The organism is Pseudomonas sp. GW821-FHT04C07, assembly GCF_059420325.1.
Window position 1 is genome coordinate 55,152 of record NZ_JBWKTM010000014.1, and the last position, 56,598, is coordinate 111,749.

The 56,598-nt window shown below is 56.6% G+C and carries 55 protein-coding genes and 4 pseudogenes (2 of these 59 running past the window's edge); 29 read left to right on the top strand and 30 right to left on the bottom strand.

The window, feature by feature from the left end:
* Both AC07UI_RS23320 and AC07UI_RS23325 read right to left on the bottom strand, forming a co-directional pair.
* A protein-coding gene (locus tag AC07UI_RS23320; protein WP_494994718.1) for a hypothetical protein crosses the window boundary here: on the bottom strand, positions 1–102 show its start. 312 nt of this gene lie to the left of the window's left edge; 102 of the gene's 414 nt are visible here — the first part of the coding sequence; the start codon lies at positions 100–102; its stop codon lies beyond the left edge, outside the window.
* Positions 103–348: 246 nt separating this feature from the next.
* On the bottom strand, positions 349–735 hold the full coding sequence (locus AC07UI_RS23325; RefSeq protein WP_494994719.1) for a hypothetical protein: 387 nt from the start codon (positions 733–735) through the stop codon (positions 349–351).
* Positions 736–828: 93 nt separating this feature from the next.
* On the opposite strand from AC07UI_RS23325, the gene AC07UI_RS23330 reads away from it, so the two are divergent.
* Positions 829–1,476: a hypothetical protein gene (locus AC07UI_RS23330; protein ID WP_494994720.1), complete on the top strand. Its 648-nt coding sequence runs from the start codon at positions 829–831 to the stop codon at positions 1,474–1,476.
* An 83-nt stretch (positions 1,477–1,559) separates the two neighbouring features.
* Here AC07UI_RS23330 and AC07UI_RS23335 read toward each other — a convergent pair whose 3' ends face one another.
* Both AC07UI_RS23335 and AC07UI_RS23340 read right to left on the bottom strand, forming a co-directional pair.
* A complete protein-coding gene (locus AC07UI_RS23335) occupies positions 1,560–1,832 on the bottom strand; it encodes a hypothetical protein (RefSeq protein ID WP_494994721.1) in 273 nt (90 codons plus the stop codon).
* A gap of 310 nt (positions 1,833–2,142) precedes the next feature.
* Positions 2,143–2,439 (bottom strand): hypothetical protein, encoded by a 297-nt coding sequence (locus AC07UI_RS23340; RefSeq protein ID WP_494994722.1) that lies wholly within the window; start codon positions 2,437–2,439, stop codon positions 2,143–2,145.
* Positions 2,440–2,634: 195 nt separating this feature from the next.
* Here AC07UI_RS23340 and AC07UI_RS23345 point away from each other — a divergent pair, with 195 nt between their 5' ends.
* The 4 genes from AC07UI_RS23345 (at position 2,635) to AC07UI_RS23360 (ending at position 4,372) form a co-directional block, all read left to right on the top strand.
* On the top strand, positions 2,635–3,300 hold the full coding sequence (locus AC07UI_RS23345; protein WP_494994723.1) for a DUF4145 domain-containing protein: 666 nt from the start codon (positions 2,635–2,637) through the stop codon (positions 3,298–3,300).
* A 103-nt stretch (positions 3,301–3,403) separates the two neighbouring features.
* Positions 3,404–3,598 carry a hypothetical protein gene (locus AC07UI_RS23350; RefSeq protein WP_494994724.1) on the top strand — a complete coding sequence of 65 codons (195 nt, stop codon included), beginning with the start codon at positions 3,404–3,406 and terminating at the stop codon, positions 3,596–3,598.
* Between the two features lie 107 nt (positions 3,599–3,705).
* The gene (locus tag AC07UI_RS23355) at positions 3,706–4,221 is read left to right on the top strand and encodes a hypothetical protein (RefSeq protein ID WP_494994725.1); all 516 of its coding nucleotides are present in this window, start codon (positions 3,706–3,708) and stop codon (positions 4,219–4,221) included.
* Positions 4,214–4,372 (top strand): hypothetical protein, encoded by a 159-nt coding sequence (locus AC07UI_RS23360; protein WP_494994844.1) that lies wholly within the window; start codon positions 4,214–4,216, stop codon positions 4,370–4,372. Before AC07UI_RS23355 ends, AC07UI_RS23360 begins: the two co-directional genes overlap by 8 nt.
* Here AC07UI_RS23360 and AC07UI_RS23365 read toward each other — a convergent pair.
* Positions 4,323–4,694, bottom strand: a pseudogene (locus AC07UI_RS23365) (hypothetical protein). The gene AC07UI_RS23360 and the pseudogene AC07UI_RS23365 overlap by 50 nt on opposite strands.
* A 401-nt stretch (positions 4,695–5,095) precedes the next feature.
* On the opposite strand from AC07UI_RS23365, the pseudogene AC07UI_RS23370 reads away from it, so the two are divergent.
* From AC07UI_RS23370 to AC07UI_RS23385, 4 genes and pseudogenes are all read left to right on the top strand, one after another.
* Positions 5,096–5,452: pseudogene (locus AC07UI_RS23370) on the top strand (phage late control D family protein); the annotation flags it as partial.
* Between the two features lie 202 nt (positions 5,453–5,654).
* Positions 5,655–6,467: a DNA adenine methylase gene (locus tag AC07UI_RS23375; protein WP_494994726.1), complete on the top strand. Its 813-nt coding sequence runs from the start codon at positions 5,655–5,657 to the stop codon at positions 6,465–6,467.
* Between the two features lie 351 nt (positions 6,468–6,818).
* Entirely contained in the window at positions 6,819–7,967 is a 1,149-nt protein-coding gene (locus AC07UI_RS23380) for a nucleoid-associated protein (protein WP_494994727.1), read from the top strand.
* Between the two features lie 2 nt (positions 7,968–7,969).
* The gene (locus tag AC07UI_RS23385) at positions 7,970–9,232 is read left to right on the top strand and encodes a hypothetical protein (protein ID WP_494994728.1); all 1,263 of its coding nucleotides are present in this window, start codon (positions 7,970–7,972) and stop codon (positions 9,230–9,232) included.
* 270 nt (positions 9,233–9,502) lie between these two features.
* Here AC07UI_RS23385 and AC07UI_RS23390 read toward each other — a convergent pair whose 3' ends face one another.
* The 7 genes from AC07UI_RS23390 to AC07UI_RS23420 form a co-directional block, all read right to left on the bottom strand.
* Positions 9,503–11,449, bottom strand: coding sequence for an ATP-dependent nuclease (locus AC07UI_RS23390; protein ID WP_494994729.1), 1,947 nt, complete (start codon positions 11,447–11,449; stop codon positions 9,503–9,505).
* Between the two features lie 229 nt (positions 11,450–11,678).
* Complete coding sequence (locus AC07UI_RS23395) at positions 11,679–12,539, bottom strand: hypothetical protein (RefSeq protein ID WP_494994730.1); 861 nt, start codon at positions 12,537–12,539, stop codon at positions 11,679–11,681.
* Positions 12,540–13,134: 595 nt separating this feature from the next.
* A complete protein-coding gene (locus tag AC07UI_RS23400; RefSeq protein WP_494994731.1) occupies positions 13,135–13,344 on the bottom strand; it encodes a hypothetical protein in 210 nt (69 codons plus the stop codon).
* A gap of 298 nt (positions 13,345–13,642) precedes the next feature.
* Positions 13,643–14,728, bottom strand: a complete 1,086-nt coding sequence (locus AC07UI_RS23405; protein WP_494994732.1) for a S1 family peptidase — start codon at positions 14,726–14,728, stop codon at positions 13,643–13,645.
* Positions 14,725–15,396, bottom strand: a complete 672-nt coding sequence (locus AC07UI_RS23410) for a zinc metalloprotease (RefSeq protein WP_494994733.1) — start codon at positions 15,394–15,396, stop codon at positions 14,725–14,727. Before AC07UI_RS23410 ends, AC07UI_RS23405 begins: the two co-directional genes overlap by 4 nt.
* A 792-nt stretch (positions 15,397–16,188) precedes the next feature.
* Positions 16,189–16,983 carry an endonuclease NucS domain-containing protein gene (locus AC07UI_RS23415; protein WP_494994734.1) on the bottom strand — a complete coding sequence of 265 codons (795 nt, stop codon included), beginning with the start codon at positions 16,981–16,983 and terminating at the stop codon, positions 16,189–16,191.
* Between the two features lie 159 nt (positions 16,984–17,142).
* Positions 17,143–17,352 (bottom strand): hypothetical protein, encoded by a 210-nt coding sequence (locus AC07UI_RS23420; protein WP_494994735.1) that lies wholly within the window; start codon positions 17,350–17,352, stop codon positions 17,143–17,145.
* A gap of 731 nt (positions 17,353–18,083) precedes the next feature.
* Here AC07UI_RS23420 and ltrA point away from each other — a divergent pair.
* Positions 18,084–19,400, top strand: coding sequence for a group II intron reverse transcriptase/maturase (gene ltrA, locus AC07UI_RS23425; RefSeq protein WP_494994736.1), 1,317 nt, complete (start codon positions 18,084–18,086; stop codon positions 19,398–19,400).
* Positions 19,401–19,516: 116 nt separating this feature from the next.
* Here ltrA and AC07UI_RS23430 read toward each other — a convergent pair whose 3' ends face one another.
* The 3 genes from AC07UI_RS23430 to AC07UI_RS23440 are packed head-to-tail and all read right to left on the bottom strand — an operon-like array spanning position 19,517 to position 21,512.
* Entirely contained in the window at positions 19,517–20,005 is a 489-nt protein-coding gene (locus AC07UI_RS23430; protein WP_494994737.1) for a MaoC family dehydratase, read from the bottom strand.
* 30 nt (positions 20,006–20,035) lie between these two features.
* A complete protein-coding gene (gene panB, locus AC07UI_RS23435; protein WP_494994738.1) occupies positions 20,036–20,869 on the bottom strand; it encodes a 3-methyl-2-oxobutanoate hydroxymethyltransferase in 834 nt (277 codons plus the stop codon).
* 25 nt (positions 20,870–20,894) lie between these two features.
* Entirely contained in the window at positions 20,895–21,512 is a 618-nt protein-coding gene (locus tag AC07UI_RS23440; RefSeq protein WP_494994739.1) for a LysE family translocator, read from the bottom strand.
* A 186-nt stretch (positions 21,513–21,698) separates the two neighbouring features.
* Here AC07UI_RS23440 and AC07UI_RS23445 point away from each other — a divergent pair, with 186 nt between their 5' ends.
* The 4 genes and pseudogenes from AC07UI_RS23445 to AC07UI_RS23460 all read left to right on the top strand — a co-directional run bounded on the left by AC07UI_RS23445 (position 21,699) and on the right by AC07UI_RS23460 (position 23,550).
* A complete protein-coding gene (locus tag AC07UI_RS23445; protein ID WP_494994740.1) occupies positions 21,699–22,151 on the top strand; it encodes an Lrp/AsnC family transcriptional regulator in 453 nt (150 codons plus the stop codon).
* A gap of 94 nt (positions 22,152–22,245) precedes the next feature.
* Positions 22,246–22,404, top strand: a pseudogene (locus AC07UI_RS23450) (DNA polymerase V subunit UmuC); the annotation flags it as partial.
* A gap of 387 nt (positions 22,405–22,791) precedes the next feature.
* The gene (locus tag AC07UI_RS23455; RefSeq protein ID WP_494994741.1) at positions 22,792–23,025 is read left to right on the top strand and encodes a hypothetical protein; all 234 of its coding nucleotides are present in this window, start codon (positions 22,792–22,794) and stop codon (positions 23,023–23,025) included.
* Positions 23,026–23,232: 207 nt separating this feature from the next.
* A complete protein-coding gene (locus AC07UI_RS23460) occupies positions 23,233–23,550 on the top strand; it encodes a hypothetical protein (RefSeq protein WP_494994742.1) in 318 nt (105 codons plus the stop codon).
* A 379-nt stretch (positions 23,551–23,929) separates the two neighbouring features.
* Here AC07UI_RS23460 and AC07UI_RS23465 read toward each other — a convergent pair whose 3' ends face one another.
* From AC07UI_RS23465 to AC07UI_RS23480, 4 genes are all read right to left on the bottom strand, one after another.
* Positions 23,930–24,208 carry a DUF2790 domain-containing protein gene (locus tag AC07UI_RS23465; protein WP_494994743.1) on the bottom strand — a complete coding sequence of 93 codons (279 nt, stop codon included), beginning with the start codon at positions 24,206–24,208 and terminating at the stop codon, positions 23,930–23,932.
* 388 nt (positions 24,209–24,596) lie between these two features.
* Positions 24,597–25,217 (bottom strand): glutathione S-transferase family protein, encoded by a 621-nt coding sequence (locus AC07UI_RS23470; protein ID WP_494994744.1) that lies wholly within the window; start codon positions 25,215–25,217, stop codon positions 24,597–24,599.
* Positions 25,218–25,387: 170 nt separating this feature from the next.
* On the bottom strand, positions 25,388–26,269 hold the full coding sequence (locus tag AC07UI_RS23475; protein ID WP_494994745.1) for an NmrA family NAD(P)-binding protein: 882 nt from the start codon (positions 26,267–26,269) through the stop codon (positions 25,388–25,390).
* Positions 26,270–26,377: 108 nt separating this feature from the next.
* Positions 26,378–27,019, bottom strand: coding sequence for an HD domain-containing protein (locus AC07UI_RS23480; protein WP_494994746.1), 642 nt, complete (start codon positions 27,017–27,019; stop codon positions 26,378–26,380).
* A gap of 75 nt (positions 27,020–27,094) precedes the next feature.
* On the opposite strand from AC07UI_RS23480, the gene AC07UI_RS23485 reads away from it, so the two are divergent.
* Positions 27,095–28,168, top strand: coding sequence for a GlxA family transcriptional regulator (locus AC07UI_RS23485; protein ID WP_494994747.1), 1,074 nt, complete (start codon positions 27,095–27,097; stop codon positions 28,166–28,168).
* A 108-nt stretch (positions 28,169–28,276) separates the two neighbouring features.
* On the opposite strand, the gene AC07UI_RS23490 is transcribed toward AC07UI_RS23485, so the two are convergent.
* From AC07UI_RS23490 to AC07UI_RS23500, 3 genes are all read right to left on the bottom strand, one after another.
* Entirely contained in the window at positions 28,277–28,486 is a 210-nt protein-coding gene (locus AC07UI_RS23490; protein ID WP_494994748.1) for a co-regulatory protein PtrA N-terminal domain-containing protein, read from the bottom strand.
* A gap of 83 nt (positions 28,487–28,569) precedes the next feature.
* Entirely contained in the window at positions 28,570–29,223 is a 654-nt protein-coding gene (locus tag AC07UI_RS23495) for a hypothetical protein (RefSeq protein ID WP_494994749.1), read from the bottom strand.
* A 277-nt stretch (positions 29,224–29,500) separates the two neighbouring features.
* A complete protein-coding gene (locus tag AC07UI_RS23500) occupies positions 29,501–29,779 on the bottom strand; it encodes a DUF2790 domain-containing protein (protein ID WP_494994750.1) in 279 nt (92 codons plus the stop codon).
* Between the two features lie 416 nt (positions 29,780–30,195).
* Here AC07UI_RS23500 and AC07UI_RS23505 point away from each other — a divergent pair.
* Positions 30,196–30,480 (top strand): annotated as a pseudogene (locus tag AC07UI_RS23505) (OprD family outer membrane porin); the annotation flags it as partial.
* Between the two features lie 27 nt (positions 30,481–30,507).
* Here AC07UI_RS23505 and AC07UI_RS23510 read toward each other — a convergent pair.
* From AC07UI_RS23510 to pdxR, 7 genes are all read right to left on the bottom strand, one after another.
* Positions 30,508–31,281: a DeoR/GlpR family DNA-binding transcription regulator gene (locus tag AC07UI_RS23510; protein ID WP_429371950.1), complete on the bottom strand. Its 774-nt coding sequence runs from the start codon at positions 31,279–31,281 to the stop codon at positions 30,508–30,510.
* A 55-nt stretch (positions 31,282–31,336) separates the two neighbouring features.
* Entirely contained in the window at positions 31,337–32,338 is a 1,002-nt protein-coding gene (gene pdxA / locus AC07UI_RS23515) for a 4-hydroxythreonine-4-phosphate dehydrogenase PdxA (protein WP_413422343.1), read from the bottom strand.
* Positions 32,339–32,343: 5 nt separating this feature from the next.
* On the bottom strand, positions 32,344–33,624 hold the full coding sequence (locus tag AC07UI_RS23520) for a four-carbon acid sugar kinase family protein (RefSeq protein WP_494994751.1): 1,281 nt from the start codon (positions 33,622–33,624) through the stop codon (positions 32,344–32,346).
* Complete coding sequence (locus AC07UI_RS23525) at positions 33,621–34,634, bottom strand: 2-keto-3-deoxygluconate permease (protein ID WP_494994752.1); 1,014 nt, start codon at positions 34,632–34,634, stop codon at positions 33,621–33,623. The genes AC07UI_RS23520 and AC07UI_RS23525 overlap by 4 nt, the downstream gene beginning before the upstream one ends.
* A gap of 226 nt (positions 34,635–34,860) precedes the next feature.
* Positions 34,861–36,126 (bottom strand): MFS transporter, encoded by a 1,266-nt coding sequence (locus tag AC07UI_RS23530; protein ID WP_494994753.1) that lies wholly within the window; start codon positions 36,124–36,126, stop codon positions 34,861–34,863.
* Positions 36,127–36,177: 51 nt separating this feature from the next.
* Complete coding sequence (locus AC07UI_RS23535; protein WP_494994754.1) at positions 36,178–37,248, bottom strand: sugar phosphate isomerase/epimerase family protein; 1,071 nt, start codon at positions 37,246–37,248, stop codon at positions 36,178–36,180.
* Between the two features lie 112 nt (positions 37,249–37,360).
* On the bottom strand, positions 37,361–38,869 hold the full coding sequence (gene pdxR, locus AC07UI_RS23540; protein WP_494994755.1) for a MocR-like pyridoxine biosynthesis transcription factor PdxR: 1,509 nt from the start codon (positions 38,867–38,869) through the stop codon (positions 37,361–37,363).
* A 252-nt stretch (positions 38,870–39,121) separates the two neighbouring features.
* Here pdxR and AC07UI_RS23545 point away from each other — a divergent pair, with 252 nt between their 5' ends.
* From AC07UI_RS23545 to AC07UI_RS23575, 7 genes are all read left to right on the top strand, one after another.
* Complete coding sequence (locus tag AC07UI_RS23545) at positions 39,122–40,102, top strand: quinone oxidoreductase family protein (RefSeq protein ID WP_494994756.1); 981 nt, start codon at positions 39,122–39,124, stop codon at positions 40,100–40,102.
* A 14-nt stretch (positions 40,103–40,116) separates the two neighbouring features.
* A complete protein-coding gene (locus AC07UI_RS23550) occupies positions 40,117–40,965 on the top strand; it encodes a TauD/TfdA dioxygenase family protein (protein WP_494994757.1) in 849 nt (282 codons plus the stop codon).
* Positions 40,966–41,050: 85 nt separating this feature from the next.
* Positions 41,051–42,103 (top strand): beta-keto acid cleavage family enzyme, encoded by a 1,053-nt coding sequence (locus AC07UI_RS23555; protein ID WP_494994758.1) that lies wholly within the window; start codon positions 41,051–41,053, stop codon positions 42,101–42,103.
* Between the two features lie 93 nt (positions 42,104–42,196).
* Positions 42,197–43,528: an MFS transporter gene (locus AC07UI_RS23560; protein WP_494994759.1), complete on the top strand. Its 1,332-nt coding sequence runs from the start codon at positions 42,197–42,199 to the stop codon at positions 43,526–43,528.
* Positions 43,525–44,190 carry a DsbA family oxidoreductase gene (locus AC07UI_RS23565; RefSeq protein WP_494994760.1) on the top strand — a complete coding sequence of 222 codons (666 nt, stop codon included), beginning with the start codon at positions 43,525–43,527 and terminating at the stop codon, positions 44,188–44,190. The genes AC07UI_RS23560 and AC07UI_RS23565 overlap by 4 nt, the downstream gene beginning before the upstream one ends.
* Positions 44,187–44,513, top strand: coding sequence for a Rieske (2Fe-2S) protein (locus tag AC07UI_RS23570; RefSeq protein ID WP_494994761.1), 327 nt, complete (start codon positions 44,187–44,189; stop codon positions 44,511–44,513). Before AC07UI_RS23565 ends, AC07UI_RS23570 begins: the two co-directional genes overlap by 4 nt.
* Positions 44,510–45,520, top strand: coding sequence for a YeiH family protein (locus AC07UI_RS23575; RefSeq protein ID WP_494994762.1), 1,011 nt, complete (start codon positions 44,510–44,512; stop codon positions 45,518–45,520). Before AC07UI_RS23570 ends, AC07UI_RS23575 begins: the two co-directional genes overlap by 4 nt.
* 309 nt (positions 45,521–45,829) lie before the next feature.
* Here the strand turns inward: AC07UI_RS23575 and AC07UI_RS23580 are convergent, their stop codons facing one another.
* Positions 45,830–46,885 carry an AraC family transcriptional regulator gene (locus AC07UI_RS23580; protein ID WP_494994763.1) on the bottom strand — a complete coding sequence of 352 codons (1,056 nt, stop codon included), beginning with the start codon at positions 46,883–46,885 and terminating at the stop codon, positions 45,830–45,832.
* A gap of 356 nt (positions 46,886–47,241) precedes the next feature.
* Here AC07UI_RS23580 and AC07UI_RS23585 point away from each other — a divergent pair, with 356 nt between their 5' ends.
* From AC07UI_RS23585 to AC07UI_RS23610, 6 genes are all read left to right on the top strand, one after another.
* Positions 47,242–47,808 (top strand): RBBP9/YdeN family alpha/beta hydrolase, encoded by a 567-nt coding sequence (locus AC07UI_RS23585; RefSeq protein WP_494994764.1) that lies wholly within the window; start codon positions 47,242–47,244, stop codon positions 47,806–47,808.
* Positions 47,809–47,951: 143 nt separating this feature from the next.
* Entirely contained in the window at positions 47,952–49,805 is a 1,854-nt protein-coding gene (locus AC07UI_RS23590) for a DUF1302 domain-containing protein (RefSeq protein ID WP_494994765.1), read from the top strand.
* 39 nt (positions 49,806–49,844) lie between these two features.
* Entirely contained in the window at positions 49,845–51,203 is a 1,359-nt protein-coding gene (locus AC07UI_RS23595) for a DUF1329 domain-containing protein (protein ID WP_494994766.1), read from the top strand.
* 156 nt (positions 51,204–51,359) lie between these two features.
* Positions 51,360–52,433, top strand: a complete 1,074-nt coding sequence (locus tag AC07UI_RS23600) for a WD40/YVTN/BNR-like repeat-containing protein (RefSeq protein WP_494994767.1) — start codon at positions 51,360–51,362, stop codon at positions 52,431–52,433.
* Positions 52,434–52,464: 31 nt separating this feature from the next.
* A complete protein-coding gene (locus AC07UI_RS23605) occupies positions 52,465–54,999 on the top strand; it encodes an efflux RND transporter permease subunit (RefSeq protein WP_494994768.1) in 2,535 nt (844 codons plus the stop codon).
* A gap of 7 nt (positions 55,000–55,006) precedes the next feature.
* On the top strand, positions 55,007–56,598 hold the 5' portion of the coding sequence (locus AC07UI_RS23610; protein WP_494994769.1) for an acyl-CoA dehydrogenase C-terminal domain-containing protein. The gene runs 187 nt beyond the window's last position; the window shows 1,592 of its 1,779 coding nt (coding positions 1–1,592); the start codon lies at positions 55,007–55,009; its stop codon lies beyond the right edge, outside the window.

A 56,598-nucleotide genomic window follows, 5' to 3' on the forward strand; every position in this document is an offset into this window, starting at 1 on the left:
GTTGAATTCGTCCCGGCACATCCCGAGATAACCTGGTGCATCCATGAACCGGATGAACCTCGGTGGGATGCTTGAAACCTTTGCTGCTGTTGCGTTACCCATGGTGGGATTCCTTAGGCGAATGCCCCCGTCACCCGCCATTCATCGGCAGGCTTGCAGGTGGAGTGGGGAATCAGATGAGGGGCGTCAGGCATGCTGAATGGGTGAGCTAGGGTTTATTGGTTCACCTCGCCAGTTGCGTACACGCTTTCTCCCCTGAGGTGACTGGCGGGGTGAACCCTTACCGGCGCGGCCCCTTTTAGATGAGCCAGAGCATGTAGAGCGGCGCTGCTATTGAGGTAAGGATCATCACCGCCTCCCGATTTCAGCTGCAGCGAGGACGGTGGCGCGGCGCGTGGCTGCGAACGGGTCGGCGTGATGGTACTGGGTGTGCTCGCCGAACCGCTCGGCGTCTACATAGATGTATGGACCGGTATCACCGTCGTATGGCTCAACGATGTGAATAGCCACACCCAGCCGCTCCATGCGACCCATGACTACGGCCAGGCGAAGGGCATCGCCGTCGTTGATGAGGGGGTTCCAGTGAGCGCGGACACCAGACTTTCCGGCTAGGCGATAAGGCCACTTCGGATCTCGGCAGGTGCACGGTTCGATTTCGATACGGCCGGCTTTGGCCGCGAGGATAAGCAGCACACGATCGGCTGCCGCGGCGTCCGGGTTCATTTCTTCAGGCATGACTTCGTCCTTGCCGCTATAGTGGCTGACTTTGCAAGGGGGAGGGAATGCGGACTAGACTCATCGTTTCACCCATGGAAAGCGAAAGTTGCGATGAGTCGAAGAAGCGGTTACTTGATATTTTTCTATTTCTGTTTGTTGTTTTCAGCGGGGGTTGTGTTTGGCTTTATGTTTACGAAGGGAGGTGAGGTCGGGTTCGTAACCTTTCTGAGTGCTGCATCAAGTTTGGCTACCATCGGCGCTGCTGTAACCGCAATTTATGCACTACATGCTTGGCATTCACAGTTTAAGCATACTGAAAAGTACAAGCTTATTAAGGAATTCCAATCTGTCGTTTCGGACTCTGACGTGGTTAGAAATTTTATTAATTCACTAAAAGACAACTTGGTAGCCACAATCATTGCAGAGCATTCCGGGGGGGCACAGCCGCATGCCCCCATGCCAGATGATGAAATGAGTGCGTGGTGGCGTCATATGGGTTCCTTGCAATATACATGGAGAAATATGAGTGATCTGTTGAGCGATGATGAAACCAAGGTGTTCACTATTTCCCCGGGGATTATAGATAACCTAACAAAGGATCTTGTAAGTGAGATGGTGGACATGGCTTATGAAAATGCGGATGTAAAACGCGTGTTGAAACTAACGCGCCATGCTGCGCGCGGCGCAGAGAATATTGCTTCAAAATATGAGCAGCTGGAAACCGGTTCACGGTTACTGCTGAAAAGGCTAGCATCTTAATTCTAAGCTGAGATTTCATCCTCATCCTCATCCTCATCCTCATCCTCATCCTTCAATCTCCATCGATACCAGATCATGGGCATTCACAACCGCTGGCGGATTGGCGTGCCCTGGGCAGCCATTGCCAGCGATTCACACGGCGGCCCGAAAGGCAGAACCTCTTTACCTTGGGCCAAAGCCTCAAGCAGATGATCCTTCGCCTCGTTGGCGGTGCACTCACGTCCTCCCTCAAAGCGAAACATGCCATTGAGCTGGCGCTTGCTGAAGCCGCGCAGTGCACCGCGCACGCTCAAGTAAATGTGGAAAGTGCGACCGTTTGGGCCGAATGGATCAGCCGGTTTGTTTTCTGTGGGCATAGGGATACCTCAGAAGCTACTCTTCATGGGTCAATGGAGGAGGTGTCATATGGCGGGACGAATTCCAAACTACGCAGCCGGTTATTCGAGAGAGCAATTAGCGTATTACTTTTGTAAGTCCCCCAAATGCAACAGTTCGCGCCATGGGCTGGTGTCCCGACATCCGTGGATTAGAGGTGGTGCGACGTTAGATCAGACGCTTTTTGTGACGTGCCTCAAATGCGGAACAAGGCAGTACGACAGTTACAATTGGAGTCACGTTTAAGGGCATCCTATGCCGGGTCATGCCCGGGCAGTGGAGAGTTTGGGATCAAGTCTTTTCGAATTCGCGAGCGTGCGCAGGGAAGGCCAGTCGCTGCTGAATGCCAAGCATCAGCGTGCTGACCTTGGTGCCTTTGCAGAACAGAGTGGCCGGAGGCAGCTTCACGTCGCAGGGTAGCGCCTGTTCGCCGCGGGCCAGCGACTCTTCAACGTGCCGCGCCATTTCTGACCAGACGTGAACCTCAAGCCGCACTTCGGCGCGCACGGCTTCAATGATCCACATCGGCAAGGTGACCAGTCGCTCGTCTCGAACTGGTGGATCTACGATTTTGTTTTCTTTGGGCATGGGGCTTCCTATGCCGGGTCATGCCCGGGCGGTATTGTGTTTGGGGGTGAAATAAGGCACGGATCGACGTTGAATCAACCAAGTAGCCACTCTCTCCGCTGCTCCAAGGGAAAATGAATCGCCACAAGTGATGGCGGGTTGCCATGTTTTTGGGGTAGGTTAGCATTGCTTTTTATTACGTTATGGAGAAACAAAGTGGCAGGGCATACTTATTCGACTGGTAACACTATTGGAGCTGAGCACAAAGCCTTGTGTGAAGTCTGCAAAATTCAGCAGCGACATAAAGTTGAGGCCTCTGCGCGGAGCAGATGGGATAGTGAGGAATATACGGGGATAACGGAGTTTGAAGTTATTCGCTGTCTGAATTGTGATGCGCTTTCCTTCAGAAAAGAAAGCTCTAATAGTGAAGACTATTATTACGATCACGATGCTGAAGAGTATACAGCTGAGTTTAGTGTGGACTTATATCCTAATAGAACAGCTGGGCGGTTTAAAATAGATGGATACTGGCACCTTCCGCCTGAGGTTAGGGCTACATATGATGAATTGATCTTGGCAATGAATGGTGAGCAGCCTATTCTCGCTGGGCTAGGGGTTCGTATTCTTATTGAAATGATTTGTAAGGACCAATCTGCAGTCGGGAAAAATCTTCTGGCGAAAATTGATGACTTGAAATTAAAAGGCGTTCTGCCAATCGCAGGCGCTGATATTCTTCATAAGCTTAGGTCAATGGGGAATGATTCAGCGCACGAAGCAAAGCCCAGTACGGTTAAGCAGCTGACATTGGCAATGGATGTAGTTGAGAACTTACTACAAAGTGTGTACATCCATCCGGACGAGGCTAAAGCCGCGTTTAAGTAAAACTTCTTTATAAATGAATCCGCCGTCCATCCAGGCTGGCGTGATTCTTTGAAGTGGGGTATTTGTGTTCGCCCCGGCATGGGGCCGGGTAGGAGGAGTACGAATGTCGAATCAGGCACAGATTGATGCTATTGAGCACCTGCTACTGGTAGTGCTGAAGCGATCCGGAACAACGTTTTCTGACATCGCAATTGAAGAGGCGCTTGCATCCCTGATGAGCGCTGATGCACCTGGGGGCCTTGAGCGGCGAGGAGCCGCCGGTGATTATTTGATGGAGCTGAGATTGCGGCTGGGTTAGGAGCCGGTCACGCATAGGACGCAGTCCGGATCATGTCATGCGCCGCCCCATCAGGGTCGTGGCAAATTAGTGTAGGATTCGGGCCGGTTTGGATCTGGGATCAAAAAATGGCTGAATCAAATGTGGTGGACGAGTATTGGGCTGAGATGCAGAGCCTGAGAACTCACGCGTATTATCTAGCTATGTATCAGGAAAGCTCGGAGGCTATGGAGCGTGGAATCAACATCACGCTGGCAATCGCCTCGTCAGGAAGCATCGCGGCGTGGGCAATAGTTAAAGAATACGCCGCTGTTTGGGCGGTATTTATCGCAGGCACCCAGGTGCTGTCAGTGATCTACAAATTTCTACCCTTTAAATCCCGCATCAAACCACTTGCCAGCGCATCAGTGGAGATGTCTGTCTTGGCGGATGAAGCAGAGAAAAGCTGGTTTAATGTAAGCCATGGGATGCTTACCGCGACTGAAGTCAACGACCTGAGGTTCTCACTTCGAAGAAGAAACTCCAAAATTATGTCGACTTTCTCCACCGTATCTTTGCCTGATGACAAGAAACTGTTCGACAAGGCCAAGGTGAAAACTGAAACGTACCTGAAGGGTATTTACAAGGAGACTCAGAATGTCTAAGCGCGATGATAGGAAGCCCAGTGGCCCTAAAACTCCTGAAAACTGGGTCTATAGCCCTGAAAACTACAAGCTTCCTCCAGTTGATAATATTCTGCCAACACCTAGGGTTCAGCCGTTGAAGCCGGACCCTGCCCAAAAGGAAAAGAAGTAGTAGGAGATATCACCTCATCCCCTGGATTCTGCTGAATCATTAGCATGCTCCTGCGGCTGAACTCCAGCGCCACAGTTTGCGATACCTCGTATTTGTGGCGCGGTGGAGTGAGTAGGGACGGGGCGTCGCCCGGGCCAAGCCCATGCAAGTGATGAATCATCAGCGTGATGGCCTCGCCTTGTTACTCGATGCCACTCCAGGCCATTAGCTCAGCCAGGGCCTGGCGTGTGCCGGCCCTGCAATGCAGCCGGATTTCTTCCTCGCCGCGAGCCTTTCGCTTCGCCGCAGTCTTGGCTGACCGGTCTTTCTGGGTTGCTGCCATGATCCGCCTCTTCAATTCCGTGGGCCGGTAGGTCCAGCCATGTTTGTCGTCGGCGCTGGCGCACCTTGTTGCTGATCCGTCTCATGCCGCCCTTTGCTGACCCCAGACATCCACCCACAAAACGGTCAGGTCTATCGCGAGTTCTTGCTATCTCAACGTGACACCTTGGTGGTGGTCTCGGGCTGCAGCGTTGAACTGCGCGCGAAAATTATTGATCGCTGGCAGGAACTCGAAGCCCAGTTCAGTCAATTTCAGATCCCTACGACCTACGCCGAGGCGTTGCAGGCGGCCGCTAACCAAGCAAGGGACAACCAGTCGCTGCGATTGGTCGTGCTCGATCAGGCACCAAAAGTTGCCGCGATCAAACGTCTGGCGGCGGCCGGTGGAGCGAACTGCTCATCTCGCACCTGGACAACCCGAACGTGCCCGAAGGCCTGCCGCCGGTGCATACCGATCGCCATATCTATCCGGACCGCACGGCGGCCGACGAAGCGGCCAAGGCGCGTCTGGCGGCGTTCAACCGCTCGACGGCCTCGGTGCGTCTCGACCTGCCGGGGCGAACCGGCCTGTTTGCCGAAATCATGATTGAGGCGCAAGGCTTCAAGCGCGGCCTCGATGGGGAATACCTAGTGGAGTCGGTGGATCACACTTTTACCCCGTCCGGGTGGACGGTGTCGATGGAGTGCAATGGCGGCAAGGAGGGCAAGGCCAAGGCGTCCGGAAAACCGCAGAAAGTCGTGCTCGAAGTGCCGGTTTGATTACCCGAGCGAGTGAGTCGCCCCGGTTCAAAGAAGGTATAACACCGAAGTAAAAGGAGCGGCCAGTCTGGATGCGTCAACATCCAGGCTGGCCACCGTCCCTGCAGATTGTCCCTGCAAGTCCCGCCAAGGCTCCTGCTCTGTGCACAAAGCAGAGCGAACCTAGAACCTGTTTATTTATACAGTAAAGGTCTTGCTATCCATGTCTTCACCCTTCATCCCTTGGATGGGCGGCAAACGCCGTCTGGCCGATCGCCTTATTCCGCTGTTTCCACCGCATGAATGCTACGTTGAAGTCTTTGCCGGCGGTGCCGCGTTGTACTTCATGCGGCCCCAGGCGGCGCCCGTCGAAGTCCTCAACGACATCAACGGTGACCTGGTGACGCTGTACCGCGTCGTGCAGAACCATCTCGAAGAGTTCGTGCGTCAGTTCAAGTGGGCACTCAGCTCGCGCCAGGTGTTCGAGTGGCAGAAGATGACCCGCCCGGAAACCCTTACCGACATCCAGCGCGCCGCGCGATTCTTCTACCTGCAGCACCATGCCTTCGCCGGCAAGGTCAGTGGCCAGACGTTTGGCACGGCGACGACTGGTCCCGCGATCAACCTGCTGCGGATAGAGGAGAACCTTTCGGCTGCCTGGCAACGACTGTCTGGTACCTATGTCGAAAATCTCTCTTGGCTTGAATGCGCGGAGCGCTACGACCGACCGCACACCTTCCACTATATGGATCCGCCATATTGGCAGACTGCAGGGTATGGGGTGGATTTTCCGTTTGAAAATTATGAGCGGATGGCGGACTTCATGCGCCGCTGCAAGGGCAAGGTGATGGTGATGGTGATGGTGATGGTGAGCATCAACGATCACCCGGACATTCGGCAAGTGTTTGAGGGCTTCCATTTTGAGACGGTGGACATCCGCTACAGCACGTCCAACCAGCGGCAGGGGAAGGCTAAGGTCAGTGGGGAACTGGTGATCATGAACTGGGAGCCGGCAGAATTGGGAGGGCTGTTCTGAAATGACTTGTTCGAGGCGGCCATTGGTTGAGCCTAGTGAGTCGCTGGCAACACGTGAGTTCGCATGCGGGTCTCAAGCTATCCTCACCAAATTCGGGCATTCGGCCTTTTAGCCCGTCCTAACGATACCGAAACAGCGATGGTCTCCTGAGCATTCCGGTTGTCCTTCAGACGAAGGATATGGATTATCAAGCTGTATGTGCGTACAGTATTGTGATTCTTTTTCCGTGCCCATGTTTTCATGTGGGACTCTTAGAAGCTGTTGAGTATCAATGTGAAGTCCGGAAATTATTAGAAAAGGGTGGTATTTTCAGTGATTTCATATTGACATTATCGGAACGGAATTCGCCTTATGATCACGCTGAAAACTGCCATTATTCACAGCTTCAAGAAGCTGGCTCACACGGATCACGTGTCCGAAGTTGTAAAGAAGAATGTTGCCCTCGACACGAAAAACCCTGCTCTACAGTTTCTGGTCGAGGGAATTCACGGTCTCATCGGTAAAGTAGGCAACAGTGTGGTCTATGGCCAGTTCGCCGATGATGATCGTCAGGGGCCGTTTCCTGAGCGTTTCACCGCATTCGTGAACGTCCAGGATGATGAAGCGCAATTCATTGCCTTGACTCATCTGGCAATGGAACAGTTGGTGGAGCAAGCCAGCAATCAGGTCTTGTCCACCGGCGGCCACATCCTGTGCGCGCAGTACACCTCGGGCGCCACTGATTTTTTCCTGGTAGCCAGCATGAAGGAGCGCGGTGGCATCCAGCTGGATGAAAACTATGTACCTAAAGAAATCCAAGAGGTTGATCTCAGCAAAGTTCAGCAGGCCGCACGGATCAACTTGGCAAGTTTTATGGCCATCAATGCCGCCGCAGCGGAGAATGCAGCTGACGTACCTACTGCAGAGCCTGGGGAAGGCGAGAGTGCCGAGGCAGATGAAGTAGATTCGACATACCTGTGCTTCATCAGCCGCGGCCGTGACAGTCAGGCATCCGACTATTTCATTTCCGCACTAGGCTGCGCGAAAGGCGTGGCCTCGGGGCGTGCTACCAAAAATGCCATCGATAGCGTTGCCCGATTCTTCCGCGATAAAAAACTGCTAAAGGGCTTTGGCTACAAGGCCAAAGAGGCGGTGATCAAATATTTGGAAGAGCAGCTGGCAGCGGGTAAATCAGCGCGTCTGGATGCTATCTGCCACGTCGCCGTCCAGCACGTACCCGCTGACTTGGTCGATGAAATCGCGGGACTGAAAGATTACTTGAACAGCGAGAGACATCGGGTACCGGATGATTTTACGGTCAACCCGAAATCACTTAAGGAAAAAACCCGGATCAAGGGCGACGCGGCTAATTGGTCATTGCAATTCGAGCGTGGAGCCTTGGGTAAAGATCCGGCTGCAGACGTGTACTTCGATGAGGCGCGAAAGAAATTGACCCTCTCCAATCTGACTACCGAACTGATTGATGTGATCGAGAAAGAATTGCTGGCAAGGGCTGGCTGAGCATGTTTGCCCATGTGGTAGCTCTCTACCGTGCCCTGGGAACGCCTACCATCAAGGAAGGCGTCATCTCTTATGATGGGCAGCCAACACCCGAGATCATCGCTGCATTGCGGATGTGCGATGACCTGCCAGCGGCTTATGGCAAATTCGAGCATCGATCTGAAGAAGCTGACACTCTCGAAATTGAGTTCCGTGTGCCGTCAAATGAGTCGGGTCGGTTCTACACCAGTCTGAGTGAATTTGTCGCTCGCAATGGTTCGTTGGGTAAGGGGCAATTTCCGAGCAATGTGTACATTATTGAGCTCAGTTGGGCTGACTGTGATGACGCCCAACCGCCGGCGATTAAGGCACTCAGGCAGGTCTGCCGGCTGATTGAGTTGCTTTCAATGCTGGCGATTGGCGTAGACAAAGATAGCAGTTCAGATGGCTACAACCTTTTTTTTGCCTTGCCGCCTGATGGGGCCAAACCCCCAAGAACCTTTTTGTTACCAACCCAGGTTGACGTCAAGGTCCTTGACTATGAACTTCGACACATAAGTCTGTTGGAAGAAATACTCAATCGGAAAAACGAAAACAAGGCGCACCTTTCCGAGCGCAAATTGATGATTCGGATGGCGGTAGCGAGCGTGATCGAGAAATTCGAGAGCGAGCCGAATTTGTTCTTGGTGATTGTGCGGGAATGGCGGGAAGTCCTCGCTACGTACCGTGCGAATCTGCAGACCTACGTCTATAGCTTCTCGTTTGAGCGAGTTCGGCGTGAGGTAGCGCAGGCTGAAATTGACTACGGCACCAAGCTTAGTGGCGTACTGGGGGACATCGCCGGCAAAATGCTCGCGCTGCCGATATCGTTGGCGGGTCTTGTAGTGCTGAATAACACCAGTTCACCATTCGAAGGCTTCATCCTTGTCCTTGGGCTGACAGTGGTTTCGGTTGTATTGTTCGCCATTCTGCATAACCAGGCGTTACAAACAGAGCGTCTGTTGCACAGTTTTAATGTCGTCTTTGATGATTTCAAAGACAAGATAAAAACCTACCCGACAAAACTTCAGGGGCTGCTAAAAATCACCATCGGCCAAGTCGAAAGGCAGGGTCGAACGCTTACCAATACCTTTCGATTGCTGAAGGTGCTGTCTTTGCTGCCGGTCGCCGGGGCTTTGCTGCTGGCTCTGATCAAGTACTGGGATGGATTAGTGTGGCTATTGATGACCATCCTTTCGATTTTGTTTTCCGTGCCAAGCGTGGATCCGATTTTTCTAAGCCCGTAAGAATCTCATACTTTTGTTGCTTCATCCGCTTCAAACGAAAACCAATGGACACTAGCCTACCTTGGCCGACTCTGTTGAAAACTTTGATTTTCAGATCGCCTGAATTCAGGCACAGCCACCATCAGAGGATCTGATCAATATATTGAGTGGTTTCTCGGCCCTCCGTTGGTTTTTGCTGTTCTGTTACTGGGTTAGCGACCACTTGTAGGATGTGGTCGCAGTCCGAATTGGATCGGCCATTTCCAAGTTAAAGTCTAAATCAATCGGTGATTATAGCCCTTTAAATCGGATGCCTTCTTGGTGGCCGTTCTCCTTTGCCCACGTCTGAACAGTTACCAAGAGTTGAGGCATGTATCCCTCGGCGGGAATCTCACCACCAAACGGTTCTTCCTGCTCTGATGAAATTAGCTCATTGAGCAGGTCCTGGACGCGACGGGCTAATGCATCATCTTTGGAGACGCTGAGGTAAGTGTTGAGAGGCTTATCTTTCGACTCTTCCTCCCCGCCAAGGAATCGCTCAAAGTCAGGTACGCTGATGCGATGACGCGCAGTAACACCCGCTAACCGCGCAGCCAAAATGGCATTACGAATTTTATTATTCTCAGTCCACATTCCATTATTGTGGCCGTTCTTTGTAAAAGGCGGGTCACAATCATGCACCAAGCCGAAGTTGATTTTGAAATGAGTCATCACCTTGATCAGGGGGGTGAGAATTGCCTTGCCACGAGCGCGAATGATTGTGACTTGGTCTATGAGATCATGCTGGCGTTCAAGAATCGACGCCATGAATGCTGCATGCTCTGTATCGCCTTCCACCAGCACCGGATAAGATCCGAAAAACACCTCGGAAAAGCTCGGATCAATGTGTTGTAGGGCCTGAAGACGCTCCTTGTCATCGCCTTCAAACTCAATCAAGTCTGATCGATACGTCTTTGGTTCGATGGGGGCTTGTTGCTCTTCTTGAGCGCGTTCCAATCTCACGATCGTGGTGTGATCTTCGAAAGGGTTGATGAAATACGGTGAATGAGTGGTCATGATTATTTGCCAGTCAGGACTCTCAGCGAGTCTGTACAGGTGGCGTTGAGCCGCACGCGCTGCCATAGGGTGTAATGCGTTTTCGGGCTCGTCGATCAATAGCAAATAACCAGGGAATGCAGGGTCGTCTGGACTGTCCGGGATTGGGGCGCCCCCATCGTGGGCTTCAAGTTGTGCTTGAGCTTGATTCAATACCTCAATATGGGCCGGTTTATCTGCCTCTTTCGCCTTTGGGAGCTTTTTCTCCGTCTCCGAAATGATTTTTTCCAATCGCTTGCGAAAGTCTATTCGAACCTCTTTATCCCTTGATAGTTCGTTGTGTACCTGAAGCATTGCCCAGAATAGTGCTCTTCGGGCTCCTGTTCCCTGCTGCGCAAGATCAGTTTCTGCCGTACCGTCTTGGACTCGTAGCCTGGAGCCACCTTTTACCAAGTCAGCAACTTTTGGTACCAGTGGAGCCGCTCCGATCTGCAGCTTGACATCCAAGCGCGGAAATACACCTTTGAAACCTGCGGATACTCTTGTTGCAATCTGATTGAAGTGCTCCTCGTGAGCATTGCTAATCGTATCCATATGTTGCGATACGCTGCTAATCGCTTTGGCTAAGTCGGACTCAGGGTTCATTCGTTCCGTTTCGAGGCCGGCCAAGAGAGGTGATAGTGCAAGTGCGAGAAGCATATCTTCAGTTTTTTCTGCATCATCAAGAGAACCGATCCGTAATGGTCGAGGAAGCCGTGAACTGAACACCGGATCTGCACCTCCGGCTTTCCCATCTTCGGCCCAGCCCCCCACACCATCATCCCCGCCAGTTGGGTCCCAAGTAGTTCGGACCTTTTGGTAGTTTGGTCCAGACCACTGCCATCGGCTTTTGACGATCAGCAGACCGTCCTTTTCGGTTTTCCATTTTTCGTCGACATTGCCAATCCCGGCTGGAATGTGGACTTCAAGCTGGACCTCCGATGGCTCGTCGGCGGGGGCGTACTGGCACCGATCCCGATTGACATCAAAAGAGACTGATCCCTTCGCAAGCTCATAGCCTCTTAAAATGGTCGATTTTCCCGCATTGTTTTTCCCAACTAAGCAGACAATATTGTCAAGCTCGATATCAACTCCTTCGTTACCGATACATCCAATGTTGCGCACGGAGATGCGTATAAGCTTGGACCTGTTAACGTCTATCATTATTGCCTCCTTGTGTTGAGCTTTATGTCGTAAATTCGGTATCTGAATCAGCTGTCCTAGGAAAATACTAAACTAAGAAAAAAACGCTCACATAGTCGAGCACGCACCCTGGCACAGACACTATTACAGTTTATGTAAATGTCGCCATAATATCGTCAGGAATAAAAGTGACCTGAACATGCCATCCTGCTCCGTACGTGTAAGTAATCGGCGCAGCTATTGATTGTTGCTATAATAAAGAGTTGTTGGGTTGTAATGGCGGTGGTTCGATGGGTGGCGCGATTATTGGTTCTTCTTCTGGCGCAGGGGGAGCTGCGGCAGGCAGCGTTGTTTCGATAACTGTGGTTTTGTCCTGGGAGCTAACAATTTTTGCTGTAGAACTGGCAATTGCTGGTGCGTTTACACTCCCTACATTGTTAATTGCATTTCCAGAAATTCCAATCCAAATAGTTTGTGTGCCTACGGAATTGCTATTATACGTTGAACCGTCGAAGCCAAACGCTGTTCCGGTTATCGCGAGACTATTTGAAACCTTTGTAAATCTTGATGTTGTAACTGATATGATATTTGCTGCTTGAATCCAAATTACTTTTTTGTACGTCCCGGGTCCATATGCTTTAAGTAGGCATGCCTTAATGCCATCAATTCCTGGATATCCATTATGTTCATCAGTGCCTATGGATTTAATTGATGCAGTCGCAGAAACTGATGCTTTTACTTCGTCTAAATAGTCCGAACTCCTAGGCGCTCCAATAAATGGAGATGAAATGTTGGCTTGGTATGAGTTTGTAATTAGTGAATGATATGTAGGTTGAGGGTCCGTGACTGGCTTAACCTCAACAGTTGTTCCTTTTACCAGACATTGGAAAGGTACAAGGTTTTGTGGGTTGCATTTTCCAGATTTCTCATCGGCTATACAGATAGAACCTGGTACCTTGCTAAGGCCATCAGATAGTAGGCCGCTGTTTGAGCTTATAATAGTCGAATCATCGAAGTTTGAAGGTAGGTCTCTAGCGATGTCCGCCCTGTTGGGTAGCTGGCATCCTGCAAGAAATATAAAGGAGATTGAGATTGTTAGTTTTGTTTTCATTGGGCACGCATCCTTATGCTTAATAGTTCGCTGATAGATCAGCATGAAAGCGCTTTTGTGGTGTTAGTGCATGACTAGCTTACCCTTGCCCATGGTGAGACCTGTAATAGTGAAGTCCCGTTGATACAGCTTGCACTTCGTCTCGATTAACTCTGTTGGTCAAGTGATTAAGTGTAAATTTACAGTAGCTCTGGATGGCTGTTTTTACCAGTCAGGGATGCTTTTTTTTGTGCACGTCTGCTGGTAAACCGGACGAGAGCAACCACCAAATGTAAGCTGTCGCCCTCGGTTCGGATGTAAGTGGTGTTTGTGCCTCAGGCCTTGTTAGGCTATGGACGTTGAAACGACCTTCGCATCAGTCCGGTGATTCAATTGGTACTCGGCGGAAAAATCTTGGAGAAGCATTTCGCAAGCAGTCGATAGTATTGACGTGGTGCTGAAAATTTTTCACAGGGTTACTTTGCCGCGAATATCTAAGTCGTATAGGCCTCCGCTTGCGATAGTCCTTTGGCAGGTAATGACTACTCACGTCGCCCCAGAAGGGTATCCGCTATTGGGTGACAACAGCTACTCGGGGAACTAGCTGAAGACGTTCTCACTCTGGTGTCATGAGCACCGCAAGCGTCATCTTGATGAACTCTTCATTCCGGTCGATCGTGGCCAGGGCACCACGCACGTTTTCGGCGACTTCAGCCGAGCCGCGCTGCTCAGCCCAGAGCGTGAGCTCCATGATAGCTGCCTCCAGGGCGAGCTGATTTTCATTGATTTTGAATGGCAGGGATGGGAGCAGGTCTGTGCTTGGCATCGTGAATCCTCCGTGGAGATTTCAGCGTAGCAGCAGAATTTCTCGCTGGTTAGCAGTGGAGTTGACAGGACGCCTGAAGGAGGGGAAAAACAGAATAGTTTTGTAACTCCTACCCAAAAGTTTTGTAACGCTTCGAGGGAGAAGGGGTTTTTTCCAAATCCCAGAAACGACAAAGCCCTGAATAATCAGGGCTTTGTCGTATAAAGATGGCGGAGGCGATGGGATTCCAACTCATGGACCTGTTTTCAAGTCAAAGCTCCTTATTGACACTTCCAAAGTTGTTACTTAAATTACTCAGCTATGACGGATATTGATGTTTTTTTACAGATACAACTTTCAATTTATGAAAACTAATACCGTCGCGACCTCGTACGCAATACCATTGCCCTACTTCCGCCGGGTACCAATGATAAGTGTATCCAGTAGATGGGCAGCTTTCTCTGTTTACGTATGAGTCTCCCGTAACCTCGATGATCCCGCTACGCGCTTTATTGTCTATCTTGGCGTCGTACGGCGGCGCATCGAAGGGTATAAAAAACATTGGATTGTCATCGCTTTCTTTATTGCTCTTGCTCACAAGAATGTCGGCAATCGGCGAATCCCAAGATACAACTTGCTTGGTAGAAAAATCATATCCACTTTGGCTGTAATTGAAGTTACCCTCAAGAATAGAAACGTTGTTTAGGTCAGGGTTGCAAGGTGGGGGAGAGGATAAAATCTTGATAAAGTTGTTGGCTCTATGTATTGGCAAAAAGAAATTTAATCCCGCGACGCCATCTTTGCCTCCCATTACAATGCCAATAACCGAGCCTTTTACTCGCTCGAACACGGGACCACCACTATATCCCTGTAAGAAGTCAACGTTTGTTTGATACCAACCGCTCGGGCCGCTTTTGTTGCTAAGTATGCCGTTAATGATAGACAGTTCCAGGCCTAGGGGAAAGCCTAAAGAAACTAGATCGTCGCCATCAACAATGGTGTACCCAGAACAAATTTTAATGGTCGGATAATTCTCTTTGTTGCCTTTAAATTTCAATAACATTAAATCAGTAGCTTTATCCTCGCTTATAATCTCTATTTCACTAAAGGTGCCAAATCTAGAACTCGGCGAACCTGTGATTTTTAGATTGTTAAGCGGCTTGCCGTCATCATCAAATAGCAAATGATTTGCGGTAAAAATCTCTCCAACAGGTGTAACTAAAAAGCCAGTCCCACTATTTTCGTATGGTACTCCATTTTTCCCGGAGCCAGTGATTTTGATAAATACTATGGCATCTTTATTCGCTTTTTTTAAATCTGCGGGTGTAATGTTTTGAGCGCTGGATACAGACCCCATGCAAAAGCTAAAAATAACAAGTAGTGATCTTATATATTTCAGCTTCATTTTTTAACTCCGTATGCCATAGCAACTGCAGTTTTATCTTTAGTGCTGAGGATGCCTTTATTGTTATAAACCGGGTTGCAGTAATTCATCACTGACTCAGGGTCATAGCTGGTCAACATCGTGTCGCCATTGGTGCCTTGGCTACGTTTCGCACATTCTCCGGGAGTATCAAACCTGTTTTGTTCGTGAGCAAATGCTAGGGCGTGTCCAAATTCGTGTACAGCAATAGAGTAAATGCATTCGTCTCGCATTTTTTTACTTTTATTACAGGACTGACTCCAATTCTGGAAAGTAAAATTGAGAATCATGCCATTTTTCATTTGGTCGAGTTGTTTTCCCAGACCTTTCGTATGCGGGCCCGAGTCCTCAATTTGAATATGTATCCCGTAATTGCCTTGGACACATTTTTTCCAGCCTTCAAATTGTAGTTGTGAATGTGCCTGCCATGTAGTTTCAATGGCAGTACGGACGAGTTGTTGCTCTGCATCAAATCTTGGCTCTGGGTTTTCCCAGCACACATTGATAATTTTTGGCTTTCCTTCGTCCCATTGCCATTTAGCAGGCGTTAGCATAAAAGCAAAGGGTTTCACTGCTTCGTCGAAATTTTTGAATCCATTAGTTATTGACACTCTCGTTTGAACTGGGTCCGCCTCGTCATGTACAGGCAAGCTAGCGGCTTCAACGCTAGGTAGCAACCCGGAGGATGCAGCCGCGTTTTCCTCATATTGGCATCCACTAAGTAGTGTACATAGGATGCCCTATAGAAAATACATAGCCCCTACTGTTGATTGACTGGCCATGATTCACCTCTTAACGGCTTGGTTGTTCCACGGCAGTCTAGTACAAAATACAGAATTCCATCTCCGTTACTAAAATTCTGCCAGTAAGACAACGGCGCGTCTCCAATTGTAAATCCTGGTTTACAGTTGTTGTGATTATATATTCAGAATCGCTATTGTTTTCTCTTGATGTAGATGCAATTGATCTTAAAATTTTCATTTTTCCGAGTTTATTTCAGAGGAGCTGGCTGATTGGTCCTGAAAATGATGTTTTCAACTTCTTATAGTTGTAATCGTGATAGCCGCCCGAAAAGGGAGGCTACGGTATAATTTTGAGAATGACCGCTTTTGGCCCAGAGTGTGTAAAAACGCATGCGCCGTTTTGAGGTCTGCGTTGCCTACGTAAACTCTGCTGGTGCTTGTGTAATCAGCAGACTAAAAATTTGCGTAGGATCGCGATTTTTGTTCCAGCCCCGACTGTCAAACGTGTTCTAAAACGTTGTTACACAGCCTCGGCCGATTGCAGTCTGTCGCGAAGGGTTGAATCCACAACCCAAAGCAGACACATCGGAGAGAACAGACAAGTGCAAACAAGCGAAACACGGGAGGCGGGGTTATTTTTTTTGCTTTCCGTTTCACTCGCTCTCCATGCGTGCTGCTGGATTGGTCGTGCGGTCTTCTTCATTCCGGTAGCTGCAGCGTCGGTACTTTAGTTACTGCTACGGAAAGCTTGTATTCGAACAGCTCCACGTCCTTCATGCTCGAGCAGGCCAGAAGCAGATCCTCGGACATGCTGCGGCACACAATGATGCCGCGTACTTTCTGGTCTAGCTCCGCGAGATCGCGCCGAACCCAGTTCATATAGCGCAGCAGTTGGCCGATTACACGGTCGTAGCCCCGAGAAACCTTGAGCTCAATCACAACGAAAGCACCATTACGGTCGACTGCGAGAATGTCGATACGTCTTCCTCCTCCCGCTTCATATTCGATGCCGCGTAGGTCTTCGTCTTCGTACAGCTTCAAGCCCGGCTCGATGCATTCGAGGTTTTCGGCCAGGTAACGCTGCAGGTCTTTCTCCAGTAGAAATTCGGTGGAGCCCGGTAGGTTGGTTTCGTCAGAGCACTCGCGACTGCTTTCAACCTCCTCTATATCTTGCTCGGCGATATCGCCCTTGACCATTTCCCGAATGGGCGCCGGGTCCTTGCCCGCTTCATAGAGCCGAAACTCGCCGGGGGCCACCTTGAACAGAATGTCGTCAGTGGTATTGGTCGAGGGATGATGCAGGCGACTTGGGTCGTTCGTAGCGGCCTGGACTAAATGTGCGCGGATGCTGCCTGGCTTGAGTTTGGGGTAGTTCGTCGCAAACCACTGTATCGCGCGAGCAGCAGTGAATACTTGGCCCGTTTGGAGGTTCCAGCTCACGAGCATGTCTTTGAGCAGCGCGCGGGTGGTCTTGTCGTAAATCGTCCTGGCCATGTGGGCTTCCTTGCAGCGTTCGATTTGACGGATTGCGCCACATATTGCCTTTAGTGGCGCACAGACATCAAATCGACTTGCGACGCTATGCCCTGCAAAGTAGAAAAAGAGCCCAAGTTTCCTTTGCTCGAATGTTCCATTGCTTCTGGCCGATTGCCGTCACTCCGGCGCCATCATCACCGCGAGCGTCATCTTTATGAACTCTTCATTCCTGTCGATGGCTTCCAGCGCGCCGCGGACGTTGTCGACAACGTCGGCCGAGCCGCGCTGCTCGACCCAGTTCGAAAGCTCCAGGATGGCGGCTTCTAGGGCGAGCTGGTTTTCGTTAATTTTGAAGAGCAGGGAAGGGAGTAGGTCTGAGTTTGGCATCGCGATTCCTCCGTGGAGATTTCAGCGTAGCAGCCGGTGATGATGGAGGAATGGAGAGAGGGGTAACGGTCGGCTGGACGCCGGGGAGGGCCCGAAAAGGTGTGGGGACTTTTTCGGGGATTCGCTATTTTCGGTTGAGCTCCGTAGGGCACCGTTTGCAGCGAGCGCCAGTAGAAGACTCAACAAATGCTGGGGATTGCGCCCATTTTCAAGCATGGGGTGCTAGGGGGCGAGTGTTCGAATCACTCCGTCCCGACCATATTATTCAAGGGGTTGCGAGATTTTATCTTGCGACCCCTTTTTATTGTGCGCCCAGCATGGGCGCAATCTTGTGGGTGAAAGTCCCGCCGTGAGCTGACCACAGCGAACGAAGTGAAGCGCAACTGCATGAGGGCGACCGAGTGTGGGAAGGAAGCGTGAATCGAAACCGCGAGCCGATGGACAAGAACCGGATATAAGGCGATGCCGACCAGGGCGAGCGGGCAATAAACCGCAAAGCTCTTGTGGTCAAAGGGAGGCAACGTAAATCCGGCGGTTGTGCGGGGAAGGATTGCGTTCTTACCTGGGGAGATCTCGCCTTGTGCCTGAAAGGGCGACGGCGCCAGCCGGAGCGAGAAGTCAGCAGAGGCCGTAGTAGTCCTTTTTTTGACGAAGGGCCGAACGAGAGAAAGTGTTATAGGCCATGTTGATGCGAACGACCGGAAGTCAGATGCCTGCCAAACGCGGGGCGGATGGAGATAACGAGCGGTGAAGCCGTGAGAAGTCCCGTCAGCGACGAGGTCAATTGCCCGCGAGATGAATCCGATAACACAGGGCAAGGGCTGCTGGAACGAGCCTTTGCGAGAGAAAACCTGAAACGGGCGTGGAAACGGGTCAAGGCCAACAAAGGAGCAGCCGGGGTCGACGGTCTGGGCATTGATCAGACGGGCGAGCATCTGCTGACCCAATGGGCAGCGATTCGTGAACAGCTTCTATCAGGTGTCTACCGGCCCAGTCCGGTACGACGCGTGGTCATTCCCAAGCCCGACGGCGGTGAGCGCGAGTTGGGTATCCCGACGGTCACCGACCGTTTGATCCAACAAGCGTTGCTGCAAGTCTTGCAGCCACTCCTCGATCCGACTTTCAGTGAACACAGCTACGGCTTTCGTCCGGGACGTTGCGCGCAGGACGCCATTTTGGCGGCCCAGCGGTATGTGTCCTCGGGGCGCAAAGTGGTGGTGGATGTTGATCTGGAGAAGTTCTTCGATCGGGTCGATCACGATATTTTGCTTGATCGTTTGCGCAAACGGATTGCGGATCGGGCGGTTATCCGGCTGATTCGGGCGTATCTGGATGCGGGGACGCTGATCAATGGCGTGGTCGAGAAAAGCCGCTGCGGGGCGCCGCAAGGTGGTCCGCTGTCGCCGCTGTTGGCGAATGTGCTGCTGGATGAAGTGGATCGGGAGCTTGAACGTCGAGGTCATTGTTTCGTGCGCTATGCCGACGATGCGAATGTGTATGTTCGCAGCCGCAGGGCTGGGCAGCGGGTGATGACTTTGCTGAAGCGCCTGTATGAAAAGCTGCACTTGAGTGTCAACGAGAACAAGAGTGCGGTGACCAGTGCGTATGGCCGCAAGTTTCTGGGTTACGCCTTCTGGGCATCTCCACAAGGCGTCAAAAGAGCGGTAGCGGTCAAGGCGCGCAAGCAGTTCAAGCAACGGATACGTGAACTCACCCGTCGCTCAGGCGGTCGCAGTATGCGACAAGTTGTCGAGAACTTACGGCCTTATTTGTTGGGTTGGAGAGCTTACTTTGGGTTGTCGCAAACGCCGAAAATCTGGCGAGAGCTGGATGAATGGATACGACACCGACTGCGAGCGATCCAGCTTAAGGAATGGAGGCGTGGACCGACGATCTACCGCGAACTGAGGGCGCTGGGAGCCAGCAGCCATTCGGCCCGGAAAGTGGCGGCCAACTCGTATAGTTGGTGGCGTAACAGCCGATTTGAGCTGAATCGAGTGTTGGATTTGGCGTGGTTCGATAGGCTGGGACTGGTACGACTCTCATAACCTCAATCTCTCGAACCGCCCGGTGCGGACCCGCATGCCGGGTGGTGTGGCAGGGGAGCGGCCTATGAAGGCCGCCCCCTATGCCGATTGTCCGCGTTTTTACCCCCACAAAACGGCTAGCTCCGGGTGGAATCTTCAGCGCCGTTGGTGGGATCTCCGTCAGAAAGCATCTGTTTGAGGCGTTCACGTTCTTCAGTTCCGGGTAGCACTCCAGTCGTAGTCGCCTCCAGCACTGTGATTCCCTCTGCGTTGAGTATCCTGACTTCGGCTTTTGCGTGACCGCGTTCATCGATGTCGGCGATGAGCCAGTGGCAGGTGATCTGTTCTCCCGCATAAACCGGTCGTTTGAACGCGAAACTCATCCCTGTTGCCAGCCAACCGATTTGCCCGCCAATTTCGGTGACGAGGCTGGCTGTCAGAAGGCCATGGGCGATGGGCGCCTTGAACCTTCGTATCTCGGCGTAGCGTGCATCGCAGTGAACCGGATTGTAGTCTCGAGAAATCTGCGCGAATTGACGAATATCGTCATCTGAAAAGCTGCGGACTATCGTGAACCGGTCTCCCACCTGGAGACCTTCGGCAGCACGTTTTCTTGGGCTCTTCATAAAGACTCCCTGGGCGGTGAGGGTGGGAGGTTAAAAAGTATGTTCGGGGCCTGGAAATGTTCCTGCACCCACCTCAAGTGCAAAGTCCCTTGCTGCCGTCTGAAGTACCGAACGAAGGTCGGCGTATTGCTTGACGAATCGCGGCATACGACCTGTGCGCAGTCCGGCCATGTCCTGCCAGACCAGCACCTGGGCATCGCATTGGCTACCCGCGCCAATCCCGACGGTAGGAATTGAAACAGCTTCAGTGATCGCTCGACCCACATCTCCTGGCACCATCTCAATCAAAACAGCGAATGCGCCCGCTGCTTCAAACGCTTTGGCACTGTCTATCAGGCGCTGCGCATCTTCGCCCCGACCCTGGACTCGGTAGCCTCCCAGTTGATGTTCCATCTGTGGTGTGAAACCGATGTGCGCCATGACGGGTATGCCAGAGCGGACGAGCTTCTCGACCTGAGGCAGCATTTCGATCCCACCCTCCAGTTTGACCGCATGTGCACCGCCTTCTTTCATGAACCGGACGGCTGTGTAGAAGCATTGCTCCGCCGAGGCCTGATAAGAGCCGAAAGGAAGATCCGCAATCACCAGAGCCCGCCGTGTCGAACGGCTGACCGCGCGAACCAGAGGGATAAGTTCGTCAACGGTGATGGATAGCGTGGACTCATTGCCGAAGACATTATTAGAGGCGGAATCGCCCACCAGTAGGACAGGTATTCCGGCCTCTTCGAAAATGGCCGCGCTGTACATGTCATACGCGGTGAGCATCGCCCATTTCCGGCCCTCTACTTTCATTTGTTTCAGATGCGGGATCCGGACTCGTGGCGTCTGTTGGGCGTTGTCATACGGTGAGGGCTGATCGCTCATGGTGTTGTCTCGCTGAAATAATGGATTAGCCCAGCATCTGCTCGGTGAGCAGAACGATCGCGATGATGATCATGGCCGCTCCGGAGAAACGACTGACCAAGTGAGCAGCGGCGGGACGTGCCTGCAGTACGACCTGTGAGCCAAATCCGACCAGCAGATAGATAACGCCACAACTGACGGTGTGGATGAGGCCCAGCGCAATCATCTGCATCGGCACAGGCCAGGCAGCGGCAGCGTCGGTAAATTGAGGCAATAGCGCCAGGAACAGCAGGAACACTTTCGGATTCAGCCCGCTCACGCAAAGCCCCTTGATCGCCCAGCGCTTCCAGGAGCCCGAGGCCTGAATGTCATCAGCGTGCGGTGTAGTGGGGCGGGCAAGCATGTTGATGCCCAACCAAAGCAGATAACCCGCCCCGGCCACCGTAAGCACCGTCAAGGCAACGGGGTGGTTGGCCACCAGCGTGCCGACACCACCGGCAACAATCACGGTTGCGATCAAATGACCGGACAACAGCCCGCCCACGGCGGGTATGACGACCCGGCCCCTCAAGCCCGCTGAAATCGCGTAGGCCCAATCTGCGCCTGGCGTGATGACGAACAGAATCGACACCGCCCAGAAGGCAACGAAAACGCTCAAGGTCATGGCCTTACCCACTCTTGCTGCTGACACATCGCTCTGTGCATCGTCCCGCTCCGCGAATCAAAGGCCGCCGCTCCTTTGGTCCAGGGAGTGCGGCAATTATTGGTGTGAGGAATAATAGTTAAATCTTGTTAGAATTTACTTTCAAAGATGATCATGAAAACGCTACAGGGTGGGAGATTCTTCCAAATGGACAGGATTGATCGAAAGATTCTTTCTGAGCTTCAAAAGGACGGTCGCCTTTCGGTCACCGAACTCGCCGAGCGTGTGGGACTGAGTCTTTCCCCTTGTCATCGACGAGTACGGGCACTGGAGGAGTCGGGCGTGTTGCTCGGCTATAGAGCACAGCTGGACCCGTGCGCATTGGGCCTTAATTTTTCCGCCATGGTGTTTGCCACGCTTCGTGAGGGAGACAGGCAAGCTGTCGAGGCTTTCGAGACGGCGCTCGTCGACATTGCGCAAGTGGTCGATGCCCAGAGGTTATTCGGGGAGCCGGACTACCTGCTGCACGTCATCACCCAGGATTTGCCGGCCTTCCAACGGCTATACGATGAGAGCCTTTCGACCTTGCCCAACGTCCAACGATTGACCTCGACCCTCGTTATGAAACGGGTCATTCAGGATAGGCCTCTACCTTTGTGATGGCGGTGGTAAGCCCTGCGGTATCGTCTTTGTAGCCACCGAGAGTTTTACTGAGGCGACAGCCAGCGGCGTGGTGGTCGATCTACCAAACCTGACCGACGACCTCTTCGCCATTTCCCAACCGGCCGAGTCCACCAGGGTCATGGCGGTGCTGGACCAGATTGACTGGCGCTTGGGCAGGGGGACGCTTTGCTCTGCCAGCGTGTCGAGTCATCTGGATTGGGGGCGACGGGAGATAATAAGCGAGAGTTAGCTACGCCTTCCAAGTCGCCCTGGTATTCGGAAGGCGGATGCCATGCTCTTTGCTGTCGTACTCGAGCTCTATTGCAAGCTGCTCCGCCAGGTCCATAGGGACGGCAATGTTCGAGCAACCCGAGTTGTAGTAGCCAAGATGCTCGAGCACGCGCTCTTCGTCGTAGCGACCGACACGGGTCAGAGTCCAGCAGTAGCCGCTGTCGTCGGATCGCCAAAGAGTGATGGCGTTGAGTCGACGGTGTGTGCTTCAGGCTCAGCACATAGAACGCGCGAGGGATTTGATTTTCTTTGGGCATGGGGCGTCCTAAGCCGGGCCATGCCCGGGTGGTGGAGGGTGAGTAGGGATCAGCTACAGTTGAGCAATTAACTAAAAAAGGAGAGTCGTATGGAATGCCTGGTCTGCGGGGTCGATGCTTTAAGAGTTGAGTCTGATCTTGATGGAACAGAACTGAGGTGCCCGGATTGTGGCCACTTCGGCGTTTCGGGGCTTCTGCTTTCAGTTCAGCAAGACCGCCGATTCGATGTTACGAAAACGAGGTGGTGGTTTGAGCGCCAGCGGCATGCTCATCCCGAGCGGATCCCGGTCATCACAGGTGCTTTTGTTTTCTGGGATGCCTGATCAGGCCGCGAGGCGTTGGTAAAGCTCGATGATGTCGGCGGCGTTGGCACTCTTTCTGGAAGGGCAGACCCATGCTTGGCTGGCCATGGATGAACTGGGGTTTCTTCTGTTGTGCGGACATAGGGGATCCCCACCGGCTGGCGTGATTCGAGTTTGTGGACTATTGGTTGATGACCCGGCATGGGTCCGGAAGACAGGGGGCTATTAATGAAAACGCTGATAGTTGATCACTCTTGGACCAAAATCATCGAGCGAGATGAGTTCGCCAGGGTCGCGCTGGCGGCAAAGATTGAGCAGATCGAAGAAATCGAAGCTGCCATTCGCGCGGTTGAAGGTGAAGAGGCAGCCCGCAATGCTCTGAATGATGGCTTGATAAAGCATGCATTAACGCGCTGCCTGGAGAACTTGCAGGGATCTGCATCCGTAACAGAGCAGGACTTCCGGGTCTGTTTCGAGTTTGCGACAACCGCTGCGAAGAATGCAGAGCAATTCATTAACGAAGAGCTTTCGCACGTAGGGTCGTGATCGTATCTGCGAATGCACGCCTTGGAGTTCGGCGCAGTAGTCGATGGCGCAGCTACAACTGCTCCTCTCCAACATCAATCTGCGCAGCTCCATCACATCAATGGTGCTATCACGGTCGGTGATCTTTCAACATGGCAGGTCCAGGCTATTTCGAGCTGACGTGACACGGCGAGGAAGTGCGCCGATGCTTCTGGGGCCGCGGCGTGGCGGCGGAGCAGCGTCGAATGGATGGCTTCGCGCCAATCGCCACTATCCGGACGTTGGCTGGGCCAACTCGGCCTGTGCGCGGCGGTGGACGAGTTCCTGCGACAGGAGCGAGTCGGGGGTACTTGCCTACACCGAGGAGGCGCGTAGCCTGTACCCCTATCGACAGGGCTGATCAGGTAATGCTGGTGGTGCTGGCTGTACTCCCGCCCCATTCGAGGAAACGGATCTTGTGCACCTCGCCCTCGCTGTCCTCGTAGACCAGAGTCACCGGTACCACGCCTGTCTTCTGGGACGTGTCGGTGCGTTGCAGCACCTTCTGCACATCGATTTCCATCCCGTAGTGGTAGTCCACGGCGGAGATGCTCGCACCGGGGTCTTGCTGGCCGCTCTGGGCGAATACACTTGGCGCGAGACTGGAAATCACCGCGCTGATAACTGAGGCCATTTGCATAAGGCTGTTCCTCTGTTTGAGTTCGCTTGCAGGGACTTAGTGACCGTCGGTGAGGGTGGAGTTCACTTCTCCGGACGAACGCCCCCTGTCTGGTGTTGCCACAGCCGCTGCCAGGTGCCAGCAATCCCCCGTGGTTGAGGCTCTCGACCACTCGTCCGTTAAACCCTGGCTTGGTGCCGGATTTATCAAAGAGTTATTGGAATCAGGCTGAACGGACAACCCGCGTTGGGTCTTTAGAACCAGTCGGGTGAGACCGGTTCTATCCATGACTAACCCAGTGGAACGGCATCCGTTGAAGCGTGGCTCTTCACATCGGGATGGCTTTTCAACGTCAGGGCAGGCGTCGTCGAACTCTTTAGCGCACACAAAAAGGTCTGCGCGGTAGCGCTTAGTGACTTTGGAACGCTTTCAATCCTTGCTGCACGGCGGGCCTGGCTTCGATCGCGTCGAACCAGCGTGATAAGCGTGGAAGCGCTGCCCAATCCAGCCGGTCACGAATTGATGCCGCAATGGTGAAGGCAGAGATGTCCGCCATGGAAAACTGATCCCCGGCCATAAAGTCGTCGGTAAGAAACCGTTCTGCATAGACGAGTTGTTCAATGACCCGCAGATCGATGAGCGTGGCCGCATCATTTAATCCCGCTTGGCGCAGGAAGAATGCTGCATGGCTAGGCGCGATTACGTCCGTTACGAAAAAGAAGTAGCGATCAAACACTCTGTCGCGCTCTGGTCCAGGATGCGCTGGTGCGAGTCGGCCGGGAGCTTTGGCATCAGCGAACTGAATGATTGCGTTTGATTGGTTGATGACCAGTGGCGGTGTCGACGTATGGTCGACCAGGGTTGGGACTTTTCCCGCCGGATTAAGCGCCAGGTACGCCAGGTCGCGCTGCTCATTCGCTTGCAGATTCAGTCTCCGTGCTGTGTAGGGGATAGCTGCTTCTTCCAAGGCTATTGCAGCCCTCAGACTGTTGCCGGTATTAGCGCCATACAGCTCTATTACGGTGTTCATCAGGCACTCCATTGGAAAGAATGAATGGCTATTCAGTGGGTGCTACTTGATCTGGATAGTGTAGAGCGCTTGTCCGTCTTGTTCTGTGTCAGCTTGAGCTTCCCGGAACGCTTACTTAAAAAATGGCGTATGCAAAGGTCATCAAGACCAAGCGCATACGCCCCTGGTGATCACACCCCGAACGCTTGCCGGTTGGCACGTACGAAATCACCCACCGTTTGAGGCGCTTGTCCGGTGATTTCGCCAATAACCCCGTCCTCACCGCTAAAGATTCCGTTCTGGTAATCGATCGCGACCGCAAGGAAATGCTGGATCACAAACTCCGGCAGATCGTAGGTCTCCAGATGCTGGCGATACTCTTCTAGGGTCGAAGGGCTGTAGGTGATGGTGCGACCTGTGATGCCGCTGATTTCATCAGCAATCTCTTGATGGTTCATCTCGACAGGGCCGTAAAGCGGGTAGGTTTTCCCGATATGGCCAGACGGTTGCGTGAGAACGGCGGCGATCAGTCGCGCTTGATCTTCGGCAGCGATCGGTGCATGTCGTCCGCTACCGTATGGCAGCGTGATCTTGTTCTCCTTCACGATCTGATCAAGCACCCACGGAAAGATCAACCATTCAGAAAAGAATGTCGGGCGGATATGGACGGTGGGTACTCCAGACCAGTCGAGTACGCGCTCCGCGATCCAGTGGTCGCGCGCGGCGTGGCTCAATGAATCTTCCCGCGCGGAAATCTGCGACATTTCCACCACGACCTCGACCCCTGCTCGCCGGGCGGCATCGGCAAAATAGGCGGTCGCCTGAATGTAGCCAGGACGCACGGGGTAGCACAGATAGGCGCCTGTGACTCCCTCCATCGCACGAATGATGTCGTCATGTTCAAGAAGGTCACCCACAAATATTTCGGCGCCTTCACTCTTGAGTGCTGCACTGCGCTCGTCTTCCTGATGTACGAAAGCCCGAACCGCATGACCTCCGTTGAGAAGGTGGCGAATGGTGTAGACGCCAGTTTTTCCCGTAGCGCCGGTGACGAGGTATTTACGTTGCTGCATGGTGAATACTCCAAAGTAAAGGAACACACATTGCTCGCGCCGATATCACGTATCAGGCGTTACCCATTCACGAATGTTGCGCAGTAGTGCCATCTGGCAGCACCGCAGTCAGCTGTCGAAAGGAGCGTGATCAATCAGGTCGCACACATTCGGGCAATCGAACCCGTGCACGTGTCGACGTCCGACATCAGCGAGCCCAGTGCCAATCGCAGTGTGAGGTTTCTTCCTGGCCACTTCAGCGACCGCTTGGGTAAACGCGGCTTTCATTCCAAGACGGGGGTAGAGGGCCAGCGTATCCTCGACCAGCGATGGCGTGATTTCCTCCAGCCGTAATCCCATCACGTCGACATGGGCGCCCATGTAGATCAGGGCGATCTCTGGCTGTTTGCGGTCGGCGATGCCGGCGCTGGAGTGAAGTGCGATCGCATCCCAAACCAGCTCGGCTTTCGATTCCGAGTAGCCGTTTTCTAGCAGGAAGTGGCTGGCAGCGTCGGCGCCGTCGACCTCAAAACGCTGGTCGGCTGCAAATTCGTTTGTCAGCCCTAGGTCGTGCAGCAGCGCGGCGAGGTAAACCGCCTCGCGGTCGTATTTCAGGCCTCGCTGCTGGCCGAGGAATTCGGCAAACCACCACGTCCGGTGCACGTGGTGCAGGAGAGCTGTCGAGTGGACGCGTTCGACGAGGGCAGAGGCCTTGCGAGCGAGTTCAGAGTCTGGAGCGCTGAAGCCGCCTATGGTGACAGGTGTACTCATGTTTGCTTCCTGGAGATGAAGTTGGTTCGCAGTTCATTCTAAATAGGTGCGGTTGGCAGAATTGACTATTTACAGATGATTTGTGCCAATATGTGTGCCTGGTCAACGCGGGAGATCGCTGTGCGGAAAACGACGAAATCAAGCTTGCCCCTTATCGGCGGGGTGCAAAAACGGGTGGTAATTTTGGGTTTGCCGCCCGTGGATTCGCTTGATGTGATCGGTCCGGCGGAGGTGTTTGCCTATGCGAACAATCTGCATCGCGGCGACTCTGCTCCCTACGTACTTGAGCTCGTTTGCGCGGGCGCCAATGAACACCTGGAGAGCAGCACCGGCATCGCGCTCATGGCGCACAAGACGCTTGAACAGGAGCGTCTTGAAAACAAGGCGATCGACACGTTGATCGTGACGTCGGGCTGGAAAGCCATGGATCAGCTGGATCAGACCGCCATCGAGTGGATCCGGACGCGAGCCAAGAGCGTCAGGCGTGTGTGCTCGATCTGTGTCGGCGCGTTCGCCTTGGCCGAGACAGGGCTATTGGATGGTCGTAAGGCAACGACCCACTGGCGGATGGCGCGTAGCCTGGCTGACCGCTACCCCAATGTGCAGGTAGATCCCGACCCGATTTGGGTCAAGGATGGCAACCTGTACACCTCGGCTGGCATATCGGCGGGAATCGATCTTGCGCTCGCATTGGTCAGTGAAGACCTGGGAGACGACATCGCTTTGGAGATCGCGAAGAACCTGGTCCTGTTTCTGCGACGTCCAGGCGGTCAGGCACAGTTCAGCGTCGCTCTCCAGTCGCAGCATGCGACCGGTTCGAACCTGGATGAGTTATGCGTATGGATCAGTGAGCATCTACATTCGGAGCTTACGGTCGAGATACTTGCAGACAAGCTCGCCACAAGTGTGAGGACCTTGATCCGTATGTTTCAGAGGGAATTCAAGACAACGCCTGCGAAGTACGTCGAGGACGTTCGGGTCGAAGCGGCCTGTCGGCAAATAGAGCTGGGAAGGCGGTCGATGGAGGAGGTTGCGCGCCGATGCGGCTACCACAGTGTCGACGTGCTCAGGAAAGCCTTCGTGCGACGCATGGGGGTGAGTCCAAAGGAGTACGCACAACGTTTCGCGCCAGTTAACGAGCCGGCTTAAGCATGCTCAATGGTCATGAGCGTACCTAAGTCGGCTGCTGATTCATTTGGTGACTCGAGTTCTTCATGCTCCCCGCGTTTCTGTCAGCCGGGGGACGCGCTACACCGATCAGCTGTCGGCGTGATCGGTCGCCTTGGCTTTGCTTTGAGCTACAGCGGCTTCAGCCTTCTGTTTCTGTGCAACCTGGAAGGCTTCCATCGAGACTTTCCGGGCTTTCTCCATGCGTGCGATGGTCCGGTCACCACCGCCACCTGTGGCCATAGCCAGAGAAGAAACGGTCAGAGCGGCGACGACGAAGAGAGCTTTCATGGATTTCATTTGTGTATCCTCAAGTGAAACTTTGTGAACTGCTAACAGCGGGTTTTATTGGCTAAAGCTGAACGTCCTTGTTCAACCTGGCTTCACCATCCAGCCAGGGCGGCGTTTCCTACTGTCCTGGTGCCTTGCTCCGTAGATTCTGCCGTGCTCTTGTTTTTGGCCCAGATGGTGAGCATCACCATCATCCCGAATCCACCGACGATGAGGACCGGATAGGCTGCCAGCAACTCCACCAACGAGTATTTCCAGGCCAACGGACGACCAACACCGAGCATTGCGGCATAGAACCACGACACGCCAGAGAACGCCCCCGAGAACAGCGCCAGCATGCGCAGGCTGAAGGAGAGCTTGAGCAACGAACCGGCTTTTTTCAGAGCAGGCAATACCGCGCTATGCAACACGACGCCATTAATGGTCAGCAGTACAACTATGCCGATCTTGGCTTGAATTTTTGGGTTAAGGAAATACTCCATCCCCTTGCCGGCATAATCTATCCCGACAATAGCAACACCCGTAATCCAAAGAGCTACAAGTGCAAGCACTACGGTTTTTTGAAGACTTTCCATATGCGCGTCATCATGGTGACCTGACGCATCCCCCTTCAGGAGTTGCTTGACCATTGCAATATCGCTGGTCAAAACCAGCCCGATTGCCACACAGCAGGCAATAAGGTGGACATATACAACGCCCAAACGCAAAAACTCCACGGTCGACGAAGAAAGCATACTAAGTTCCATGGTTACCTCTTTGTTATAACGGTGGATCAACCTGGCTCTCAGCACGGCATAATTGGAGTTTGCCGTTGATGATTGCAGTTAAGATCCAGCAATTAATGTTAATTAATCTTGCGGTATTACGCTGCCAAGACAATAGCGATTTTCGCGAATGAACTTTTAATCATTCGATCATGTCCATTTTCAGGTAATAAAAAACATCATCCGCACTTGGCGCATATGAAGTTTAACTTCCGCTTCTGGGGGGCAGGCGAGGCCCAGATCCCTATCGGCGAGCGGATCAGGCAATGCTGGTGGGGGCGGCGGGGCTTGCACCCCATTCGAGGAAACGGATCTTGTGCACCTCGCCCTCGCTGTCTTCGTAGACCAGGGTCACCGGTACCACGCCGGTCTTGTCGGATGTATCGGTGCGCTGCAGTACCCGTTTCACATCGATGTCCATCCCGTAGTGGTATTCGACGGCTGAGACATGCGCGCCGGGTTCTTGCAGGCTGTTCTGGTCGAAGACACTTGGTGCGAGACTGGAAATCACGGCACTGACAATTGTGGTCATGCTCATAAGGTTGTACCTCCACTTAAGTTCGCTTGACTAGGACCTAATGTGACACGTGGTGAAAGGGAAGTTCACTTCACCGCGACGAACGCACCGATCTGAGTCGCCTGTAGTGGCTTCAGGCTCCCGGCAATTCCCCGTGCTTGACGCCTCTCGACCATTCGTCCATTTAACGCCGTATTTGTTGGGCCAAACGCCTTTTTGGATGTGGTCATAACATGTCATGACAGATTTTCGCGCAAGGTTTCACGCGGTGGCTGTGACGGTACATGGACCGAAAACGCCTGCTATCGGGCCAGGGGAGAGATATCGGGTATTGGCCGATTTGCAGCCTGTCGTGAAGGGCTGCAGCTGTGTGGTTGCAGGCGTGTTCACCTACAGTCTGGCAGGCCACGTTTTCAGTCTGGGTTATCAACATCTGAGTGGCTCAAGCGACTTTCCGTTTGGCAATCAGGGGGACGGAGCAAGTCACGGACCGGCAAACTGGAGCACGTTTCCAGAAGGCGGGAGAGCGAACCTGGGTGGCTCAGTATGTCTTCGATTTCGCCGCATTGGGTGTACCGGGCTTGACGACTCAACTGGCCTGTCAGCGCGCTGCCCATATCAAAACGGCACAGGGTGAGCAGCATGAATGGGAGCGCAATTTCTCGGTATCCTGCGTTGTTCAGACTGGGCTGCTGAAAAACGTCGGGGTTTCCTGGCGTAATGCCTCGCTCTCCACAATAGGTAGGCAATCAGGCGAGGTCCACGGTTTCCACAGTGATTTGCGCAATCGCGTGAAACGGTGCGAGCGCAGCTTCATCGGCAGTAGCACAAGTAATCAATCGCCATTCGCGTTCGATAGGCGTCCAATGCTGCTGCCGCGCCCGCCCCAGTTTGTCGGTGTCGGCGAGAACGACGATCTGCGCAGCCCGCTTGATGATGCATTCCTTGAGATAAGCCTGCTGCGCACTCGCCTCGCACAAGCCGAATTCCGCGACGACGCCGTCTGCGCCGAGGAAGGCTTTGTCCACGCTCAGGCGGCTCAACGTCAGCTCGGCCAATGGCCCCAAGGTGCTCATGCTCGAGCCGCGCAAATCACCGCCGATCAAGGTCAGGCGCACGCCCGGCGCGTTGGCCAGGGTCATTACGGCGAGCAGGTTGTTGGTCACCACGTGCACGTCCTGGCGCGAGCACAGATGATGAGCCAATGCGGCGCAAGTGGTGCCGCCGTCGAGCAGGACGGTGTCGCCGTCCTGGACGTGGGCAGCCGCTGCAAGGGCGATGGCGTCTTTCTGTTCCCACTGGCTGGTTTTGCGCTCTTCCAGCGAGGCTTCCGGTTCATGGACGCCCACCACAGCGGTGGCGCCGCCGTAGGTGCGGACCAGGTGCCGCTGCTTGGCGAGCATGGTCAGGTCGCGCCGCACGGTCGCCTCCGATACGCCGAGGGCCGCGCTCAATTGCTCGACGTTGGCATCGCCGATGCGTACGAGATCGAGGATGGCGCGGTGGCGTTCGGACACTTTCATGGCGGGTCTCGTTGGTTGGGCGGTGGTCGATCTTACACGACAGTGCCGCTGCACCTCATCCCCGTCGTGTGGCCAGCTCCGCGCCCTGGCGCAGTGCTTCGAGCAGGCTGCGCTCATCGGCGATGCCCTTGCCGGCGATGTCGAAGGCGGTGCCGTGATCGACCGAGGTGCGGATCACTTCAAGGCCGACGGTCACGTTCACCCCGGCTTCGAGCCCCAGTACTTTGACGGGACCGTGGCCCTGGTCGTGATACATCGCCACCACCAGATCGAAGTCGCCACGCCCGGCGCGGAAGAACAGGGTGTCGGCCGGCAACGGGCCGGTCACGTCGAGGCCGCGTTCCTGCAGCAACTTCACCGCCGGGATGATTTTTTCTTCCTCTTCGCCATAACCGAACAAGCCGTTTTCACCGGCATGCGGGTTGATCCCGCACACGCCAATCCGGGGACGGGCGATGCCTGCCTTGATCAGTGTGGCGTTGCCGCGTTCGATAGTGCGCTGGACCAGGCCCGGTTCGATCTTGCGGATCGCATCGATGATGCCGATGTGGGTCGTGACGTGAATCACCCGCAGCTGCGGTGCCACCAGCATCATCGACACTTCGTCGACGTGGGTCAGGTGCGCGAGCATTTCGGTGTGGCCGGGGTACTTGTGGCCGCCGGCGTGCAGCGCTTCCTTGTTCAGCGGCGCGGTGCAGATCGCATCGATCTGTTTGGCCTCGGCCAGTTCCACAGCGCGGGCGATGTATTGATAAGCGGCGTCACCGGCAATGGGTGACAGCTCGCCAAACGGCAGGTCATCGGGGATCAGGTCGAGGTCGATGCAATCGATGGTGCCGGCCTCGTACAAAGCCTGGGAGGCGTCTTCGATACGGCGCACTTTGGCGCTGCCGCCGACGATCACGTTGGCCTGCTCCAGGCGCCGCGCATCGCCGATCACCAATGGCCGGCATTGTTGGTAGACGATGTCGTGGGTCAGGCTCTTGACGATGATTTCCGGGCCGACACCTGAGGCATCGCCCATGGTGATGCCGATGATGGGGAGGTAGTTGCTCATAGTGTTCATTGGAGTCCTTGGATTCGTGTACGTTGGGGCGGGGAGCGATCGGCGCGTTCGCTCAAGTGCTGCCATGCCGCATACAAGGCGTGGTCAGTGCCGAATGCACCTGCCTTGGTAACAATGCCGGGACGATGCCCTTGCCGGGAAACGGTGGGGCGCGCGAAAGCCACGCCGGCTTCGATTTCCGTGAGCAATTGCAGGCTGTCGATGCCGACGGTGGTCAATATGGCCCGCGCCGTCTCGCCGCCCGTGGCAATCAGGCCGCCGACCTTGGCGAAGTGTGGTTCTACCAGCACGGCCAACCGGGTTGAGAGTTGAGCGCCCTCCTGGGGATCGAACGCCTCATCGCGACCAATGCGCAGCAGCAGGTCGCTCCAGCCGTCCAACCGCTCGCCGATGCGCGCTTGCCACAGCGCCCAATCGACGTGCGTCGTGCCTTGGCGAAGGACTTCGGGCGGGACAACCAGTTCGCTGACCCCGCCGCGCTCCTTGAGCAGTGCGCATTGCCGTTCGCAGACACCTGACAGGCTGCCGACCATGATCAGAATCGGTGCCTGACTTTTTTCCAGCGCTGTGGGTTCGATAGCCGTGAAGCGTGCTTCGGAAAAATCCGCAAGACTGGCGATTTCCCGCGCCAGCCCACCCGAGCCGATCCAGAACAGCGGCTGTTCCATCGACGCGGTCAGGCGAGCGATCGTCAGCAGGTCGTCTTCGGTTTGTGCATCGACGATCAGCGCCTGGGTACCCTTGCTCGCCACTTCAGCGATGTGACGCACGAGTGCTTCTTCATTACCGCGCAAGGTGTCGAGATCAAGCTTGGCGGTGCTCAGGCCTGCGGCCACCAGCATCGCCTCGACATCCGCCGGACGATCGGCGTTTTCGAGCTTCCAGGTATCGGTGGTTTCCAGCGGCTGGCCGTTGACGAACACCCGGCCACCTCGCAACGTGCGCCCGGTTGCAGGAAACGCCGGGGCGACGATGGCCAGACCCGCCAGCGGTTGCAGGGCGGCAACTTCCGCCGCCCAGTTGCCGCGCAAGGTCGAATCGATTTTCTTGTACAGCCGCTGACCGGGACGCTGCAGCGCCTTGTACGCAGCGACCGTGCGTTCGGCGGCTTGCGCCGGGGACAGGCGCCGTGTGTCCGTATCGGCGGCAATCACCTGGGCGTCAGCCTTGTCATGCAAAGGCTCGAGCGTGACGACCGTTTGCATCCCCGCGCTGGCAAAGCCGATGGCACAATCCGCCGCGCCGGACAGATCGTCCGCGATGATCAGAATGCTCATCGCAGGGCTTCCTGCTTTTGCGGTTGGAGGTCCGGCTCGGGGATGACCACGGGATTGCGCTGTTGCACGCGTTTGGCGACCGCTGCAGTGAGTAACGGTGCGAGGATCGCGGTGACCACAACGCAGGCAGCCACCAGAATTGTCGCGCTCTTGGCCGCTTCGGCGTACACCGGATTTGCCGCTGCGATCAACGCCGGAACGGCGGCGGCATTGCCCGCGGTGGTGGCTGCCGCCACGCCGGCAACACCGGTGCCGCCGGTCAAACGATCGGCGAAAAACAGCGGAATGCCGGTCAGCACGACCACCGCGACACCCATGCCAAGACCCAGCAAACCAGCCTGCCAGACGTTATGCAGGTCGAGGCTGGCACCCAGTGCGAGGGCGAAGAACGGGATCATCACCGGCACGGCCTTGGCCAGGAAGTCGCGCATGTCGCGGTCGAGGTTGCCCAGCAGCATGCCCAGGGCCAGCGGCAGAATGCTGCCCACCAGCGTCGGCCAGGGGAAGGCTGACAAGCCGGCAATGCCGAGGGTAACCATGGTCAGAAAAGGCCCGGACTCCAGCGACATCACCGAATAGGCGCCGACGTCTTCGGAGCGGCCGTACTGCCCCATCAACGCCATGTACAAGCCGCCGTTGGTGTCGTTCATTGCGGCGACCACCGCCAACGTGGAGATACCGGCGAAAAGCCCGGAGGATACTGGCTGCTCACCCAGGAAGTGGCCAAGCACGATGCCGATGAGCACGGCGATGCCGACTTTGGTGATGAGCAGCGTGCCGCCCTTTTTGAGCAGGTAAGGCGTGGCCTTGATATTGATGCTCGCGCCCATGCACACGTAGAACACCGCCAGAATGGGCAACGCGCCGGTGAACAGCGCATTGGTGAATGATCCGAAAAATTTGGGCGTGTCAGGCAGGAATGTCGCCACGAGTGAGCCGATCAACAGAGGCACGATCATCATGCCGCCGGGGATGCGTTCAATGGTGCGCTTGATAGGAATCTGGGCCACGAGGGTCTCCTTTTATAATTGTTTGGCAAGACGTGTTTCACCTCGAAACTGACTGAATCGATCATCTGGTGATTGATTCAGTCAAATTGATCTTAGGCCAACAACTTAATCTGCGCAATTCAATCATTCAAATGGTCGTTTCGCTCATTTCTGACTGGCATGCGCCAGGGCTGATTTTCCAGGAAGAGGCATTACGCCGACCAGTTTCCGGTTACCAGGGCGATGTTCAGGTTTGCGCTGCGCTAACCCCGCCGGTTGCCGTGGATTTATTCTGGACGGCCCGATACAGCAGGCTGGACACCATGAATCCAAGAATGGCCAACAGACTCATCAAGCTGAAGACGTAGTTGTAGCCTTGCTGGCCGGGGAAATGGTCGAGGATTGCGCCATAGATGACGTAAGCGAACATGCCCGGTGCGTAGCCGATCAGGCAGCCGATACCGAAGGCTGAACCGGTGATGTGCTGGGGGATGCCGACTTCACCCATGGGCGCCCAGAACACGCCGCGCATGGAGAACACGATGAGTGCAAAGGACAGCGTGGCGGCCATGCCCGCGTAGATGAAACTCGGGTTTTTCGGGATGAGCATGACGACGCCCATGAGCGGCAGCAAAGCCAGGAATGCCCATTTCAGATAGCGGCTGGTGCTCTTGAACTGCTTGTCGGCAATGAAGCCACCGGCAGGGCCGCCCAGGATCTTGAGAAAGTACTGATTGATGATGCCGTAAGCGCCCACCAGTGCCACAGGCAGTTCGTACATGTCCTTGAGGTAGGGAATGAAGTAGGTCAGGCCGCAGTACACGATGTAGACCATGAACACGTTGAGGCTGACCAGCCAGATACCCGGGACCTTGATGGCCTCGAGCAGGTTCGACAAACCGTTCTTCGGCTTGGCAATCGACTGCGCGGTGCCGCCCTTGAGCAGAAACCAGGTCAGGATTCCGGCAAGAATGTCGATGACCGAATAAAACAGGATCGCCGATTTCAGGCCGGCCTCACCGGAGCCCATGGCGACGAAGACACCCAAAGCAGAAAAGGCGACCAGAGTATCAATAACACCACGCCCGCCTTCCAGAAGACCGAACAACCGCCCCTGTTCCTGGTCGTCACCCAGATTGCGGATGGCCTTGAGCAGCGAGGGCCAGAAGATGCAATCGGCGCAGACGGCCAACAGGCTGAACACGATCAGCAGATTGCTGAAGGGCGGGAAGGTCGCCAGGTAGAGCCCGAGACTGCCGGTGCCGAGCAGACCGATGGGAATCAGCTTGCGTGTGTCGAAACGGTCTGCGAGCAGACCGCCTACGACAAACAGCACGGTGGCGACAATGGCGTTGGCGCTCAGCAGCAGGCCGATTTCAGTATGGGTTAATCCCATGAATTCTTGCATGGGCACATAGAAGGCGTCCTTGAGGCTCGACAGTTTGTAAATGGTGCCCCCACCGAGGATGAGAATCAGGAATCTGAGCCATTTGGCCTTGTCACGAGTTGTCATTATTGTTCTCCAGGCGTAATCGGGTAAGCAGTACCGGTTGTCACGTCACGTTCAGGCGTTTGCGCCGTTGTCCAGGGTCAACTCGGCCAGGGTTCGGAGCTCGGCCAGCAGGCTTCGTACATAGGCGACCTGGTTGTTTGCCCAACGGTGTTCATCGGCCAACATTCGCTCAAGCGAATAGCCGCCAGGCAGCGCCGTTTCACTCATTTCCCGGTACGCAATGAACGGGTCGGCGGCCTCAAGGGTCTGGCGGAACGCCGGGGCGACGTAGTGGTTTTCCTGCTCAAGGATGAACGCGATCACTTGCGGGGTAGATTCGCCGAGCATCAACAGCTCGAACACCATGCGTGCGTTGGGCAGATCGTCTTCGTCACAGCCCTGCAGCACGCCGTAATGGCCGAATCCGTTTTGCTCGGGGACGATACGCACACCCTTGAGGTGGGTCTGGCGTATGTGCGGCGCCAGGGTACGGAGCGCCTGCAGGGGCTGTTCGCAGGCATTGATCATGTTGCCGAAGTCGAACAAGGCATGCAGTCGGGGGTGGTTGAGCCGGTTCAGCAGTTGCGCGATCTCGGCGCTCTTGAGTTCCTCATGCTGCTCGAAGTCGAAGAACAGGTCGTGCTCGTCTGCCTGCTGCGCGAGGTAATGCAGGTCTGACTCGATCACCTCCATCACCTGCGACAGCCTTCCCTCGTAGCGTGAGTACACGCGGATGTTGCGAACCCCCAGGGCCCTGGCAATGGCGATCACCTGATCGACATCTTTTTTCAGCGTGCTGCTGATTTCCAGGTGCACATCCAGCCCCAGTGCATTGGCCTTGTCAGCAAACGCCTGAAGTTGCGCGGGTGTCATTTGACTCAGGCTGTTTTCCTCGCCGTCGAGCAAGTGCAGGCTCAGACCCTGCAGCTCGTGGCGATAGGCGAAGTCCAGCAGGTCGCCAGGTGTGACACGGCCATGGGTGAGGTTGGTCAGCAAGGGGTAGGCATGAGCAAACAAGCGCAGTTGCCCAAGTCGGTCGAGCAGCCGGCGGGCCAGTGCTTCAGTCAGTGCGGGAGGTGCCCCGGCCTCGACAGCCTTGTGGCTGAGCAAGGCATTGAATCGTTCCTGGATCTTATTGTTCATTCGAGTTATTCCTGGTTCAGACGCCGGGTCTACCGGCGCAGCCTTTATCGCGCCAGTCAGGAACTCTCGATAGATCCATTATCAGTTAAATCACAAGACCACTTGCCTTGCTTCAAGTGGCCTGCTGCAGGTACCCCATTTTGCTCAAGGCCTGGGCAAGTGCTTCGACGCGCTCCTCGGCCTGGTCCTCAGGTGTGCCGGCAAAACCGATCAGTAGAGCAGGTGGCAGGACATGCTCAAGGCAGTAGTCGCTCAGGGCATAGGTGTGAATATTATGCCTGGCCAGTTCCTTGGCGATGGCGTCGTCATCAAGCTTGGGTGGCAGCCAGGCGATCAGGTGCATGCCGGCTTCCACCGGGGTGATCTTGAAGAAACCGCCCAGCCTTTGCTGCAGTTGTTCGACCAGTGCTTGCTGGCGAGTCTGGTACAGCGCACGCATGCGACGAATATGGCCCAGAAAGTGGCCTTCGCCCATGAAGTCTGCTGTCACGGCCTGCAGCAGTGTGGGCGGGCTGCGATCCATGACCGCCCGCAGCGTGCAGAAGGGTTCGATCAAGGCGTGCGGCAGTATCACGTAACCCAGTCGTAGCGAGGGGAAGAGCACTTTGCTGAACGTTCCGACGTGGATCACCCGGGCCCATTGGTCCATGGCATAGAGTGCAGGCAGGGGGCGGCCGTTGTAGCGAAACTCACTGTCGCAGTCGTCCTCGATGATCCAGCTTTGGTTACGCGCGGCCCAGTCGATGAGTTCCTGGCGCCGCGCATAACTCATGGTGACGCCCAAGGGATGCTGACGAGAAGGCGTGGTAAACACCAGGCGTGCGTCAGGGCACTGAGCCAGGCCTTGCTGGATATCGATCCCCTGTTCGTCGATACGCAACGGGACCACCAGACCACCCTGGGCCTGGAGCGCGATTCGCGCCGCGATATGCCCCGGATCCTCCATCCACACGCTGTCCTGTGGATTGAGCAACAGCATGCCCAGCAGGTTAAAGGCTTGCTGGGCGCCGGAAACGATGACCACCTGCTCGGCACTGCAGTCGATGCCACGGGCATCAAAGACGTATTCAGCAATCGCCTTGCGCAGGGCCAGCAATCCTTGCAGTTCGCCATAGCCGAGCATGGCCTTGGTCGGCTTGTGCAGGTGGCGGTTCATCAGGCGCTTCCAGATATGCTGCGGGAACGCGTCGTAAGCGCTGTGGCTTGGCAGGAATGAGGTGGGGCTCCCGGCGACCCAGCCAGCATAGGAGACCCCGCGGAAATGAATGCTGCGCAGCGACAGCATGGACTGGCTCAGATTGGACAGGCGAGGCGGCTGGCGCTGCCGCTCATCGTCGGCAATACCACGGCTTTCCCACTCATTGCCGACATAGGTACCGGCCCCGGTACGCGAGGCCAGAAAGCCTTCGGCAATCAGTTGATCAAAGGCATTGAGAATAGTGATCCGCGACAGCGCAAGCTCTTTGCTCAAGGTCCGGGTCGACGGTAGGCGCACGCCCCCTTGAATTCTTCCACTGAGAATCTGTTTGCGAATCTGCAAATAGAGTTGGCGGTACAGGGGGATGGAGCTGGCACGGTCCAGCTCAATACCCGACAGCAGCAAACCTGCGGGGGATTTCATTACATGCTCGTCTGGATGGAGTGTGGTTTGACCTGGAACACCGTCAGGTACCGAGGTGCGCAAGGGTATCGAGCGGTACTGGATAAGTCATCTACCTCAGGCGTTGATACAGCGCACACCACCCGGGTAGCTGTCATGAAATGAAAAGCCATTGTCGTCTGATGAGAAGCGGCTTGCCGGACTGCGTCCTACAGTCCAATCAGCGCAAATCGACGCTGCACGCCAATCTTGCAGACTGGAGAATAAGAAAACATGGCCAAAGCCATACGCTTCTACGAAACAGGTGGTCCCGAAGTCCTCCGTTATGAGGAGGTCGAAGTTGGCGAACCCGGTCCAGGCCAGGTTCGTCTTCGTCATGTGGCGGTCGGCCTGAACTATGCCGACACCTACTTTCGCAATGGCACCTACCCGATCCCGATGCCCAACGGCATGGGGGTTGAAGCCTGCGGTGTGGTCCAGGCCATCGGCGAGGGGGTTACCAGCGTACGCGTGGGTGATCGCGTTACCTACACCGGTTTTCTCAATACATTAGGTGCCTACAGCACCGAGCGTCTGATCCCGGCCGCGCCGTTGATCAAGCTTCCGGAAACCATCAGTTTCGAGACCGCCGCGGCCATGACCATGCGCGGCCTGACGTCGGCGTACCTGATGCGGCGCATTTACGATTTCAAGGCCGGCGACAGCATTCTGCTGCACGCCGCCGCCGGTGGTGTGGGCCTGATCGTTTCGCAGTGGGCCAGGCTGCTCGGCCTGACCGTCATCGGCACCGTGTCCACCGAGGTCAAGGGCGAAATCGCCCGGGCCCATGGCTGCGACCATGTCATCAACTACAGCCATGAAGACGTCGCCCAGCGCGTTCGCGAATTGACTGACGGCGTCGGTGTCAACGTGGTGTTCGACAGCGTCGGCAAGAATACCTTCATGGGCTCCCTGGACTCGCTCAAGCGCCGCGGCCTGATGGTCTGCGTCGGCACCGCATCCGGCCCGATCCCGGCCTTCGATCCGGTACAGCTGGCGATCAAGGGCTCGTTGTTCATGACCCGCCCGGCCCTGGCCGACTACATCGCCGACCCGGCGGAAAAAGCCGCCCTGGCGGGCGAGCTGTTCGACCACGTCGGCAGCGGTCGAATCAAGATCGAGATTAACCAGCACTATGCGTTGCAGGATGCCGCGCAGGCTCATCGCGACCTGGAGTCACGCAAGACCACGGGCTCATCGATTTTCGTCATTTAAGGGAGCCGCCTGCCATGAAAGTCGAACAATTGACCTGCAGCATTGGCGCGGAACTGGTCGGCGTCAACCTCGCCGATGCGGTCCATGACGACGGTCTTTTTGCCGAGATTCGTGCTCAGCTGCTCAAGCATCGGGTGGTGTTCCTGCGTAACCAGGACATCAGTCGCGCCGAGCACGTGGCGTTCGCCCGTCGTTTTGGCGAGCTGGAGGATCATCCGGTGGCCGGCAGCGACCCGGATCATCCGGGGCTGGTGCGCATCTACAAGAGCCCGGACCAGTCGATGGACCGCTACGAGAACGCCTGGCACACCGATGCTACCTGGCGGGAGGCCCCGCCGATGGGCTGCGTGCTGCGCTGCGTGGAATGTCCACCAGTGGGGGGCGACACCATGTGGGCAAACATGGTGGAAGCCTACGCGCGCTTGCCTGATGAGGTGAAGGCGAAGATCTCCGATCTGCGAGCCCGCCACAGCATCGAGTCGAGCTTCGGTGCCGCCATGCCGATCGATAAGCGTCTGGCGCTTAAGGCGATGTACCCGGATGCCGAGCACCCGGTGGTGCGCACCCACCCGGAAACCTTGGAAAAGGTGCTGTTCGTCAATGCCTTTACCACCCACTTCAGCAACTACCACACCCCCGGGCGGGTACGCTTCGGCCAGGACGCCAACCCTGGTGCGGGTGAGCTCCTGCGCTACCTGATCAGCCAGGCGTACATCCCGGAATATCAGGTGCGTTGGCGCTGGAAGCCCAACAGTATCGCGATCTGGGACAACCGTAGTACCCAGCATTACGCCGTGATGGATTACCCGCCGTGCCATCGCAAGATGGAACGTGCCGGCATCATCGGCGACAAGACTTACTGATCAGTCGTTTCTGCATTCGCACTCGTACACACGTCCCCCGGCAACGTCCGGAGTGGGCGGACAATGATAATAAAAGGAGTAACTCATGCAATTTTTTGACGATTCCCTGCACCCGGAAAACATGGAAAAGGTGGTGATCACCGTCGCTCCGTACGGGCCTGAGTGGATGCCGGAAGACTTCCCCGAAGACATCCCCCTGACCATGGATGAGCAGGTGCAGAAGGCGGTCGATTGTTATGAGGCAGGTGCCACCGTATTGCACCTGCACGTGCGAGAACTGGACGGCAAGGGCTCCAAGCGCCTGTCCAAGTTCAACGAATTGATCGCCGGTGTGCGTGAAGCCGTGCCGGACATGATCATCCAGGTCGGTGGCTCGATTTCCTTCGCGCCCGAAAGCGATGGCGAAGCCGCCAAGTGGCTGTCTGACGATACTCGCCACATGCTGGCTGAGCTGACGCCAAAACCGGATCAGGTCACGGTGGCCATCAACACCACGCAGATGAACATCATGGAGCTGCTCTATCCGGAATACCTGGAGGGCACGTCCCTGGCTAACCCGGCCTATCAGGCCGCCTACAGCGAGATGACCGTGCCGGCAGGTCCTGCCTGGGTCGCGGAGCACCTGCGTCGCCTGATGGCTGCCGGCGTCCAGCCGCATTTCCAGCTGACCGGGATGCACGCCCTGGAGACACTTGAGCGCCTGGTGCGCAAGGGCGTCTACATGGGGCCGTTAAACCTGACCTGGATTGGCATCGGCGGTGGTTTCGATGGCCCTAATCCGTTCAACTTCTTCAACTTCGTCCACCGCGCGCCGGATGGCTGCACCGTGACCGCCGAATCGCTGTTGAAGAACGTGCTGCCGTTCAATGTCATGGCGCTGTCCATGGGGATGCATCCACGGGTGGGCATTGAAGACACGATTATCAATCACAAAGGCGAGCGTTTCAGCTCTGTGCAGCAGATCGAGCAAACCGTGCGCGTAGCCCATGAGTTGGGTCGCGCAATCGCCACCGGCAAAGAAGCGCGTGAGATCTACCGCATCGGTGTGCAGTACCAGAGTATCGAAGAAACCCTGTTGGCCAACGGTATGGCCCCCAACCGCAAGGCTGGCCAGAAGGGTGTGCCGCAACGCGGCTGAGGGGCAGCCGGGGCGAGAGGTCGACGGCCTCTCGCTCGCTGCATTGCAACAAGCTCGATAACAACAAATAAAACAAAGTTTCGAGGAGGCTGCATGGCCTATCACCCAAGCGTCGCGGACGATGACGACTCAAGTGCTGTCGGTGTTGCGCGCAAATATGCCTGGATCGTCTTTGCACTGACGTTCGGCTTGTTGATTTCCGATTACATGTCGCGCCAGGTGCTGAACGCGGTGTTCCCGATGCTCAAGGGCGAGTGGGCCCTGAGTGACGGCCAGCTCGGCCTGCTCAGTGGCATTGTCGCCTTGATGGTCGGCTTGCTGACATTTCCCCTGTCGTTGATGGCTGATCGCTTCGGTCGGGTAAAGAGCCTGGCGCTGATGGCTCTACTGTGGAGTCTGGCCACTCTAGGCTGCGCGTTGGCGCAGGACTACCAGCAGATGTTTATTGCCCGCTTCATGGTGGGTGTCGGCGAGGCGGCCTATGGCAGCGTCGGCATCGCGGTGGTGATTTCGGTCTTTCCCAAACACCTGCGCGCAACGCTTGCCAGTGCCTTCATGGCGGGCGGCATGTTCGGATCGGTATTAGGCATGGCCTTGGGCGGTGTATTAGCTGCCAGGTTGGGCTGGCGCTGGTCGTTCGCCGGCATGGCGCTGTTTGGCCTGCTGCTGGCTGTGCTTTACCCGATCATCGTCAAGGAAGCGCGCATCGCCCCACAACGCGCCGCCCAAGTCGCGAACAAGGCAGCAGCAGCGGTCAAGCGTCCGCTAAGCACGCTGTGTTCCAGCCGTTCGGTGATCGCGGCCTATATCGGCAGCGGCTTGCAACTGTTTGTCGGTGGCACCGTGATTGTGTGGATGCCCAGTTACCTCAATCGTTATTACGACATGGGAACGGACAAGGCGGGCGGTGTCGCGGCAATCATCGTGCTGTGCAGCGGGGCAGGGATGATTATGTGCGGCATGCTCAGCGACCGACTGTGTCGCCACTCGCCGGAGCGAAAGGTCGCCCTGGCTATCGCGTTTTGCCTGGGCAGTTGCCTGCTGCTGTCGGCGGCGTTCGCCTTGCCGGCGGGGCCTGCGCAACTGCTGCTGATCTGCCTGGGAATGCTGATTGCCGCCGGCACCACCGGACCTGCCGGGGCGATGGTTGCCAACCTGACCCATTATTCAGTCCACGGCACGGCCTTTGCCACGCTGACCCTGGCCAACAACATGCTCGGATTGGCCCCGGGGCCGTTCATCACCGGCAAGGTGTCCGATGTAATCGGCTTGCAGGCCACCTTCCAATTGGTGCCATTGGTCAGCATCGCGGCAGCGGCCGTGTTCTTTTATGCCAAGTGTCATTACCACAAGGATATTGCCCGGCTTAAGGGCGAGCGTGTCAACGATTCGGTTAGCCAAGCGGTGTTAGAGGTGAAGTTGTGAGTGGTCGTTTACGTATTGATGTGTTCTTCGATTTCATCTGCCCCTGGTGCCTGATCGGCAAGCGCCAACTGGAGCGCGCGCAGGATCTTTTGCGCATCCAGCAACCGGGTGTGGACATCACCACGGTGTGGCACGGGGTGCAGCTGTTGCCACAACTGCCGGTACAGGGTGAGCCCTTTGTCGAGTTTTATCGCAAACGCCTGGGCAGTGCCGAAGCGGTAAGCATGCGCCAGGCCCAGGTGCAGCAGGCCGCGATGGCGGTGGGGGTGCCCATCGACCTGAGCCGCATCGCCACCATGCCCAATACCGCTGATGCCCATCGTTTGCTGGAACGTGCCACTGTGCTGGGCAGTACGGCACAGCGTGATGTCTTGCTTGAACGTCTGTTCGCCGCCTACTTCCAGTACGGCGAGGACTTGGGCTGCCGTGAGACCTTGATCGCCATCGCCCAGGCGTGTGGCTTCGACGCTGATGCCATGGCCTCCGTTCTGCAAGGTGACGGCGATCCTTACGTCGGCAACGAGGCAGGAGCTGGCAGCGGTGTGCCGTGCTTTCAATTCGACCGTCGCCTGACGGTGGTAGGCGCGCAGCCTGCCGAGGAACTGCTTGGCGCCATGGGCGAAGCCTTGCTCGATAGCCATCGCGCGCGGCTACCGGCATGAGTCGGCGTGTACCCGTGCCTGCCGGAAAACTCCCGCGGGCGGGAGGCCGTGCGCTGGTTGAATTCGAGGGCAAAAGCCTGGCGTTGTTCAACGTCGAGGGCGATCTGTTCGCCATCGACGACGGTTGCCCGCATCAGGGCGCCTCGCTGTGTGGCGGGCGCCTTGAGGGGAGGGTGATTCAATGCTGCGCCCATGGCCTGCGCTTCGATCTGCGCAGCGGCTACTTGCTCAATTCAACCCAACTCAAAGTCGCCAACTACCCGGTCGAGGTCGTCGACGGCCAGGCATTCATCGTCATTGTTTCTGAGGAGTCCGTGCCATGAGCACCATCGCTCTCACCCGTGTCCATAGCCGAACGCGCGAATTGGCGCCGGGTTTCATCGTCAGTCTGATTGTGGCGGCGGCAGCCTCCTTTTTGTCCGAGCATTATGGTGCGCCGGTGATGCTGTTCGCCTTGCTGCTGGGCATGGCGCTCAACTTCCTGGCCAGTGATGGCGCGTGCAAGGCCGGCATCGAGTTCACGGCACGCACCGTGTTGCGCATTGGCGTGGCGCTGCTGGGCATGCGCATCACACTGGAGCAGATTGCCGCTCTTGGCTGGAAGCCAGTGGCCCTGGTGGTGATTCTGGTGGTGGTGACGATTGGCGTTTCGGTGGTCGCGGCCAAGGCGCTGGGTTTTCAGCGCTTGTTTGGCATGCTTACCGGTGGGGCAACCGCGATTTGTGGTGCGTCGGCGGCGTTGGCGCTGGCGGCGGCGTTGCCCAATCATCCGCAGAAAGAGCGTGCCACGCTGTTCACCGTCATTGGAGTGTCGGCACTGTCGACCACGGCGATGATCCTGTATCCGATGATTGCCAACTGGCTGTCGTTGTCACCACAAATGGCAGGGATGTTCCTCGGCGGCACCATCCACGATGTCGCTCAGGTGGTCGGTGCCGGTTACAGCCTGTCGACCGAAACCGGTGATATAGCCACGGTGGTCAAGCTGATGCGGGTCGCCATGCTGCTGCCGGTGATCCTCTGCGCCACCATGATCACCCGTATGCAGGGCGCCGACACGGCGGGCAAACGACCGCCGCTGCTACCGTGGTTCGCCGTCGGTTTTCTGATTCTGGCCTGTATCAACAGCACCGGTTGGGTCGCTCCAGTGTTACAGGGCTCGGTCAACGAACTGTCGCGCTGGTGCCTGGTGGTTTCCATCAGCGCCTTGGGAATGAAGACTCAACTCAAGGAGCTGGCCGCAGTCGGCATCAAGCCCATCCTGCTGATGGTAGGGGAGACGGTGTTCCTTGCTGTGCTGGTGCTGTTGTTGCTGCACTGGGGTTTCTAAGCCCGTTAAGCAATTTCAGGTCCAGCCTATTCCCCGTAGCAGCTGGCGTAGCCTGCGTTCGGCCGCGCAGCGGTCGTGAATTCAAACGATAGGGTGCTTCAGGAAAACCGCGCACTCAGTTTTTACGACTGCTACGCAGCCGGACGCAGGCTTCGCCAGCTGCTACGGAGGGCTGCACTGCATTGGTTCCTCGGCGCAGTAATGCTCTGGGCCGGTATCACAAACACGGGTTCTTTCGCGGCGACTGTACCAGCAGTCGCCGTTTTTTTTTTGTTGAAATTCCAGCCTCCATCTCCGTCGGTTCAGGGGTCAGGGTGCTGTGGGGCCGGGCAGGGTGGTCGGGTCAATCTGTGCTCTGGCAGCGGCGTGTTTTTGCGCGCTGCGCCAGGCTGCCGGCGGCATGCCGAACTGGGTGATGAACCAGCGCGTGAAGGAGCTCGCCATGGAGTAGCCGAGCATGTCGGCGATCCGGCCCAGCGAGTAATTCGGGTTTTCCAGGTAGCGCAGCACCAGATCGCGACGCACGTCGTTGATCAGGTCGTTGAAGGCGCAGCCGTCGCCTTTGAGGCGGCGCTGCAGGGTCCGAACGTTCATGCCCTGGGTCTGGGCGATTTGCTCGATGGTGGCGCGCCCCATCGGCAACAGCAGGTAGATGGCTTTGCGCACCTCGAACAGCATCGATGGTCCTTCGTGGCTGAGCAGCGAGTCGAGGTAACTCTGGGCGTAGCGCGCCATGGCCGGATCGGCATGGGGATTGGTCATGTCGAGGCTGGCGTCGGAGCAGACAATGCCATTGAACTCGCTGCCGAATTCCAGGTTACAGCCGAACAGGCGGCGATGCAGGTGCAGGTTGTCCGGGGGCTGGTGCGTGAAGTTGACGCTGTAGGGGTGCCAGTGTGTACCGAGCAAGGCGGCGCACAGGCGGAACATCACCCCGATTGCCAGCTCAGTGGCTTGTCGGCAGGGCATCGGTGAATCGGTGACCACCTCCTCGCGAATGATCACCATCTTGCCGGCCTCTTCAATGAAGATGGCCAGCGAATCGTTCATCAGATGACGGTAATGCACCACGACCTGCAAGGCATCACGCAGCGTGCGCTGGTGGCTGAGCAGCAGGCTGACGACACCGAAGTCCGAGAGCTGGCGCGATTCGGCCATGCTCAGGCCGAAACTCTGGCATCCGCTGGCGGCGGCCGAATCCTCCAGCAGGCGCACGGCTGCATCGATCGGAATACGTTGTTCGGGGGCTTGTAGCTGGGTCTTGCTCAGGCCGACGCTCGCCAGCAAATCGTGCGGATTGAACCCAAGGTACTGGGTGACTTCCAGGTAGTTGGTCAAGACGGCGGCGCGAACAAGCTTAGTCATGCAGAGGTCTTTCCTGGAGTAGTTCCGGTGGAAATGAGCGTGACTGACTATATCCAGCAAGTCATGAAATGAAAAGTTATGCCCTGAACGATGTGGTTCACCCATTCCTGTATCGGCTCATGACTGCCTCATGGGGTCAATCCACCCTCAAGCATTGAATACCGTGACCTGGAGCAACCTCGAGGGTTTTTTCGACCCGCGCAAGAGTCACTTCAACGCCTCGAAATCTGTCATCAAAAGAAAAGCGACTGACGTCAAATGAAAAGCGCGTCGAGTGAGGGCTCTTTAATGTCAGCACTACAAAAAGCTTCTGGCGAATGAGCCAGTCGAGTCATCGAGAAAGCGAAGGTGTTGACGTGGACAAACTGCAAACTGCCGCAACCGTTCTGATCGTACCGGGCCTGCGCGAGCACGTTGCCGAGCATTGGCAAACGTTGCTTGAGGCCAGATTGAGCAAGGTGCGCAGTGTCCCGCCACTTGAAGCCGACAAGCTGGACTGCGTTGCGCGGGTCCGGGCGATCCAGCACGAACTGGAGCAGATCGAAGGGCCGGTGATTCTGGTGGCCCACAGTGCCGGCGTGTTGATGGTCGCGCACTGGGCTGCGCGGCACAGTCGTCCGATCAAGGGTGCTCTGCTGGCCGCTCCACCGGATCTCGATGCCAGCTGGCCGCAAGGCTACCCATCCGCTGAAACTCTTCGTACCAATGGTTGGGATCCTCTACCCCAAGGCCCGCTGCCGTTCCGCAGCCTGGTGGCCGGCAGCACCAACGATCACCTTGCCAGCCTGGAGGCCGTGACCCAAATGGCCCGCAACTGGGGCAGTGAACTGGTCAATCTCGGCGCTGTAGGCCATCTCAACCCGGCCGCCGGCTACGGCGAATGGCCGCAGGCTGAAGCCTTTATCCGCACATTGGATCGCTAGGCGCGACGAGCCTGGCTCACCTCACCCTGGAGGAAAGGAAGTAAGCACCTGAGTAACGGTGCCTGAAAGACACTCGCATCGCCGCCTTACCCGGATGTGAGCCGTTGTTAGAACAAAAAAAACAAAAAAACGGAGACAACGTAATGCACAACCCAACAAGTCACAGCTACTTTCAGCGCAGCCTGCCCGTCACGGCTATGCTGCTGGCCTGCATGCCGGCCGCCCATGCCTTTGAGTTCAACACTGGCAGTGAAGACTGGGCCGTGCGCTTCGATAACACCCTCAAGACCAGTTATGGCCAACGGGTGGAAGGTCAGAACTCGAAGATCGCCAACACCTCCAACCTCAACGACGGCGACAAGAACTTTCGTGTCGGTCGAGCGGTGACTGAGCGGGTCGATCTGCTGACCGAGCTGGATGTTGTCTACCAAAGGACAATGGGCTTTCGTGTCAGCGGCGCGAGTTGGTATGACCATGCCTATGACAACGCAGGTTCCAATTCCAACGCTTTTCCAGGACAGGCGGGCAACGCGGGTAACCTGGTTTCAGCGAATCCTGCTGGCAATTCGCTGAACGGCCACGTTGCACAGACGCATGGGCTGAGCGGTTATACCGATCGTTATTACAACGGCCCCTCCGGCGAAATCCTCGATGCCTTTGTGTTCTACAGCACCGAGATCGGCGAGGAGTCGATGTTCAGCGTCAAGCTCGGCAAGCACAACGTGTACTGGGGCGAGACCCTGTTCAACGCGGCCAACGGTATCAACTACGGTCAGGCAGGCCTGGACCTTGCCAAGCTGTATAACGTGCCGGGCACCGAAACCAAGGAACTGTTCCTGCCGCGCAACCAGATTTCCATGTCGTTCACGGTCAATCCAGAGCTGACGCTGGGCGCTCAGTACTTCCTGGCGTATCAGAACTCCCGTCTGCCCGAGGGGGGGACCTACATGGGGGCCTATGACATGCTGAACGATGGAGGGAAAGTCTTCTGGTTGCCACTGCCGACGGTTGGGAATGGTGCCTTTTTCGGCGCGCCGCGTGGCCATGATATCAAACCGCGCAATTCCGGCGACTTCGGGCTGATGGCCAAGTGGAGTCCGGAATGGCTGGATGGCACCCTGGGCTTCTACTACCGCAACACCTCGGACACCTTGCCGGCAGTGCTGATCAATGCGCCTAACCTGAATAAGCCTGGCCTGGCGGGTCTCCAGGGCACTGAATACTTCAGCGCCTACGCCGATGACATCGATATCTATGGCATCAGTCTGTCGAAGAGTGTGGGTCCGGTCAGCGTCGGTCTCGATCTGAACTATCGCGAGAACATGCCGCTGGTGAGCAATTTCAGCACCATCAACGGGCCATTGAGTGCTGAGGCTGGCCAGGGCCAGATCAACGGCGCCAACCTGATCGGTGCCGTGCCGGGCAAAGGTGATACCGGGCTGGCCCGTGGCAAGACTTTCCACGTGGTACTCAATGGCCTGGTGACTTTTGGCAGGACTCCGTTGTGGGATGCTTCCTCCTTGGCCGTGGAAGGTGCCATGACCCATCTGGTCAGCGTCAATCAGGCCGGCAAGCAGACCTTCAAGGGCGATTCCAGCTACAGGGGCGTCGACAAGGTCGACACCAATGCATACACCATCGCTGCCAACTTCACTCCGACCTGGTTCCAGGTGTTCCCGGGTGTCGATCTGTCCATGCCAGTGGCCTACAACGTCGGTCTCAAGGGCAACTCTGCCATCCAGCTGGGTGGCAACGAGGGCGCCGGTAGCTACTCCGTAGGCATCGCTGCCGACGTCTATCAGAAGTACAAGTTCGACCTGAAGTACGTGGACGCTTTTGGTCCCTTCGATACCTGCAATAGCGGTACTGACAACAACACCCCCGGTGCTAACGGCCTGTACCAGTGCATCCCCGGTCAGATCACTTCGCAGGCAGGCCTGGCGCCGCTGCTGAAGGACCGCGGGATGGTCACGGCCTCGTTCAAAACCACCTTCTGATTGACGCTCGGATTACAAAAACAAGTGGAGAGAATTCAGATGAGATTCCCAAGTAGCGTGCTGGCAGCCTCCCTGGTGGCCGTCATTGCCGGTCAGGCCCAGGCGGGTGTATCGGTTCAGGAAGCGGCCAGGCTGGGCACCAGCCTTACCGGTGTAGGCGCCGAGATGGCGGGCAATGCCGATGGTTCGATTCCAGCCTACAAAGGCGGGCTGACCACCCCGCCAGCCAGTTTCAAACCCGGCGACAGCATGCGTCCGAACCCCTTTGTCGACGAGAAGCCGGTGCTGGTTATCGATGGCAAGAACGTCGACCAGTACAAGGGTCTGTTGACGGCCACCACGGTGGAGCTGGCCAAGCGCTTTCCCAGTTACCGCATCGATGTTTATCCGACCCACCGTACTGTGGCTCTGCCCCAGGCGGTGCTGGACAACAGCCTGAAAAACGCCACCGGTGCCAAGTCCCTCGACGGCGGCCTGTCCATCGATAACGTACTGCCCGGCGTGCCGTTCCCGATTCCGCAGTCGGGCAGTGAGGCCATGTGGAACCACCTGCTGCGTTACCTGGGGGTCAATCTCAGCACCAAGTATGACTCCTGGAACGTTGATGCTTCGGGTGTGCCGACACTGTCCACCACTGCTCTGGCGTTCATGAACTATCCGATCTACGAAAACATGTCGAAGCCGATCAGCAGCACTGACATCTTCTACCAGATGAAGCTGTATTACACCGGTCCCGCGCGTCGTGCGGGAGAGGCGATCATGCTCAAGGATTCTGCCAACCCGTTGGCCCAGCCACGCAAGGCCTGGCAGTACCTGCCTGGCCAGCGTCGGGTGAAGCTGGCGCCGGACCTGGCCTATGACACGCCTAACCCTGGTACTGCCGGTACCAATACTTACGACGATACATTCGTCTTCAATGGCGCGTTGGACCGCTTCGACTGGAAGCTGGTGGGCAAGCAGGAAATGATAGTGCCCTACAACACCTACAAGCTGACCTACGCTCAGGACTCAAAGGTGCTGACGACCCCCAACCATATCGCTCCCGACTATGTGCGCTGGGAGAAGCACCGTGTCTGGGTGGTGGAGGGCACTGTCAAGGCCGGTGCGCGACACATCTACCACAAGCGCCGTTTCTACCTGGATGAAGACAGCTGGATCGCTTTGGCCTCTGACCAGTATGACTCGAGCGGCAAGCTCTACCGTGGCGGCTTCGCCTTCCTCAGTCAGAGTTACGACAAACAGGTCCCCGATACCTCGGCTTTCATGATCTACGACCTGGTGGGCGGCACCTACAACATCAACGGCATCGCGGGCCCGTACGGCGGCATCAAGTACATCGACCCACTGTCGAAGGCGCAGTGGTCGCCGGAGGCCCTGGCGGGGTCCGGTATCCGCTAAGCGGCAGGTGACAAAAGTCCGGGGCGACCGGTTGTCGTCCCCCGGCAGAGTGACTGGAAGATCGACGGCGTGAGTGCCGTTCATCCTGGGTTACCGACTCCGACGCCGGGTTGCACCTCAGGTGCTTCGCGGTGTCGTTTTCCTGGAAGGTGCGGTATGGGTTTCTTGAAAAAGTTTGAGCTGGCGCTGCTGTGCTCGATGCTGGCGCTGTTGCAGGGTGTCGCTCAAGCGGCCAGTTATGTGGATGTGCTGGATCTGCCGGCCAGGCCGAGTGCGTTGGCCGTGCGTAGCCCCTTGATCGGCATCGCTCGCGCCGGTGAGCGCCTGGTCACCGTTGGCCAGCGTGGCCATATTCTTTATTCCGATGACGCAGGCAAGCACTGGCTGCAGGCCAGCGTCCCGCTCAGCAGCGATCTTAATGCGGTGTTTTTCCCCTCTGCCGAGCAGGGCTGGGCGGTCGGCAACGATGGCGTGGTACTGCACAGCAGCGATGCCGGCGTCACCTGGCGCAAGCAGCTCGACGGGCGCCAGATAGGTGCCTTGCTGGTCAAGCATTATGCGGCGCTGGCCAGTGCCGAGCCGGCCAACGAGCAATGGTCTCTGCTGCTCGCTGAAGGTCAGCGTCTGGTCGAGCAGGGCGCCGACAAGCCGTTCCTCGATGTGTGGTTCGCCAACGACAAGCTTGGCTATGTGGTCGGTGTGTTCAACCTGATCCTGCGTACCGAGGATGGTGGCCAGAGCTGGACACCTTTTCAGGATCGCACTGACAACCCGCAGGGCTTTCACCTCAACGCCATCGCCTCGACCGGCGATGCGCTGTACATCGCCGGCGAACAGGGCCTGCTGCTCAAGTGGGATGAGGCCCGGCAGCGTTTCGCGGCCTTGCAAACGCCCTATCAGGGCAGCTACTTCGGCGTCGTCGGCAAGCCTGGTGAAGTGATCGCCTACGGCCTGCGCGGCAATGTGTTGCGCAGCACCGATGGCGGCGAGCACTGGAGCCAACTGACTAGCGGCCTGCAGGTCAGCATCACTGCAGCCATCGTGAATGCCCAGGGTCAGTACGAGCTATTCACCCAGGCCGGACACACGCTGATTAGCCAGGCCGGCGGTACACGGCTGCAGTTGCTGCCGCAGCAAGACCCGTCACCCGTGGCCGGTGCCACCCTGGCCGCCGATGGTTCGCTGGTGGTGGTGGGTAGCCGTGGCGCACAGGCATTGTCCGTCAAATAAGACCTCGAAAATTTAGAGCGAGAACCCAGACATGGGCAATATCAAGCAAGACAGCATGCCGGTGATCCGCGATCTGCGTGACTTCGATCGGTGTTCCGGCAACCGGCTGGAGCGGCTGGTGTTCAACTACCGCCCGCTGTTCATGCTGCTCATGACACTGGTCACCCTGGTGCTGGGCTATATGGCGGTGAGCCGTCTGGAACTGCGCCCCAGCTTCGAGAAGATGATTCCGCAGAGCCAGCCGTACATCCAGAATTTCCTGGAGAATCGCCAGTCGTTGCGCGGCCTGGGTAACTCGGTGCGGGTGGTGGTCGAGAACACCCAGGGCGATATTTTCGACCCCGGCTACCTGGAGGTACTCAAGCAGGTCAACGACCAGCTATTCCTCACCGAAGGCGTCGACCGCGCCTGGATGAAGTCGCTGTGGAGTCCTGGAGTGCGCTGGACCGAAGTCACCGAGGAGGGCTTCCAGGGCGGCCCGGTGATGCCCGGTACCTATCAGGGTTTGCCCGCGGACATCGAGCAGCTGCGCCAGAACATCAGCCGCGCCGGAATCGTGGGCAGCCTGGTGGCCAGTGACTTCAAGTCGAGCATGCTCATCGTACCGCTGCTGGACAAGGCCGGGGCCGGTGGCCAGCGCATCAACTACCACGAATTCTCGCAGATGCTTGAAGAGCAGCTGCGCGACAAGATCGAGTTCGCCGGTGACAGCGCCGCCCGCAAAGCCGGGGCAGAGGGCAAGGGCCAGTACAAAGTGCGGGTGATCGGTTTCGCCAAACTGATGGGCGACCTGATTGACGGTTTGATTCAGGTGATGATGTTCTTCGGCCTGGCCGTGGTCACCTCGCTGGTCATCATTTTTTTCTACACTCGCTGTGTGCGCAGCACGCTGCTGGTGGTGGGCTGTTCGCTGATCGCGGTGATCTGGCAACTGGGCATCGTCGCCTGGTTGGGCTACGCCATCGATCCCTATTCGGTCCTGGTGCCTTTCCTGATCTTCGCCATCGGTGTGTCCCATGCGGCGCAGAAGATGAACGGCATCATGCAGGACATCGCCCGTGGCACCCACAGGCTGATCGCTGCACGCTACACCTTTCGCCGTCTGTTCATTGCCGGCGTCACCGCGCTGCTGGCCGACGCAGTCGGGTTTGCCGTGCTGATGCTGATCGACATACCGGTGATCCAGGACCTGGCCATCACCGCCAGTATCGGTGTTGCGGTACTGATCTTCACCTCGCTGTTGCTGATGCCGGTAGCACTGTCTTATGTAGGCGTCGGTTCCAGGGCTGCCGAGCGCTCACTGAAAATCGATACACGTGCGGACGGGCACAAGGGCTTTGGCAAACTGTGGGACTTGCTCGACCGCTTCACCACGGCCAAGTGGGCCACAGGTGCGGTATTGGTCGCGGTACTGATGGGTATCTGCGGCTTTGTGATCAGCCTGCAACTGAAGATTGGTGATCTGCAGAGTGGTGCTCCCGAGTTGCGTGCCGACTCTCGTTACAACCGCGACAACGCCTACATCACCAGTCACTACGCGTTATCCAGCGACCTGTTCGCGGTGATGATCAAGACGCCGCCCGAAGGCTGTCTGAACTACCAGACGCTGATCCTCGCCGACCGCCTGGCCTGGGAACTGCAGCAGTCTGCGGGGGTGCAGGCGACGGCCTCGCTGGTCAATGCCGTGCGCCAGATTACAGCTGGGTCTTATGAGGGCAATCCCAAGCTCAACAGTATCCAGCGCAACCAGGACGTCTTGAACTATGCCGCGCAGCAAGCCTCGGTCAACTCCCCGGAGTTGTTCAATACCGACTGCTCGTTGATGCCGGTGATTGCCTTTCTCAAGGACCACAAGGCCGAGACCCTGGATGCCGTGGTGGGGATTGCCGACACCTTTGCCCGGGAAAACAGCAGTGATGATCGCCATATCCTGTTGGCCGCCGGGACCGCCGGCATCGAAGCGGCAACCAACATTGTGGTGCGCGAGGCCAATCGCACCATGCTGCTCTACGTCTATGCAGCGGTGACGCTGTTCTGCCTGATGACCTTCCGCAGCTGGCGCGCCACGTTGGTTGCGCTGTTGCCGTTGGTGCTGACCTCGATCCTCTGCGAGGCATTGATGGTGGTCATGGGCATTGGCGTGAAAGTGGCGACCCTGCCGGTGATCGCGCTGGGCGTAGGGATCGGTGTGGACTACGCGTTGTACCTGCTCAGCGTGCAGTTGCATTACCAGCGCCAGGGTCTGCCGCTGGCTCAGGCCTACCGCAACGCCGTGTCGTTTACCGGCCGGGTAGTGGGCCTGGTGGGCATCACGCTGGCGGCCGGCGTGGTGTGCTGGGTCTGGTCGCCGATCAAATTCCAGGCGGACATGGGCATCCTGCTGACCTTCATGTTCCTGTGGAACATGCTCGGCGCCCTGATTCTGATTCCTGCCCTGTCGTATTTCCTGCTGCGGGGGGCGTCGCTGGAGCGTCGCCCTGTTCCGGATGCCCTCGTGGCGCAAGCCGGTGAAACCTGCATATCCCAAAGTCCGGGCATGCCTCATGCCCTGACAACTCCTGAGTAAGCCAACTATGTCTGATTACAAAGCCCCCTTGCGCGACATGCGCTTCGTACTCAATGAGGTCTTTGAGGTGTCCAGGCTATGGGCCCAACTACCTGGCCTGGCCGAGGTGATCGATGAAGAGACGGCCGCAGCGATCCTTGAAGAGGCCGGCAAGATCAGTGCCGAAGTGGTCGCGCCGCTGAACCGCAGCAGCGACGAACAAGGTTGCACCTGGAGCAACGGCACAGTCAAAGCCCCGGAAGGTTTTGTCACGGCTTACCAAGCGTTCGCCGAAGGCGGTTGGGTGGGTGTCGGCGGCGACCCGCAGTTCGGTGGCATGGGGATGCCCAAGGCCATTTCGGCCCAGGTTGAGGAAATGGTCAACTCCGCCAGCCTGTCGTTCGGTCTGTACCCGATGCTGACCGCCGGGGCATGCCTGTCGATCAATGCCCATGCCAGCCAGGCGCTCAAGGAACGTTATCTGCCGAACATGTACGCCGGTGTCTGGACCGGTTCGATGTGCCTGACCGAGGCTCATGCGGGTACCGATCTGGGCCTGATTCGCACCAGGGCCGAGCCTTCGGCCGACGGTAGCTACACGATCAGCGGCAGCAAGATTTTCATTACCGGTGGTGAGCACGACCTGACCGAAAACATCATTCACCTGGTGCTGGCCAGACTGCCGGATGCACCAGCCGGCCCCAAGGGCATTTCACTGTTTCTGGTGCCCAAGGTGCTGGTCAATGCCGATGGCTCGCTGGGTGAGCGCAACGCGCTGTCCTGCGGTTCCATCGAGCACAAGATGGGCATCAAGGCATCCGCTACCTGCGTGATGAACTTTGACGGGGCGACCGGCTGGATCGTCGATGCGCCGAATAAGGGCCTGGCCGCGATGTTTACCATGATGAACTACGAGCGCCTGGGGGTGGGTATCCAGGGGTTGGCATTGGGTGAGCGTTCGTACCAGAACGCGGTCGAATACGCCCGTGACCGTCTGCAAAGCCGTTCGCCGACGGGCGAGCAGAACAAGGACAAGGCTGCCGATCCGATTATCGTGCACCCGGATGTACGGCGGATGCTGTTGACCATGAAGGCCTTGAACGAAGGCGGGCGGGCGTTTTCCAGCTATGTGGCCCTGCAACTGGATACCGCCAGGTACAGTGATGACGCGGCAACCCGCGCCCGCGCCCAGGAGCTGGTGTCGCTGCTGACCCCAGTGGCCAAGGCGTTCCTCACCGACATGGGGCTGGAAACTACGGTGCACGGCCAGCAGATCTTCGGCGGCCACGGTTACATCCGCGAATGGGGCCAGGAGCAATTGGTTCGCGATGTGCGCATCACCCAGATCTACGAAGGCACCAACGGTATCCAGTCACTGGACCTGGCCGGGCGCAAAATAGTCGGAAGCGGCGGGGCGCTCCAGCGTTTGTTCGCTGCCGAAATTCGCAATTTCACCGCTAACGCCCGCGCCGACCTCGGCGAATTCTGCAAGCCATTGAACGCCGCCGTGGACACCCTCGACGAACTGACCGCATGGTTGCTGGATCGGGCCACGAACAATTCCAACGAAATTGGCGCTGCCTCGGTCGAGTACCTGCAGGTATTCGGCTACACCGCCTA

Coding starts and splice junctions, on each gene's coding strand:
- pdxR (WP_494994755.1), bottom strand. CDS start 38,869: ATGAAATCCCCCGCAGGTTTGCTGCTGTCGGGTATTGAGCTGGACCGT.
- AC07UI_RS23340 (WP_494994722.1), bottom strand. CDS start 2,439: ATGCCCAAAGAAAACAAAATCGTAGATCCACCAGTTCGAGACGAGCGA.
- AC07UI_RS23575 (WP_494994762.1), top strand. CDS start 44,510: ATGAGCACCATCGCTCTCACCCGTGTCCATAGCCGAACGCGCGAATTG.
- AC07UI_RS23375 (WP_494994726.1), top strand. CDS start 5,655: ATGTCTTCACCCTTCATCCCTTGGATGGGCGGCAAACGCCGTCTGGCC.
- AC07UI_RS23495 (WP_494994749.1), bottom strand. CDS start 29,223: ATGGAACTTAGTATGCTTTCTTCGTCGACCGTGGAGTTTTTGCGTTTG.
- AC07UI_RS23455 (WP_494994741.1), top strand. CDS start 22,792: ATGGAATGCCTGGTCTGCGGGGTCGATGCTTTAAGAGTTGAGTCTGAT.
- AC07UI_RS23550 (WP_494994757.1), top strand. CDS start 40,117: ATGAAAGTCGAACAATTGACCTGCAGCATTGGCGCGGAACTGGTCGGC.
- ltrA (WP_494994736.1), top strand. CDS start 18,084: ATGGAGATAACGAGCGGTGAAGCCGTGAGAAGTCCCGTCAGCGACGAG.
- AC07UI_RS23400 (WP_494994731.1), bottom strand. CDS start 13,344: ATGCCAAGCACAGACCTGCTCCCATCCCTGCCATTCAAAATCAATGAA.
- AC07UI_RS23530 (WP_494994753.1), bottom strand. CDS start 36,126: ATGACAACTCGTGACAAGGCCAAATGGCTCAGATTCCTGATTCTCATC.
- AC07UI_RS23445 (WP_494994740.1), top strand. CDS start 21,699: ATGGACAGGATTGATCGAAAGATTCTTTCTGAGCTTCAAAAGGACGGT.
- AC07UI_RS23520 (WP_494994751.1), bottom strand. CDS start 33,624: ATGAGCATTCTGATCATCGCGGACGATCTGTCCGGCGCGGCGGATTGT.
- AC07UI_RS23510 (WP_429371950.1), bottom strand. CDS start 31,281: ATGAAAGTGTCCGAACGCCACCGCGCCATCCTCGATCTCGTACGCATC.
- AC07UI_RS23500 (WP_494994750.1), bottom strand. CDS start 29,779: ATGAGCATGACCACAATTGTCAGTGCCGTGATTTCCAGTCTCGCACCA.
- AC07UI_RS23330 (WP_494994720.1), top strand. CDS start 829: ATGAGTCGAAGAAGCGGTTACTTGATATTTTTCTATTTCTGTTTGTTG.
- AC07UI_RS23580 (WP_494994763.1), bottom strand. CDS start 46,885: ATGACTAAGCTTGTTCGCGCCGCCGTCTTGACCAACTACCTGGAAGTC.
- AC07UI_RS23555 (WP_494994758.1), top strand. CDS start 41,051: ATGCAATTTTTTGACGATTCCCTGCACCCGGAAAACATGGAAAAGGTG.
- AC07UI_RS23475 (WP_494994745.1), bottom strand. CDS start 26,269: ATGCAGCAACGTAAATACCTCGTCACCGGCGCTACGGGAAAAACTGGC.
- AC07UI_RS23415 (WP_494994734.1), bottom strand. CDS start 16,983: ATGGCCAGGACGATTTACGACAAGACCACCCGCGCGCTGCTCAAAGAC.
- AC07UI_RS23570 (WP_494994761.1), top strand. CDS start 44,187: ATGAGTCGGCGTGTACCCGTGCCTGCCGGAAAACTCCCGCGGGCGGGA.
- AC07UI_RS23600 (WP_494994767.1), top strand. CDS start 51,360: ATGGGTTTCTTGAAAAAGTTTGAGCTGGCGCTGCTGTGCTCGATGCTG.
- AC07UI_RS23385 (WP_494994728.1), top strand. CDS start 7,970: ATGTTTGCCCATGTGGTAGCTCTCTACCGTGCCCTGGGAACGCCTACC.
- AC07UI_RS23545 (WP_494994756.1), top strand. CDS start 39,122: ATGGCCAAAGCCATACGCTTCTACGAAACAGGTGGTCCCGAAGTCCTC.
- AC07UI_RS23350 (WP_494994724.1), top strand. CDS start 3,404: ATGTCGAATCAGGCACAGATTGATGCTATTGAGCACCTGCTACTGGTA.
- AC07UI_RS23325 (WP_494994719.1), bottom strand. CDS start 735: ATGCCTGAAGAAATGAACCCGGACGCCGCGGCAGCCGATCGTGTGCTG.
- AC07UI_RS23360 (WP_494994844.1), top strand. CDS start 4,214: ATGTCTAAGCGCGATGATAGGAAGCCCAGTGGCCCTAAAACTCCTGAA.
- AC07UI_RS23395 (WP_494994730.1), bottom strand. CDS start 12,539: ATGAAAACAAAACTAACAATCTCAATCTCCTTTATATTTCTTGCAGGA.
- AC07UI_RS23465 (WP_494994743.1), bottom strand. CDS start 24,208: ATGCAAATGGCCTCAGTTATCAGCGCGGTGATTTCCAGTCTCGCGCCA.
- AC07UI_RS23440 (WP_494994739.1), bottom strand. CDS start 21,512: ATGACCTTGAGCGTTTTCGTTGCCTTCTGGGCGGTGTCGATTCTGTTC.
- AC07UI_RS23430 (WP_494994737.1), bottom strand. CDS start 20,005: ATGAAGAGCCCAAGAAAACGTGCTGCCGAAGGTCTCCAGGTGGGAGAC.
- AC07UI_RS23560 (WP_494994759.1), top strand. CDS start 42,197: ATGGCCTATCACCCAAGCGTCGCGGACGATGACGACTCAAGTGCTGTC.
- AC07UI_RS23535 (WP_494994754.1), bottom strand. CDS start 37,248: ATGAACAATAAGATCCAGGAACGATTCAATGCCTTGCTCAGCCACAAG.
- AC07UI_RS23605 (WP_494994768.1), top strand. CDS start 52,465: ATGGGCAATATCAAGCAAGACAGCATGCCGGTGATCCGCGATCTGCGT.
- AC07UI_RS23590 (WP_494994765.1), top strand. CDS start 47,952: ATGCACAACCCAACAAGTCACAGCTACTTTCAGCGCAGCCTGCCCGTC.
- AC07UI_RS23380 (WP_494994727.1), top strand. CDS start 6,819: ATGATCACGCTGAAAACTGCCATTATTCACAGCTTCAAGAAGCTGGCT.
- pdxA (WP_413422343.1), bottom strand. CDS start 32,338: ATGAGCAACTACCTCCCCATCATCGGCATCACCATGGGCGATGCCTCA.
- AC07UI_RS23335 (WP_494994721.1), bottom strand. CDS start 1,832: ATGCCCACAGAAAACAAACCGGCTGATCCATTCGGCCCAAACGGTCGC.
- AC07UI_RS23405 (WP_494994732.1), bottom strand. CDS start 14,728: ATGAAGCTGAAATATATAAGATCACTACTTGTTATTTTTAGCTTTTGC.
- AC07UI_RS23460 (WP_494994742.1), top strand. CDS start 23,233: ATGAAAACGCTGATAGTTGATCACTCTTGGACCAAAATCATCGAGCGA.
- AC07UI_RS23480 (WP_494994746.1), bottom strand. CDS start 27,019: ATGAGTACACCTGTCACCATAGGCGGCTTCAGCGCTCCAGACTCTGAA.
- AC07UI_RS23470 (WP_494994744.1), bottom strand. CDS start 25,217: ATGAACACCGTAATAGAGCTGTATGGCGCTAATACCGGCAACAGTCTG.
- AC07UI_RS23595 (WP_494994766.1), top strand. CDS start 49,845: ATGAGATTCCCAAGTAGCGTGCTGGCAGCCTCCCTGGTGGCCGTCATT.
- AC07UI_RS23420 (WP_494994735.1), bottom strand. CDS start 17,352: ATGCCAAACTCAGACCTACTCCCTTCCCTGCTCTTCAAAATTAACGAA.
- AC07UI_RS23485 (WP_494994747.1), top strand. CDS start 27,095: ATGATTTGTGCCAATATGTGTGCCTGGTCAACGCGGGAGATCGCTGTG.
- panB (WP_494994738.1), bottom strand. CDS start 20,869: ATGAGCGATCAGCCCTCACCGTATGACAACGCCCAACAGACGCCACGA.
- AC07UI_RS23490 (WP_494994748.1), bottom strand. CDS start 28,486: ATGAAATCCATGAAAGCTCTCTTCGTCGTCGCCGCTCTGACCGTTTCT.
- AC07UI_RS23390 (WP_494994729.1), bottom strand. CDS start 11,449: ATGATAGACGTTAACAGGTCCAAGCTTATACGCATCTCCGTGCGCAAC.
- AC07UI_RS23355 (WP_494994725.1), top strand. CDS start 3,706: ATGGCTGAATCAAATGTGGTGGACGAGTATTGGGCTGAGATGCAGAGC.